Here is a 54,108-nt window from a genome sequence, read left to right on the forward strand (position 1 = left end):
CAGCGCTCATGTAGGCTACACGTGACCCCTCAGGATGAAAAATAGCTGAACCTATTCCAATAAACAATACAGAAAGAATGATCGTTAAAAAGTTTGGTGCAAATGCGAGGCCAATCACTCCAAAAAAAGTAGAGGTTAATCCAATTGGCAAAGCAAATGGCATTGGTTTTTTGTCTGTATACCAACCGACAACAGGTTGAGCAACTGAAGATACAATTTGTAACGCGAAGGATATTAGTCCGAGCTGCGTAAACGTTAATCCCATCGACCGTTCCAAAATTGGAAACATCGCTGGAATAATCGCTTGTATCGAGTCATTGAGCATGTGGACAAATCCAATGATAAATAAAATCCCATAAAGGGTTTTATTCGCGTCATTTTCAGTAGGTGTAGCTTGTGTTTTTGCTGCGAGCATTTTATTTATTTCCCCTTTGTTACTTACCGATGAAGTAATTTTAATCATTATAATCCTTTACTCTATGAAAAACCTTTTTTCCAATTTTGTAAAGTGAAAATTCGAAATAAATATAGGTAAATCAAGACAAAAGTCAACATTTTATTCATTGAACAATTGCTTTACCTTGTTTGAAATTTCTGATAAATTTAATAGTAAGATAATATTCGCTTGAAGGAGGAGGCATGACATGAAATACAGAAGATTAGGACGTTCTGGCCTTAAAGTTAGTGAAATTAGCTTGGGTAGTTGGCTAACTTTTGGGAAAACGGTAGATGTATCAATGGCAACGAAAACCGTTCATAAAGCATATGAACTTGGAATAAATTTCTTTGATTCGGCAAATGTGTATGAGCGAGGGGAAGCAGAGCGAATCGTAGCAAGTGCATTAAAAGAATACCCGCGAGAGTCTTATGTTATTGCAACAAAGGCATATGGACCGATGGGTGATGGTCCAAACGATAGGGGCTTATCACGGAAACACGTGATTGAACAGGTTAATGCGAGTTTAAAACGCATGGAACTAGATTATGTGGATGTGTTTTACTGTCACCGCTATGATGAAGATACTCCTCTGGATGAGACACTGCGAGCAATTGACGATTTAATTAGGCAAGGAAAAATTCTTTATGTGGGTGTAAGCGAATGGAGTGCAGCTCAAATCCAGGAGGCTGTATCCATTGCAGATAAGTATTTATTAGATCGGATTATTGTGAATCAGCCTCAATACAATATGCTCCATCGTGACATCGAGGATGAGATTATACCAGTTTGTGAGAAAAATGGAATTTCCCAGGTTGTATATTCACCGCTTGCCCAAGGGGTATTAACAGGTAAGTATAGAGGAGGTACGATTCCAACTGGTAGCAGGGGAGCAAACTCCCAGGTAAATACATGGGTCAAAAATATCATTAATGGAATTGTTTCAACTAAATTAGATCGACTTGAAGAATTTGCAACAGAACTAGGTGTGACCCTACCAGAATTAGCTCTGTCCTGGATTTTGAGACAGCACAATATTGCGAGTACTCTTGTCGGGGCGACAAATCCGGAACAAATTGAAGCAAATGCCAAGGCCACTGACCTTGTACTTGGATTTGAAGAGATTAAGAGAATCGAATCGATTTTGACTGTTTAGTCCCATAAGCACCAACAAACCCACTTTCGAAAAAGTGGGTTTGTTTTTAATCTTCGTGGAGTGGTATGTGTACTTGAACGGTTGTACCTTTACCTTCCACACTCTCAATGTTAATTGTTCCATGATACATATTGACAATTCTTTTACAAATCACGAGACCGAGCCCAGTTCCAGTATCCTTATTTGTAAAAAAGGGAGTATACACCTTTGAAAGGATATGTTTTGGAATACCGACACCTGTATCGGTGATTGACAATAAACAAGACTGCCCCTCTTTTTGAATCGAAATTGACAGTTTGCCACCATCTGCTTGCATCGATTCAATGGCATTTTTGGATAGATTTAAAACAACCTGTTTAATATTATCATTTGAGCACATGATGTGCAGTGGCGTTTCAGAAAGCTGTAAATCAAATTCCACATTATATAGGTTTGTTTCAGATTGAATAATGGGTTGGACTTCTTTCACAATATCATTCATATCATAGCTTTTTCGTTTATCAGCAGTAGGTTTTCCAAGAATCAAGAACTCATTGACAATATCATTGATTCTTGTAATCTCTTGCTGAATCACTGAAAAATAAAATTGATCGTTCGGATCCTTATGTTTTTCACTTAATAATTGGATGAGTCCTTTAACCCCAGTTAAAGGGTTTTTAATTTCGTGTGCGCTACTAGCTGCTAATGTTCCGACTAATTCTAATTTCTGTAACTCATTTTCCTCTCGTTCACGAATGGTTTGGCGTCTGAGAAGAAGATATTTTCCAAGAAGAAATAGAATATGAGTAAGGATCAATAAAATTCCACTAAAAATAACTGAGTTTAATATAAATACTTTTTTATTCGTTAATGTTGTTCGTGGCCATGCTTCAACTGTCCAATTCACATTAGTAAGCTCTGTAAGAATGATATCGCTATCAAGTGAATGTGAATCTAAATTAGTGGTAATTAATTCTTGGCCAGTTGAGTCGATGACTCTTAAAATTTCATCAGGTGCAAGAACCTTCATTACATTTTCTAAATAATCTAAGCGTAAGCTAAAGAGTACAACACCTTTAACTTCATTCGATTTTAAAACGGGAGTCGCGATTGTAACTATAAATCTCCCTGTTATAGAACCTTTATGGCCTGGTGAGATGACGGTCTTTTTTGTTTGAAGCGCCTGTTGGAAATATTCACGATAGGAAATGTTCACTTTTTTATCTAAGTCAAGAGTAGACACAACTATATCACCGTTCGGGTTTGCCCAATATAGTCCAGAAAAGCGATCATCCTTTTTATGAATGGAATGTAACATGTTCTTAATTTCTTCATTACTATTCTTGTTTTCAAAGACAATTCCAAGCGTTTCGGTGCTAGCGATTGTCTCTCCAATAAACCGATCAATATAGCTAGATTGAAAGTTTACCATCTCTTTTGTTTTGGCAGTTTGGTTAAGAATAGCCGTATTATAATGATGATTCGCAAATAAAATACTACCAACTGTGGTAGGTAAGATTACAATTATTAGATATACAAGAATATTTTTTAGAACATTCGATTTAATTCTCAAACACATTCTCCTTGCCATTTTCTTGTAAAAATATTATATCAAAATGGCAAAGAGAAACATATTAATTTCGACAAAAACAATCAATTTCGGTCTATGGGTACATTATTTAGGAATGAATGGAAAAACTCTAATGTTAAAAGATTATAATTCTCAACCCGAAATTGGTAAAATTATGTATACTAAAATTGACCCTATACAAAAGAGGTAACAAAAATGAGATCGATATCAATTACAATTCTTGAAACGAGTGATGTACACGGCAATATTTTTCCAATTAACTATGGGAACAATAAGCCTGTTGGACTTGGCCTTACAAAGATTGCGACTGTTATTAAAGAGGAGAGAAGTCGTAATAAGAATACGATCGTTATTGATAATGGAGATTTAATCCAAGGAACACCTTTAACCTATTATTATGTACGATCAAGTCGTCATAAACAAAATCCAATGATTAAACTATTGAATGATTTAAAATATGATGCAGCAGTAGTTGGAAATCATGAATTCAATTATGGAATCGATGTTTTACAGCAGACGATTACAGAATCAACTTTTCCATGGCTTTCTGCAAATATAGTAAATGAAAAAGGAAACCCATTTATTGGAAATCCATATATCATGGTTGAACTTGAGGAAGGAATAAAGGTTGCGATTCTTGGTGTCACCACTCACTACATCCCGAATTGGGAGAATCCGGAACATATTAAAGATTTAACATTTAAGGATGCATTCGAAACAACAAAAAATTGGGTGAAGAAAATCCGTAAAGATGAAAATCCAGATCTGATGATTGTTTCCTACCACGGCGGCTTTGAAGCAGATTTGGAAACCGGTGAACCAACCGAAAAGCTAACAGGAGAAAATCAGGGGTACCGAATGTGTAAAGAGATTGAGGGGATTGACGTTTTATTAACTGGCCATCAACATCGTTCTCTTGCCGGGAAGGTAAACGGCATACCGATTGTTCAACCAAGCTTTAATAGCCAGGCAATTGGTAAAGTCACCCTAACACTTACAAAAAAAGAGGGAAAGTGGACCATTTCAGAATCTAAGCCTGAACTTATTTTAGTTGAAGATAAAAAAGCAGACGAAAGCACAATTGAACTAGTAAACGAATATGAGGTTGCGACACAAGAATGGTTGGACAAACCTATTGGCAGGGTTATCGGAAATATGACAATTGATGATCCATTAAAAGCACGCTTAAAGGATAATGCGCTTGTTGAATTTATTAATAAGGTGCAAATGGATGTTGCCAAAGTATCGATTTCAAATACAGCTCTTTTTAATAATATAACGAAAGGTTTTCCTTCAAATATTACGATGAGAGATGTGGTCTCCAATTATATTTATCCGAACACATTAACGGTCATTCGGATAACAGGGGAGGACATAAAGGCGGCACTTGAAAGAAGTGCAAGTTATTTTATTCTTGATAATGGTAAGGCAGCAGTCAATCCATCCTTCGCAACACCAAAACCACAGCATTACAATTATGACATGTGGGAGGGTATTGATTATATAATCGATATTTCAAAGCCTATCGGGGAGAGAGTCATACAGTTAACCTATAAGGGTGAACCCATTCAGCCAGACATTGAGTACGATGTGGTCATGAACAACTACCGTGCAGGTGGTGGTGGAGAATATGTGATGTTCAAGGATAAGCCAGTTATTAAAGATATTCCACTCGATATGTCCGAGTTGATTGCAAATTATATTCTTAAAAGAGGGACAATTGAAGCCACTGTTGATGAAAATTGGAAGGTAATATGGTAATAAAAATCCCACGGATGTGCTCCGTGGGATTCCTTATGGAAGTCCAGCTCCAGCGCCTAGCCCCTCGAGGTCGCTTCACCCTTCCTGCGGCGGCAACACTAAGGAATGCTACGAGAGCATAATCTTCGCAGAAAATAAGCTTTGCTTATTTTTGAGCCTCCTCGTCAGTGTTCCAGCGCTTGTCGGGGCTGTTCAAGGCGCTTGCGCTTTTTATTCTTGCTCTACACCATTTGGCAGGATTAGTATTTCTACTCGACGGTTTAGACTACGACCTTCTGGTGTGTCATTTGTTGCTACTGGTTCATATTCACCAAGGCCGCGAGCGCTGAAACGGCTTGGATCCAGTTTTTCATTCTCTAATAAAATACTCATAAAATTAACGGAACGCATGACACTTAAATGCCAGTTGCTTTTAAACTCATGATTATTAATAGGGACAGTATCTGTATGTCCACTTACAATGATATTGCGAGGAGAATCCATAACTAACAGCTCAGAAATTTCTCTGGCAATTTTAATATCCTCTGGTCGAACCTTTGCACTTGCCGGATTAAAGAAGGCACCATCCTGAATGGTAACTAGTAAACCTTCTTCTGTTAAGCGCGTTTTAAGACTTAAATCTAAACCACTCTCGGCGATATAGCCATTAATCTTCTTTTGCAATTCCTTGAGTTCTTCTTGTTCTTGTTTTTCTCGTTCTTTTTCTTTGTCTTTCTCATTTTGAATTGCTACTGTATCAATTTCAACTGGTGTCGGACTCTCGTATTCTAAAACAGAGGTGCCACCTGTGAAAACATTATTAAAAGAGCTTCGGAGCGCATTAAATTTCTGAGCATCTACATTGCTAGCTGCAAACAGAACGATAAACAAGGCCAGTAATAATGTTAAAATATCCGCATAAGGCACCAGCCATGATTCATCCATGTGCTCATCGTGCTTTCGCTTTCGTCTTTTTCTAGCCATCTATCATTTCACCTTCAGTCAAAACCTTTTCACGGTCTTTGTTTGATAGGTACATTGAAAGTTTTTGTTCGATTGCTCGAGGTGATTGACCTTCAAGAACGGACAAAACGCCTTCAATCATGACTTCTTTAATTTTTATTTCCTGCTTTGATTTCTGTTTTAATTTATTTGCGAAAGGATGCCATAGTACATAACCTGTGAAAATACCTAAAAGTGTTGCAACGAACGCAGCTGCAATAGCTTCCCCAAGTGCATTTGTATCGTCCATATGGCCCAAGGCCGCAATCAGACCTACAACAGCCCCTAATACCCCAAGTGTTGGGGCATATGTTCCTGCTTGGGAGAAAATCGATGCGCCAGATAAATGGCGGTCTTCCATTGCTTCTAATTCTTCAGTCATCACATCGCGAATAAATTCCGCACTTTGTCCATCAACGGCCATGCTTAAACCATTTTTTAAGAATGGATCATCCACTTCAGCAACCTTGACTTCAAGTGCTAATAGCCCTTCCTTACGAGCAATCGTTGCCCAGTTTGAGAACATTGGAATTAACTCTTCAACACCTAACAGCTTTTTTTCTTTAAAAAGGACCCCAAATAATTGTGGTACTCTTTTTAATTCGCTAGTAGGAAAAGCAATCGTTACTGCTGCAATCGTTCCTAAAATAATAATTAAAAAGGCAGCGGGGTTTATCAAAGCTGTTACTGAAACCCCTTTTAAAATCATACCTATAAAGACGGCAATTAAACCAAGTATTACACCTATTAATGACGATTTATCCAATTAATATCACCTATACTTTCATTCGTAACAACTAAAGTTGTTTATAATTGTGTATCTAACATTCTACTATTTTTATCGACAAACTTACTAGATTATTTAGCGAAAACTATCATTTTATCGCGAATATTTCGGAGTGGAAAATATATGTAGGAGTGGTTTACAATGTAAGAGTATACATATACGAATCTCTTAAGCGAAAAGGGGAACCTTCTATGAATTTTAATGATTTTAAGTATGTCCGCCCGAACATGGACGAAGTAGAGCAAACATTTAATGTAGCACTTGAAAAATTTAAAAATGCGGAAAATCCTGCCCTACAAGATGAAGCGATGAAAGAAATCATTGCCATTCAACGAACAGTTGATACAGCTTTTAACATTTGCTATATCAGGCATACGGTTGATACAAATGATGAGTTTTACAAAAATGAGCAAGATTATCTTGATGAAATACAGCCATTAGTTCAAGGGTTAACAACGAAATACTATGAAGCTCTTGTTAATTCTAAATTCCGTACCGAATTAGAAAACAAATGGGGCAAACAGCTATTTGATTTTGCTGAAACACAAATCAAAACATTCTCTCCAGAAGTTGTGGAGGACCTTCAATTAGAAAACAAGCTTTCTTCTGAGTATACAAAGCTTGTGGCTTCAGCAAAAATTATGTTTGAGGGAGAAGAGCGAACATTAGCGCAGTTAGAGCCATTTACTGAATCAAAAGACAGAGGTATGCGGAAAAAAGCGAATGAAGTGCGATTTGCATTTTACCAAGAGCACCAAGAGAAATTCGATGAAATCTATGATCAGCTTGTAAAGGTACGTACACGCATTGCACATAAGCTAGGATTTAAAAACTTCGTAGAGTTAGCTTATGTAAGATTATCTAGAACAGATTATAATGCGGAAATGGTCGCTAACTTTAGGAAACAAGTGAAGGAACATATCGTTCCATTAGCAGTAAAGCAACGCGTGCGCCAAGCAGAGCGTATTGGAATTGACAGCTTAAAATATTATGATGAGTCATTCAGCTTTAAATCCGGTAATGCTGTACCAAAGGGTGATCCTGAGTGGATTATTGAAAATGGAAAGAAAATGTATGAGGAGCTTTCTGAGGAAACAAAAGAATTCTTCAATTATATGATTGAAACGAATTTAATGGATCTTGTTGCCAAGAAAGGGAAAGCTAGTGGCGGTTATTGTACGTACATTAGCGATTATCAAGCACCATATATTTTCTCAAACTTCAATGGAACTTCAGGAGATATTGATGTACTAACACATGAGGCTGGTCACGCATTCCAAGTTTACTCAAGTAGACATTATGAGGTTCCTGAATACAACTGGCCAACTTATGAGGCTGCTGAGATTCATTCAATGAGCATGGAATTCTTCACATGGCCATGGATGGAGCTATTCTTCAAAGAAGATACAGATAAATACAAGTTTTCTCATTTAAGTGAGGCGTTATTATTCTTACCATATGGTGTTGCAGTAGATGAATTCCAACATCATGTCTATGAGAATCCAGAATTAACACCATCTGAGCGCAATAAAGCTTGGAGAGATATTGAGAAAAAGTATATGCCATTACGCGATTATGATGGTAATGTATACCTAGAAAAAGGTGGCTTCTGGCAGCGTCAAAGCCATATTTACACAACTGCCTTTTATTATATTGACTATACATTAGCGCAAATTTGTGCATTCCAATTCTGGAAAAAATCAAGAGAAAACCATGAAGCAGCATGGGCTGATTATCTTCACCTATGTAAACAAGGTGGAAGCAAGCCGTTCACCGAATTAGTGGCGGTTGCAAATTTACTTTCTCCATTTGAAGATGGAACAGTAGAATCTGTTGTTGGTGAAATTGAAGCATGGCTAAATAGCGTTGACGACAAAACGTTATAAGAAACATAGGGACTGTGGAGAAATCCACGGTCTTTCTGTGCTATTTTTTCAAATTTTCCAAATTAAGTTGTATGTTATGCAAAAGGTATTAAATAAGGATATAATAAAAACATCAAACTGAAATTGAGGGTGTTTTCATGATTCATTTAAAAACAAAAAGAGAAATTGAATTAATGCGTGAAGCGGGCCAAATTTTAGCTGCTTGTCATAAGGAAATTGCTAAAATGATTCAGCCTGGAATCACAAGTCTTGAGATCGACAGCTTTGCTGAGGATTTTATAAAGAAAAATGGTGCCACGCCTGAACAAAAAGGCTACAAGGGCTATAAATATGCAACATGTGCATCAATTAACGATGAAATTTGTCATGGGTTTCCTAGAAAGAAACCATTGATGAATGGTGATATTGTCACAATTGATATGGTCGTAAACCTTGGGGGCGCACTCGCAGATTCTGCATGGTCTTATGGGGTCGGTGAAATTTCACCAAAGGCAGCTAAGCTTCTCGATGTTACAAAGACGGCAATGTACAAGGGAATTGAACAAGCGGTAATCGGCAACCGACTTGGTGATATCGGTCACGCTATCCAGTCTTACACAGAAGGTGAAGGATTCTCAGTTGTTCGTGATTTTATTGGACATGGAATCGGACCAACAATGCATGAGGAGCCACAAGTGTTACACTATGGTCTTCCAAACAAAGGTTTGCGCTTAAAAGAAGGTATGGTTTTCACAATCGAACCAATGGTCAACGTCGGAAAATATCAAACAACCATGGATAAAAATGGCTGGACTGCGCGCACAATCGATGGCAGCCTTTCCGCACAATATGAACATACACTTGCAATTACACAAGATGGTCCACTAATCTTAACTGACCAAGATGCATAAAAACAAAAAAAGTGTCACATCCATTGTGGCACTTTTTTTGTTAAAGAAATGTATCGATCAATACTGGGAAGATGGAGTCCGCAACCCAGTGAAAATAGAGCGGGAAAACAGTAACAAGTAAGTTTCCATATAAACAATATCTACAATAAAACCTCTTTGTCGAACCAGGTTCATCAGCAATCGACGCAAAAACAGCCCCGACTAGACACGTAAAGATAAAAAGGCCATACCCAAATAAAGAATTAAACCTCTCGGTAAACAAAATAAATCCTAATGCTGAACCATTTAAAAATAATAAGACAAAGGACATGATTAAGAATATTTTTGGAATAATGGACATGTTTTCCACCTCACTAATGTATATGAGGAGGAAAAGAGGGAGATGACATACTTCCAAAAATTACTTGTAGCCCATCCAAAAATATGGTTAAATAAATCAACTAAATGACTTTTTAAGGAAGAGGCGATAAAATCATGATTACGATAAAGCGGTTGTACCAATGTACGCTTGAGGATGCAGTAGTGGCATGGAATAAAGGATTTGAAGGTTATTATTTTGATATGACAACAACAGTCGATTTTTTTACAAGACGTTTAATTTTGGAAGGGCTTTCTCCGACACTCTCTGTAATTGCATATGATGACGAGCGACCAGTAGGAATTATATTAAACGGCATTCGCCTTATTAACGGTAAAAAGGTTTCTTGGAATGGTGGAACCGGTGTTGACCCTGAATACCGCAGGAAGGGCGTTGGCAAAAAGTTGATTGATGCTGTTCTAGCAATCTATGAAGAGGAAGGTGTAGAAGTTGCTACGCTTGAGGCTGTGAAAGAAAATGCGAAAGCTATCTCTTTATACGAAAAGGTCGGTTATAAAATTGTAGATGAGTTAGTTCACCTCCAACATACAGGTGAATTATCAAAGGATGCATTTTTATCAGAGAATAACGATTACACTTATAAAAAAGGGATTCCAATTGACGCATTGCAGGCACCATTTTATAAAGCGCTGATTCCATGGCAAACGCAGTGGAACAATGCACGTGACGGAGAATCGATTCTAGCCTTCGATGAGGACGAGAATGTCGTCGGTTATGCAATCTTTAAAAGGTTGTTTAATGAGGAAGGTACACTTCAATCTATTATTCTATTTCAATGTGAGGCAGAGCCTTCGCATCTTATGAAAGAGGACATTGTAAGAAGTCTGCTAGGTATGGTTTATAAATCAACTAGTCTGCAAGTGGCAAGGACAGCAGCCAATATGTCAATGTCGAATAATATTTTACGGGATTTATTAGAAAAAGAAGGATTTAATGTGAAAGCAGAGCAAGTCTTTATGATAAAATAAATTATTAGAATATTCCTACCAATCGGTTGCCAAACCGATTGTAAAGTGGGGGAGGGTAATTGAAAAAAATCATTTTACGTGATGTCACGATGGAAAATTTACTGGATGTCATTCGATTGAAATCGGAGGACAAAGAGTTTGCTTTATTTGAAAAATGGGTTGCTTCAAATGTTTTTTCACTTGCCCAGGCAAAAGTCCAACCAGATTGGGTAACAAAGGCAATTTACGATGGAACGCAATTAATTGGATTTACGATGTTCGGACTAGATAATGAACGAAATCGGTTTGAACTATGTAGGATTATGATTGATTATAAATTTCAAGGTAAAGGCTATGGTACAGCGGCAGTAAAGGAAATTATTGCAGAAATGATCAGGACATTGCCCTATTGTGATGAGATTTACTTGTCGGTTATTCCAACTAATAAAGCTGCAATCCATGTTTATACAGAAGCGGGATTTACGAAGACCGGTGAAATCATAAAAGGCTTTGTGGACGAAGATGTATATTGTTTTAAGGTGTAGGAAGGAGTAAATGAATGAAAGCCATACTCATTGGAATTGTTTCATCACTATTTTTTGCAGTTACATTTATTCTAAATCGTTCGATGGAGCTTTCAGGTGGTAGTTGGCTGTGGAGCTCTTCATTGCGTTATTTTTTTATGGTGCCATTTTTAATTGGGATTGTGCTCATTAGAGGGAATATGAAGGAATTGCTACATGAGTTAAAAACAAACCCCGTTACATGGATATTATGGAGTACGATTGGGTTTGGATTGTTTTATGCACCCCTTACATTTGCAGCTGCATCAGGTCCAGGTTGGCTGGTTGCGGGAACTTGGCAATTTGTGATTATTGCTGGATTGCTCGTTGTTCCGTTTTTCTATAAGACAGTAGAAACAAAGAATGGTATGCAAAGAGTTCGTGAAAAAATCCCTGTTAAAGGCCTTATTTTTTCTAGTCTTATTTTTATTGGGATTATCTTAATCCAACTTCAGGCTGCAGACGAAGGCATTGGAATGGAGATGTTTCTTGTAGGGATCCTTCCAGTTGTGGTGGCAGCTTTTGCGTATCCTTTAGGTAACAGGAAAATGATGCAGCATTGTAAAAATAACTTTGATACGTTTCAGCGTGTGCTTGGAATGACACTTGCATCGACCCCATTTTGGCTAATCATTGCAGGAATTGGCGGTGCTACTGTTGGACTTCCAAGTAAGGATCAAGTGTTTCAGTCCTTTATCGTAGGGATTTCCTCTGGGATTATCGCAACCGTGCTTTTCTTTTTTGCGACAGAGCTTGTTAAACATGATCAAAGTAAACTTGCTGCTGTAGAAGCAACCCAAGCTACACAGATTATTTTTGTCATATTTGGTGAGGTCCTACTATTAAGTGCACCAATGCCAACGATGTATTCCTTTGTTGGACTCATTATGATTGCTGGTGGTATGGTGCTACACAGCCTGTTCTCGAATCGAAAGACACCGATTAAAGTGACTGACCTTGAGACGAAGTCCATATAAAAAAATGCAGAGCTTTTGGGCTCTGCATTTTTAGTGGGAAATTATTTTACAACAATTTTATTTTCTTCAACTGTTACAATCAAGCTTGTTTGCTCTTCATTTTCTAGAAGAATATCTGTGATTTGGTCTTCAAGCTGTTCTTGGATAACACGGCGTAGTGGACGTGCACCAAAGGCTGGATGGTAACCAAGCTCAGCTAATTTTTGTTTCGCTTCATCGTCAACAGTGATGGTTACTTCTTGTTCTTTAAGAGTTGCTTCAAGATCATGTAACATTAAGTCGACAATTTGGAGCAGATGTTCTTTTTCAAGCTGTTTGAATTCGATGATTGCATCAAATCTGTTTAAGAACTCAGGCTTGAAGAAGGAACCAAGTGACTCAAGGATTGATGATTCCTTGTAGGCATCGGTTTCAGCCTTTTCAAAGCCAACCGTAATTTTCTTAGGAGCGCCAACTCCGGCATTACTCGTCATGATAATGACTGTTTCTTTGAAGCTTACTGTACGCCCTTGGCTATCTGTTAAACGACCATCCTCTAAAATTTGTAGGAACATATGTTGAACGTCTGGATGTGCCTTTTCAATTTCGTCTAAAAGGATGATGCTATAAGGATTACGACGAACTTTTTCAGTAAGTTGGCCAGCTTCCTCATGGCCGACATATCCAGGAGGTGAACCGATGATTTTAGAGACTGAGTGTTTCTCCATATACTCACTCATGTCGAGTCTAATCATGGCATCCTTCGAGCCGAATAATTCCTCTGCAAGAGTCTTCGTTAACTCTGTTTTACCTACACCAGTTGGTCCAACGAAGAGGAAGGAACCGATTGGGCGGTTTTTAGCCTTCAAACCTGCACGGCTACGACGAACTGCTTTCGCAACCTTTGTTACTGCTTCATCTTGACCAATTACTTTTTTGGCAAGATTTTCTGCAAGTTGTTTCATTTTTTGTTGTTCATTTTCTTGTAACTTACCAACAGGAATACCCGTTTTCTTTTCAATAATTTGTTGAATGTTTTCGACATCTATCATATGCTCTACGTTGTTTTCTGGATTATTTAATTGTTTTTCAAGCAGAATTTCTTGATGTCTTAATGTTGCTGCTAGTTCATAATTTTCCTCACCAGCAGCTTTTTCTTTTTCCGCTGCAATTTTTGAAAGCTCTTCTTCAATATTCTTTGGGTTTGTTCCACCAGATACTAGGTTCATTTTTGAACCAGCTTCATCAAGCAAGTCAATGGCTTTGTCTGGTAAAAAGCGATCCTGAATGTAGCGATGTGATAATGTTACACAGGCGCGAATTGCTTCATCTGAGTATTTTACACCATGGAAGTCTTCATATTTGCTTTTAATTCCTTCAAGAATCTGAATCGCTTCATCAATCGATGGTTCTTCCACAATAACAGGTTGGAAGCGGCGCTCAAGTGCAGCGTCTTTTTCAATTTCTCGATATTCTTTTAAGGTTGTTGCACCGACCACTTGAAGCTCACCACGAGCAAGAGCTGGTTTTAAAATATTTCCTGCATCCATTGATCCTTCTGCAGATCCTGCACCCACTAAAAGGTGAATTTCATCGATAAATAGAATAATATTTTTACGTTTTTGAAGCTCCGCAATTAATTGCTTCATTCGTTCTTCAAATTGACCACGGATTCCCGTGTTTGCAACTAATGATGCGACATCTAGTAAATAAACCTGTTTATTTGAAAGCTTGTTAGGTGCTTTTCCTTCAGCAATAAGTAGGGCTAATCCTTCTGCAATTGCAGTTTTACCTACACCCGGTTCCCCAATTAGAACGGGGTTATTTTTATTACGGCGGTTTAATATTTCAATGACACGCCCAATTTCCTCATCACGGCCAATCACTGGGTCGATTAGTCCAGCTTTCGCCATTTGAGTAAGGTTCCGTCCAAATTGATCAAGAAGACCTCCGCCATTTCCACCGTGTTTTGTTTGTGTTTGTTGTTGGTTGATTCCCATTTGTTGACCGAAGGCATTGCCTTTAAAAAGGTCATCAAATGTGAAATTAGGGAAACCGTTCAATCCTGAAGGTATTTTCATGTTGTTCTTCTCCTTCGCATAACACTCACTGCAAAGTTGAATTTGTCGCTTTTCATGGTTAAGTTGAAGATGTAATTGAACAGTAGCTTCATTTTGATTACATGCTTGACAAATCATAAACAAATACCTCCTTGAATTTTTGACTATCTTTGACTAATGAAATAAATGAAATAGGTCATGTGTGATGATCTGTAACGTTTGACCATCTTTGACCTTATGTCTACATTATACTTTGACCATTTTTGACTTTCAAGCGAAAAGTCCTAGCAATTTTTTCCGCATGTTTCCGAAATAATAGCTCGTCTTATTTATAGAACTTGTACATATATATCAAGTAATAGAGATAAACAATGAGGTGGCTATTTGTGCGAGGGAATTGGGGAGCAGCATTTCAGATTGGTGCTGTATATGTTGGAACCATCGTAGGAGCAGGCTTTGCAACAGGTAGAGAAATTGTTGAGTTTTTTACCCGGCATGGTGTATATGGCTTGGTAGGAATCTGCATCAGCGGTTTCCTATTTATATGGTTAGGAACAAGAATTATGATTATCGCAAACCGAATTCAAGCTGATTCATATAAAGAATTTAATGAATATTTATTTGGGAAAAAAATAGGGTTTGTTGTGAATGCACTTATGCTCCTTGTCCTAATTGGAGTAACTTCCGTTATGCTTTCTGGTGCAGGAGCGGTTTTTCATGAACAATTGGGAATATCCTATCAGCTCGGAATCCTGTTGACGGCGGGGCTTTCCATCTTTGTTTTGACATATGGAGTTAAAGGCTTATTTGGAGTGAACATGTTTGTTGTTCCAATTATGATATTCTTTAGTGTCGTTTTAGCAGTAGAGGTCATAGCAACGGATGCAACGGTCCTGTTGAGTCGGCCAGAAATTGAGTCGCAAAGCGCTAAATGGTTGATTTCACCGTTTTTATATTCGGCTTTTAATTTGACAATGGCGATGCCCGTATTAGTTCCGCTTGCAAAGGAAATTGATCATGAAAATACATTAAGATGGGGCGGTTTTATCGGTGGTGGCGCATTATGTCTCATTTTATTTACGAGCCACATATCATTATCCGCACTACCAGACGTAGAAAGTTTTGAAATTCCGATGGCTGAAGTGATGAAAAATTTCATGGCTGCGTTTTACTGGTTGTACATCCTTGTGATTTATGGAGAAATCTTTACGTCTGTGATCGGAAACCTATTTGGCCTTGAGCGCCAACTGAAAAATGTAATTAAACTACCATCCATTATAATTGTGTTTGGTATATTATCGATTGCCTATGTGATAAGTCAATTAGGTTATGGCTCATTGATTTCATTCTTATATCCGTTGTTTGGGTATATGAGTTTGATTTTATTAGTACTGTTGGCAAGACCGATGAAGCGCTAACCGAGGGAATAATCAAAACCTGGATAAATGAAACTATATAAGAGGAAAAATAAAGAGGTATAATCAACCTCTTTATTTCTTTTTTATGGTGATTAACGGTAACTACTTAAATAACTAATGTACATCCTTAGAATAAGCGAATGTTTCTTTAAGGTGACAGGCCAGCTGTATTTCAAGAAAGTCTTTTGGATCATTAAAACTCAAATTTAGCATGTCCTCAATTTTTTTAAGACGCTGATATAGTGTATTAATATGAACGTGAAGTTTTTTCGCAGTTTCATTAATAGACTTATTTAACTTTACATATGTTAACAATGTTTGTTCTAAATCGTTTTTCTTTGATTTTGCTGTAATTAAAGGCTGGAAAAAGGTATTTATGAATTCCTGAATCTCATTGGTATCCTGATTAATAAACAAGCGATTAACCCCAATGCTTTCATATGCAATTATACCAGATTCTTTTTTATTAACTAGATAGGCAACTGCCTTCTTTGCTTCCTCATAACTCTTTCCTATGTGATATACTCCCTGTTTTTCAGAACCAATACCCACACACAAATACGAATCATTATTAGTTTTCCAGTTAGTAATAATTGTTTTTAATCCTCTTATCGTGTCGTCAGATCCTGAATTGTGTGCAACTGAAACAAGTAATATGATTTTATTATGAAATCCGTAGATAAGTTGCACGTCTTGGATATTCTTTTTTATCAATGAAATAATACTATGAATATCAGCACCAAGCTTATATAAATCTTTATAATTAACAAGTTCAATTAAGACCACATAAAACATATGTGAAGGATTTATGTTAAACTCTTTTCTTTTCTCAAGTAAGACTTCTGGCTCTTTGCTTTGAATCAATTCATTAAAAAATTCATGGAATTTCTTATAATAGATTTCTTCTAGTGTGTGTTTCTTTACAAGTTCAAGTGCGAGTAAGGAGCCACCTTGTTCGATAATAATTCGATCAATGATTGATAATGTATTAGAGTAGGGGTAAATAAAACATCCAAGAAAAATAGTACCATTGAGAATTGGGTAAAGATAAAATTTTCCCTCCTCAGGCTTACTCAATTCCACGAAAACAGCATTTCTTCTATGTTTAAAAATAGTAGTAATTTCATCCACGCTAAAATAAATTTTTTCTTTCTCTTGATTATGGTACCAATTGTTTTCTAAATAGTCGTAGAAGGAAAACGGACCATTTATCATTTTCCCTATTTCCCTAATAATGGACTTTAAACCTTTGTTTTGTATAGAAATCTTAATAAGTCTGTCGTGGACTTCGTTTCTTTTTGCGAGTTCATTTAATTGTTGCTTTACCTCTGTATAAAGACGTGCATTTTGAATTGCGATTGCAGCCTGGGATGCAAATCCTTGTAAAAGTCGCACGTCATCGTCCGTAAATTTCCCTACCTTATTAAAATGGTGAATCGTCATGACTCCAATACGCTTGTCCCCAATAGATATAGGTACACTAACAATTGCTTGAATTTCTTTTCCTTTGTACGAAGACTTGATGATATGTAGATTTCTCTCTGAAATAGAATTCTCACTCATTACTTTATAAATCTGTTCTTTAGAATGATAAATTAACGGTTTTCCTTCCTTAAAAACCACACCCGTAATCGATTCTCCGACCTTCATTTTAAGCTTTCTGATGATCGGTTCAAATCCAACACTTGTTTTTGTTATAATTTTTTCTTGATCATAGTCATAAAGTTGTAGATAACCTGCATTTGCAACTGGTATTACTGATAATGCGTTTTTTGTAATTTTCTCTAATAGTTCATCAAGGACAAGAGATGAAGAAACAGAACGTATTCCCTCTATTAACATCTCCAGTTCTGCGCCTTTAGCTTGGACTTGGCTTTTAGCATCTAGAAGTTCGAAGCATACATATAAATAATCCAGGTCTCTTTCATCAAAAGGGCAAGATTCACAGTTAGAGCGAAGAAGCACTAAATGCTCGTTTACGTAAGAAAATGAAATATATAAGTACCCCTTATTTGTCATGATTTTGTATTTGTTCTCTCCATTACATGTTAGTAGACTAATATTCTCTTTTCTTAGAGTTCCTTTTTTATACATAAGGTTGAACGAAGTATCATGTGCTTTTTGTACCAAGATTTCATAGGAAGCGCCTTTAAACATTTTATCTAGAAAAGTTAAAATTTGCTGATTTATGTTCATTACTAACCTCCAAGACTAAGAAAATGTAGAAAGTTCTATTTCATCCGTATCATTTATGTAATTAATTACATTGTAATTGGTAATTCAATAAATTACTATAAGAATTAGAAAATATAGAATTTTCAACCATTAAAGTTGAATGCGCTTTCTTTAGAGGGCAGAGGTAGTAATTAAAAGTAATTTGAAAAAAGGAGGAAGATTATTTTGGAAAAAGTATTACAAACAGCAAATAGCTTACCACTCTGGATTTTGGCTTCACTGGTAGTTGGTATCGTAATCTTTCAAGCTATAATTTTTATTCGGCTTGCATCAAAAACGAGCCAATCCGTCGGTATGACTTCTACAGATGTAAAGTCTGCGATAAGGGCTGGTGCGATTAGTTCTCTTGGACCATCTTTAGCAATCATCGTTGTCGCTATTTCAATGATTTCTTTAATTGGTAGCCCAGTTACATTGATGCGAATCTCTATTATTGGATCAGCAGCAATAGAAACAGTTGGTGCAAGTATAGGGTCTAAAGCAGCTGGGGTAGATTTAGGTTCTCAAGGTTATACGTTACAAGCCTTTACAAATGCAGTATGGGTGATGTGTCTTGGTGGAATGGGCTGGTTATTATTCGTTGCCCTATTTACTAAATCTCTAGGGAAAATACAGAAAAAAGCAGAAGCTAATCCCAAAAATGTAACGATGTTAAGCACAGTATCAGTTGCTGCAATGATTGGGGCTTTTAGTTATCTTGGTGGGGGAGAAATGGTAAAAGGAATAAGTGAATTCATCGTATTTATTGTTGCCTTTATTGTTATGCCCATCATTATATGGATCGGAGATAAAACCCAGTTGAGGTGGATAAAAGAATGGTCATTAGGACTGGTTATTATTGTGGGTATGTTTGCTGGTTACTTTATATCTTAAAAAAGAAAGGTAGGAGAGCTGTATGCCAGTTACTAGAGAGGAAAATAATCTATCTATAAACGAAGCTGTGCCAGTGTCTGCATCATCAATGGATTTTGAAACGTTTCAATTAAAGTCTCATTTTTGGGGACGCTTAACAGTTTGGGGAATCATTGCATTAACATTAATTGTGCCCCTATATCTTTCATTTGTTCTTGGTTACCATCCAGGCTGGACAACTATCATTTCAGGTTTTACTGCTTATGCAGCTATTATCATGTTTGTTTGGGTGCTGGAGCCGATTAGCTATTATCCTGTTTTGGGGGTTTCTGGTACATATCTTGCATTTCTTACAGGTAATATCGGAAACATGTGTCTTCCATGTGCTTCGGTTGCTCAACGTGTTGTTGATGCAGAACCAGGAACGAAAAAGGGAGAAATCACTGCCTCATTGGCAATTGCGACTGCTTCGATCGTGAATGCTATCATTCTTATTTTAGCAATACTAAGTGGTTCATACATTTTAACAATCTTGCCTGAATCAGTCTTAAATAGCCTAAACTTTGTCCTTCCGGCTATTTTTGGAGGAGTCATTGCTCAGTTTGCTATAAAAAAACCATTATTTGGTGTAGTTGGGATAGCTTTTGGTTTATTTGTTAATTTAGGTCCTGTTCCCCGTGCATTCCAAACATTTGTCTGCATACTCGGAACAGTTGTAGTTTGTCTACTTTTAGAGAAAATCAAAAAACAAGAGAAAAATAAATAAATTCTTGGTGTCGACCTTGTATGTAATGAATTTTTGGAAGGGGTGAAAATCCATTAAGTAGATGGATTAAAAGATGAGTAAACAGAATATTTTACAGTGGATTAAAAACAACCAATCAGATTTTACTGAAATGGCAAAAAAAATATGGGAACATCCGCAAATTGCATATGAGGAAAACTATGCAAGTGATCTACAAGCGTCTAAATTAAAAGAAGAAGGATTTAGTATTCATTCCCCGATAGGAGGAATTTCTACTGCGTTTGTTGCGGAATATGGCTCAGGTAAACCAATAATAGGGATATTAGGGGAATACGACGCTTTGCCTGGCCTTTCTCAAACGGTTAATACCGTTCAGGAACCAGTTGAATTAGATGGCCCTGGTCACGGCTGCGGTCACAATTTACTCGGAACAGCAGGGGTTGAAGCAGTAATCGCATTAAAAGAAGTAATGGATGAGTGTGATATCAATGGGACTATTCGTTATTATGGCTGTCCAGCTGAAGAAGTATTGTCTGGAAAAACGTACATGGCGAGAGAAGGTGTCTTTGACGATTTAGATTGTGCGTTAACCTGGCATCCATGGACATCTAACATGACATTAAATATGAGTATGCAAGCAATTGTATCCATTAGGTTTCACTTTAAAGGCATCCCAGCCCATGCGGCCGCCTCACCACATGCTGGAAGAAGTGCACTAGATGCAGTTGAATTGATGAATGTCGGTACAAACTTTTTAAGAGAGCACGTGGTGGACGGTTCGCGAATACATTATGTCATTACAAACGGGGGACTTGCTCCTAATATTGTTCCTGAGCACGCTAGTGTTTGGTATTATTTACGGGCATCTACAAAAGAACAAGTTGAAGATATCCTTAGAAGGGTAGAGAAAATTGCTCAAGGAGCAGCACTTATGACAGAAACTGAGGTCTATTCAGAAATTGATGCTTTTGCTTATGACACACTTCCAAATGAAGCTTTAAATGACCTCATGTTTGAAAATATGAAACTAGCAGTACCCTTAGCATATACTGTTGAAGAAGCGAAATTTGCTCAGGAATTACTTAAGACAGTAGATTCTAACATCGTAAAAATGACCCATAATTCTACAAATGAGATCCTGGCGTCAGACTTACAAAATGATAAATTGACAAAGGGCAAAGTTTTAACTGGTTCAACAGATGTCGGTGATGTTAGTTGGATTACACCAGTGGGTTCAATTATGGTAACTTGTGCTCCTATCGGTATACAGTTACATACCTGGCAGGCCACAGCCTCATTTGGTTCATCCATTGGTATCAAGGGAATGCACTTTGCCGCGCAAACAATGGCATTATCAGCATATGATTTGTTACTAAATAATAATCATATACTTGAAAGAGCAAAAGAGGAGTTCAATCTAAGCACAAAAGATAAGCCATATGTTGCAGGTATTCCTGAAAATGTTAAACCGAAAACGACAAATTTAGCTTAATTAAAGAAATCAAATATATTCCTAAAGAGACCTCTAATTAGGTAAAAAATGATACGAAATGGGAAAATAATAATCTCAGGCAAAGCAAATAAAATATCACCTAGGAGGTCGGAGAAGGTATACTTACCATCCTTCGCTCTCCTTTTTCTGCGTTTCTTCATGTAGTCATGCCCCCTTATTTAAAATAGTGGGAAAAGTACTAGCAAAAATAAATTGAAGACAAGATGGGAAAGGATTGTTAGAAAAATATTTCGTTTCCACATATATAATGTTCCCCAAACAACCCCACCTGCAAATGTCGCAAGCAAAAAAAGTGGATTAAACGTATAAAGATTGGCAGACGTATAAAGAAGAGAGGATATGACGATTGCGACTAGCTTGTTGTCGAATTTTGCCTCGATATTCTTCTGTATATAGCCTCTCCAAAAGAGCTCTTCACCCGGAATGATGATGAGAAAGAGTACTACAAAATGCCAGGAAAGCTGTGGCTGAATCTTCATATATAAATCCGCCACTTCATCTAGCATGTTCGGAAAGAGGAAAGCGGAATCCATTTTTCCAATCGAGAAAAGGCCATACATCATTATGCCTGAAAAGATAGCGATAGCTAGGTTGGATGCTGATATAGATTTCTTATCAAAATTGGCGAAACGGATTGCTGCTGCTGATAAAAGGAAAAAGGATATGGTGAATATGACCCAAAAAGGGACGGTGGACAGGAAACTCGTCGCCAATAAAATATGTATCAATAGTAATAGTAGATAAAAGTTTTTATGCATATTGTCGTTCCTCTTTACTTAGATTATGTCGTAGTCATTTTAACATGAACGTCATTTTTTTAGAATAAATAACCGACGGTGACTCATCCTAATGGTGATGATCTGAAAGAAGGAGAGATTCTACATGACACAATCAAAACGTCAACAAGAACGCCAGTGGACAGTTAGAAAACAATCACAAAATCCACATGGAAAAGTAAAGTCCTTTGAACAGCTGGCTGAAGAAGCTGGCAAGGATACAAAAGAATAGGTAAATGTGGCGCACACACTCTGTTTTGGGTGTGTGTTTTTTGGTGGTTGGGTTTGTAGGGGTGACTTGATAACCTTAAATGTCCAAAAAATGAAGCTTAAAAGTGGTATTTAGGTTGTGTTTTTCCATAGTCTTACAAAAGTGGTGTCATAAATAGGGTTTAATGAAGAGGTTTTTCCTGGATTTTACAAAAGTGAAGGCATAAAGGAAGTTTATGGGTATAGTTTTTCCAGAGTTATCCAAAACCTATATAATAAAAGGGTTTTAACACTATGGTTTTTCTAGTTATTTCCAAATATGGTGTCATATACGTGAAATTACAGTAGAGTTTTTCATAAAATACCCAAAAGTGAAAGTTAAAAAGCTTTGGAGTATCATTTATTTCCTAAATAGTGGAAAGTGACATAAGTCCAGAGGCATTGGAGTACCATCAACCTCTTAAAAAGCGGTCCGTGACATACTTCCAGAGTGTACTTCAGAAGAGTAGTGGACCACTTACAGTCAGATATCCTCAAAATTCCAATTCATTTTCATTGTGAAATATCGGAAACCGAAATATAATTAACTTTATTCTGTCGAAGTTCGACTGAATAAAGTTAATTACCTCCGGCGGATGCCACGATTTTTCAAAGGAAATTTTTCGAGCAAGCCCGAAAAAAATCGGGCGGCAAATATGCCAAGGCATATTTGATTAACCAATGATAAAAAATGAATTGGAAAGAAGGATCATGATGGGTCAAGATGACATGAGGGAGTATAAAATTGGAATCTTGTATACGGCGATTGCGTATATTGCGTGGGGAGTTCTGCCTCTTTATTGGAAATTAATCGACTATGTTCCGGCAATCGAGATTTTAGCACATCGGATTGTTTGGTCGCTTGTCTTTGTGCTGGTGATCATCCTCATTTCCAAAAAAGGGAACCAGCTGGTCACAACCCTTAAAGAGATTGTCAAAAATAAAACCAAACTTATTGGGATTATCGCTTCATCAATCCTTATTACGGTCAACTGGGCGACTTATATTTGGGCTGTTAATACCGATCATATTATTGATGCAAGTCTAGGATATTACATCAACCCATTGGTCAGTGTCCTGTTGGGGATTATCGTTCTTAAGGAACGTCTATTGTTTTGGCAAGGCGTTTCATTTGTATTAGCAGGTCTTGGGGTTCTCATATTAACTTTACAGTACGGAAGTTTCCCATGGGTTGCGATTACGCTCGCATTAAGCTTTGGATTTTATGGATTAACAAAGAAACTAGCAAAGCTAGATTCCTTAATTGGACTCGCGATGGAAACAATGGTGGTTGCACCGATTGCCCTTATTTATTTAGGAGTTCTCTACAACAGTGGAGTTGATTCCTTCAGTAGCGCAACTTTTAACGTGCAACTATTATTAATGGGGGCTGGGGTCGTAACAGCCTTACCATTGCTATGGTTTGCGGCTGGAGCAAATCGCATCCCGTTGTCGGTGCTAGGAATCTTGCAATATATCTCACCAACTATAAGCCTTGTATTAGGAGTATTTTTATTTCAAGAGCATTTTACAAAGGCACATTTCATTACATTTTTATGTATTTGGTCAGCATTACTGATATACTCTTTCTCAAAAACAAAGTTTTTAACATCGATTCAACCGAAATTTACGAAAGATAAATCGTTAGGTGCATAACAAAAAGGGAGCCGAACCAAATGGTCAGCTCCCTTTCTTTTATATAGCTGTGACAATCTTATAGTTTTTGTGATTAACAACAGTACGACTCTCTAAATCTAGATCTCTATAATTGTCCATATATGTTAAGTCTACGATAACTGAGTTTTCATTTACTTTTTCAACGACGCCTTTTAGTCCTTCTTTGAACTCAATGACATCCCCAATTTCTGCTATTTTCATAATGTCACCTCCATAGAATTCTATAAATCTTCAAGTTAAAGCAAATCGTGCTTTTATTTACAAAAAATCCATTTTTTTATATTTTGCCTTACTTTTGTAAAATAGTAAAGCGTTTTCAATGATATTTTATTTAAAATTTTTGTAAAAAATGTGACAATCTATAAATTTTTTTTTATATTAATTTATATGCCTGTCTAAAGGGAGAGAGATAAAAATGAAAGATACAGGATTGGTATTAGAAGGTGGAGGCATGCGTGGTGTTTATACCGCAGGCATCCTTGAATATTTTATGGAACACAATATCTATTTCCCATATGTCGTTGGTGTATCTGCTGGGGCGTGTATGGCAGCATCTTATTTATCTAGACAAATGGGAAGAAATCGTACGGTTAATATAGACTACGTTAATCACCCAAACTACTTGTCATTCAGGAATTTTGTGAAGCACAAGCAACTGTTTGGAATGGATTTTATCTTTGATGAAATTCCAAATAAACATGTGCCATATGACTATGAATCTTTTTATCAAGCAAAAGAAGAATTTGTGGTGGGTACAACCGATTGTGAAACAGGGGAACCTATTTATTTTCACAGAGAGGATTACGGGAATGACATGTTAAAGGTTATTCGTGCCTCGAGTTCATTGCCGTTTGTTGCGCCAATCATTGAATTTAATGGAAGAAAATTATTGGATGGAGGCATCACGGATCCCATTCCATTGATAAAAGCACAGCAAGATGGAAATCAGAAAAATGTTGTCATATTGACTCGCAATCGTGGTTATTTGAAAAAAAAATCAAATATGACATGGGTTGTGAGGCGTTCTTATAAACAATATCCCAATTTGGTTAAAGCAATTGAAACCCGATATCAGCGTTATAATGAGACAATTGCTTACTTAGAGAAAGAAGAAAAAGCGGGTAGGGTTTTTGTATTTAGCCCGTCAGAGCCACTAGAGGTGGGAAGGGTTGAAAGAGATCCTGTTAAATTAACGAGCCTATACGAGCTTGGGCTTAAGGATGCACATGCTCAGTTTGAAAAGTTTCAGGACTGGGTTTTGGCATAGTAGGCTAATCAGAAAAGGTGCCTCGTAAGAGACACCTATAATGTAAATCTATCTACCAAAACCGCCCATCATTCCAGGGCCACCCATTGGGCCATGCTGCTGTCCACAGGTGCAGCCAGGGCCATGTGGTCCATGTGGCATCATCATATTTGGTGCCATTCCAGGGCCTTGAGGAGACATCATACCAGGATTTCCTGGTCCCCCAGGTCCGAATCCACCCGTCTCACCAGGAGCCATTCCAGGTCCCTGAGGGCCAAAACCGCTCATTGGTCCAGCACCAGGTCCTTGTGGCCCAAAACCGCTCATTGGTCCAGCACCAGGTCCTTGTGGCCCAAAACCGGTCATTGGTCCAACTCCAGGACCCTGAGGTCCAAAACCGCTCATCGGTCCAGCACCAGGTCCTTGAGGTCCAAAACCGCTCATTGGTCCAGCACCAGGTCCTTGTGGTCCAAAACCGGTCATTGGTCCAACACCAGGTCCCTGAGGGTCAAAACCGCCCATCATTCCAGGTCCGCCCAATTGGCCATGCTGCTGTCCACAGGTGCAGCCAGGGCCATGTGGTCCATGTGGAGCCATCATATTGGGTGCCATTCCAGGGCCAGATGGATTAAATGCTGCTGGCATCACAGCATCGTCGTCGTCGGGACCTGCACCACATCCACAATCATCATCCATCATGTGCTGTTGGGTAGGGTATGGATAGTTACCTTGAACCTCTTGTGGGTAGCCAGCTCCTGGGTATCCCATTTGCGGAATATTCATTCCCATTGGAATTCCTTCTGGTCCATAGCCAGCGCCTGGCCCATATCCCAAGCCTTGTTGGTTACTCATATTCGGATTAAAACCAAACGGGTTTTGATAATTTTTCATAAAATCCACCTCTTTATTGTATTCATACAGTTAAAAAGTCAGCAAACACAATCTCAAATTTGTTGAGGGCTTTTTAATTTTATACATCGTCATAATGCCTACTAGACATTTCCCCCATATCTTATGCCTAATGACGTATAGTGTGTAGGATAGAGGTATAAATGGGTATTAGCCTTGTTTCTTATTTTTTGAACCACTATAATCTAAAAAGAGGTGTATACATATGAATGAAGAATTTGTAAATGAAATTTTAAATAAGCTCCGGGATGGAGAGTTAAATGAATACCTTGTGAAAAAAGATCAATTCCTTGAGTTCCGAAATACATTGGTTAAACGGGAAGATTTTAAGCATTTTAGAGGAATTGCCCATCACGGTGGGGATATCCTGTACCGATATACGGAAGTCGCAAGGAGTTAATGGGAACTAAGTCACAGAAACAAACTTGACAGAGAACATGAAAATTTAGTAAAATTATCTTGAATTCGAGATAATGAAAAAGGGTGGATCGTATGGAAGCAAATGAAGCAGTAAATGTTCCTAACCTCTCCTTGAAATTTTTTGTCATACTATCTAGAGCATTTCGATCTGTAAATGAGCGGGTAGAAGAGGATGTAAAAGGATACGGATTAAATCTAACTGAATTTGCCGTGTTAGAACTTCTCTATCATAAAGGGGACCAACCAATTCAACATATTGGGAAGAAGGTCTTATTATCGAGTGGAAGTATAACATATGTTGTGGATAAATTAGAAAAAAAGAATTATATTTCAAGAAAACCATGTCCAAAGGATCGACGTGTTACATGGGCGTCCATCACGGAGGAAGGTAAACAATTTATGGATACGATATTTCCAAAGCATGAACAGGCTATTGAAGAAATTGTCGGGGTGCTGTCTGATTCTGAAAAAGAGGAAATGATGGTGCTACTGAAAAAGCTTGGATATCACGCTGATAAACTGTAAATTTTACAAAATGAGGGGCTATTATATAAAGGATATGAAGTGTATATTTCTTGACCTCCCTTTTTAAAAATTCTATACTTTCAAAACATAGAGTAGAAATAAATTTACAAGTGGTAACATTAGAAAGGGAGAATTCTTATGGTTTCAGAAAAGGTGAAAAACCTTCTATTAGATAAAATGAACATGATTCATAAACAAGGGGAACAGGATATTTGCTTAGTTGGACCTGTAACATTACCCGTTCAATTAGATGATCAAGTTGTGACTTTTAAATGGTATACATGGTTAAAGATGGAGAATGGAATGAGTAAAGAGGAAGTTCTAAACGCTCTTCCTACAGCTAACTTAGCAGAAATGCAGCAATCATCTGTTCTTGTATATGGTGATTTTGACTCAGAACATGATTCGCTAATCAGAATGCATAGTATATGCCATACTGGTGATATATTCGGAAGCAAGCGCTGTGATTGTGGTTTCCAATTGCGGGAATCCATGAGAATGATTGTCTCAAATGGCTCTGGGGCTCTCTTTTATCTAGCAGATCACGAGGGAAGAGGGATTGGCTTATTTTCAAAATCCTTAGCGTATATCCTTCAGCAAGAAGGGCTAGACACAGTCGAAGCAAACCTTGCATTAGGCTTTAATGATGATAGCCGTAACTATGAGGATGCCATTCGCGTGCTTTCTGAGCTACGTTCGAAGCCAGTAACCTTGATTACGAACAATCCGAAAAAATTAGCTGCATTACAAGAATACGGACTATTATCAGATACTCATGTCCCACTTTGGGGAGATGTCTCTGAATACAATCAAAAATATTTAGCCACAAAGGTTGAAAAATCAGGTCATATTCAAGTAAAAGAAAAAATCGCAACAATCTAATACGAAAATCAAAGGTAAGCCATTCAAAATACGGCTTACCTTTTTTCTATTCTTCATGTAGTAATATCTTGTTTTTTGTTAAAAAATAGGTTGTACTAATTATAAATAGTAGGAAAACCTGTTGAAATGGGGGAGATATCGTGGAAAGCTATGGTGCATTAATAAAAAAGCAACGTGAATTTTTTTCTACAGGGAAAACAAAGGAAGTTGCTTATCGGATGGAAGCTCTTAAAAAGATTCGAAATCTAATTAAAACACATCAAAAGGAAATTATGGACGCTTTACATAAAGATTTAAACAAATCTGAGTTTGAATCATATACGACTGAAATTGGCTTTGTTTTAGAAGAGCTTAGGTATACGATGAAACATCTTGAAAAATGGGCGAAACCAAGAAAGGTAAAAACGAGCTTAACTGGTTTTGGAAGTAAAAATTATATTTATCCAGAACCATATGGGGTGGTTTTAGTCATATCCCCTTGGAATTACCCATTTCAGCTCGCATTTGCACCATTAATTGGGGCAATTGCAGCAGGAAACTGTGCCATTTTAAAGCCTTCTGAGCTAACCCCAAAAACGTCTGAATTACTAACAAAACTGATTCGTGAACATTTTCAAGAGGACTACATTGCGATTGTTGAAGGTGGTGTTGAAACAAGTACGGCCCTTTTAGAGGAAAAGACAGATTATATCTTTTTTACAGGCAGTGTGGCCGTTGGAAAAGTGATTATGGAGGCTGCAGCTAAACATTTAACACCTGTTACCCTTGAACTTGGAGGGAAAAGTCCTTGTATTGTCCACAAGGATGCGAATCTTCGGTATGCAGCGAAGCGAATTGCGTGGGGGAAGTACACGAATGCTGGACAAACCTGTGTCGCACCAGATTATCTGTATGTTCATAATGAAGTGAAAGAAGAATTTTTGAATCTATTAACAGAAGTGATTCAGGAATTGTATGGGAATGCCTTAAGTGAAGAAAGCAAGTTTACGAAAATTGTAAGTGGCCGGCATTTCAATCGACTCACTTCCTTTATCGATAATAGTGGTGTTCTATACTATGGAGGTGAATCGGATGCCGATAAGCATTTGATTTCGCCTACGGTTCTGACTGATGTTACATGGGAGCACCCAATCATGGAGGATGAAATTTTTGGGCCAATTTTGCCTGTAATGGGATACGACGATATTTTACAAACCATTGATGAGATTAATAAGCGTCCAAAACCACTTGCATTGTATATTTTTTCAGAAGTGGAACGAGTGCAAAATAAGGTGCTAGATTCCATCTCTTTTGGTGGAGGTTGTGTGAATGATACGGTTTACCATTTTACTTCACCACATCTACCATTTGGCGGTGTAGGGGATAGTGGAATTGGTGCTTACCATGGGAAAGGAAGCTTTGATGTATTTTCTCATGAAAAAGGGATCATGAAGCAAACAACAAAGTTTGACCTTCCGTTGCGTTACCCAACTACCAAACATGGTTTGAAGCTGATTAAGATGATTATGAAATAAGAGAAATATGATATCAATGTTAATAATATGGCTGAGATGTTTGTAAAATTCAATCTGTATTTTTCCATCTTGTCCAAGATTTAGGTGGGATTTTTAGTGAGGATATTTTTTCCAGTCGTATTATGATCTAAAGTGTCTCTAAGGCTCTAGTATTCTACCACTTTTTGGGCAATGAATCGAAATATTACAGCTGTTAACCTTCTAGTAGAGCCAAAAACGACGATTACTAGGAGGAAAAAACATGAAAAACCTTAAAAAGATTGGATTTGCAACAGCTTTAGCATTTTCACTATTAGCTTCAGGTGTGAGTGCATCGGCAGCAACTCATACTGTAAAATCAGGTGATACATTTTGGAATCTTGGCATGAAGTATGGAGTATCAGTATTAGAACTTAAGAAAGAAAATAACAGAACAAGTGATATGATCTATCCAGGTGAAGAGCTTGAAATTCCAGAAGTAGTGACGAGTCAAGATAAGGAATTACTAGCAAAACTTGTACATGCAGAAGCGAAAGGCGAGCCATATGCAGGTAAGGTTGCCGTAGCTACTGTTGTGTTAAACCGTGTCGATTCAGCTGAATTCCCTAATACGATTAAAGAAGTGATTTACGAGAAAGCGGCAGGTGGCTCATATGCATTTAGCCCTGTGGCTGATGGTTCAATCAATCAGCCAGCTGATGAAGAATCAAAACGTGCAGTAGATGAAGCCATTACGTTCCGTGGACAAGGAAAAGGGTCATTATTTTTCTTTAATCCAGATAAAAGTTCAAATCCATTTATGATGGCTAGAGAAGTAACAACTGTCATTGGAAATCATCGATTTGCAAAATAATACTTTTTCCAAAACACTCATTTCGTCTAATATCGAAGTGGGTGTTTTTTTTTACTTCCCAACATATAGTGAATATTATGTGAGTTTTAAAAAAGGGAGCGGTGTTAATGGCAGCAAAGGTATTGTTTTTTGGAGATCCGGGAATTGATGATTCGATTGCGATTATGTATGGGTTACTCAATCCTAATATTGAAATAGTCGGGATTGTTCCAAGTTACGGTAATGTGACACAAGAACAAGCGATTCAGAATGTTGCCTACTTATTATCATTAGCAGGCAAAACGGATATTCCAATCATAGCAGGTGCAAAGGGACCGTTATCTGGAGAAGCCACAGCTTATTACCCCGAAATTCATGGGAAAGAGGGTCTTGGGCCCATTCAACCACCCGATACACTTCCTTCAGCTGAGTTGTTAAATTTCGATGAGATTTTTAAAATCATTGAGAAATATGAAAATGAACTTTATATCGTCGATGTTGGGCGGTCAACATCACTTGCGATTGCCTTTATCCTTGGTGGTGACGTAATGAATAAAGTAAAAGCATTTTATATAATGGGTGGGGCCTTTTTTGTACCTGGAAATGTCACTGCTGAAGCAGAGGCTAATTTTTATGGTGACCCAATTGCCTCAAACCTTGTATGTGAACGCGCACATAACCTTGCCATTCATCCTCTAAATGTCACAATCCAAGCGATCTTAACTTCTGAAATGGTTGACCAAATTGTAAGGCAGGGAGCAAATAATCCATACCGAAATTTAATTCGTCCCATTTTTGATTATTATTATGAATTTTATAAGAAAAGCATGCCTGGTATTCAAGGGACACCACTACATGATGTTGTTGCTCTAAGCGCAATTGTAAATCCATCCATTATGCAATATGCAAGGCGCAGAGTAAAGATCGAAATGTCCGGAATTTTAAAAGGGGTGAGCGTCGCGGATTTTCGTGCTAATCCAGACAAGGAGCCTGTTGAAACATTAGATCGAATTGCACTGCGCATTGATTATGAAAAGTTCATCACTGATTTTATTCAAGTAATGACAAACGGTAGAGTGGATAGGTAGTTATATGTAGTCCTTTAGGGGCTCGAAATAGTTTTTAGAATGAAAATGGGACATTGGTAGCATAAAAGTATTTTTAATTTTCCGAAAATATACCCAAGCTTTCTTATTCACATTTGGCATATAATGTTAATAAGGAAGCTTCCATTTGTTGCCTAAGGTCAAGCATTACTAAATCTGGACTTTAGGGGGTGATGACATGTTGTTGCATCTTGTGCTAGCAATCTTTATTGGTGGCTCTATGGGGTTATTAGGACATGCTAAAAAACAAGGGAAAATTGAGAAACCTCGTGTAACAAAACGCTTCATCTACCTTGGATTCTTAGAAGAAATGCTTATTGGAACCATTGCGGCAGTATTAATCGTAGCTTCGAGTGACACCGAATCGATTTTTCGTGTCATATTCCTTTCGATTTTAGCAGGTTACGGTGGAGAAAAAATTATTCAGGGATTTGGGGCCGTAAGACAACCTGAGCGGCCAAACGAATTGCCGCCAAAAAATCTAGAACAGGAGAGCAATAAGAAGAATGATGCTATTTGAATGTGGAAAATTTAAAAAAGAAAAACGTGGTGTTTTTTAATGACTCTTTTGGCAGGGAAACTGTGGAAGGGGTCATTTTTATTTTTTCGGACAAATAAATATGTCACAATGTGGCAAAGGCTTTTGGCCATAAACTGTGGACCCAAAACTAGTGTTGTTTCTATGAAAATGGTATAATCAGTAGCAATGATATGAAATGGAGGATTTATATTACATGATTACAGTTACAAATGTAGGTTTGCGTTACGGTGACCGCAAGCTTTTTGAAGATGTTAACATAAAATTTACACCGGGAAATTGTTATGGACTAATTGGAGCGAATGGTGCTGGAAAATCTACCTTTCTAAAAATCCTTTCAGGTGAGATTGAGCCACAAACGGGTGACGTGCATATGACACCAGGTGAGCGCCTTGCATTCCTAAAACAAAACCACTTTGAATATGAAGAACATGAAGTACTAAAAGTTGTGATTATGGGACATGCCCGTCTATATGAAGTGATGCAAGAAAAAGACGCAATCTATATGAAACCTGATTTCTCAGATGAGGACGGAATGAGAGCTGCTGAGCTTGAAGGTGAATTTGCTGAGTTAAATGGTTGGGAAGCTGAATCTGAAGCAGCCATTCTTTTAAAAGGTTTAGGGATCCCAGAAGAGCTTCATACGAAGAAAATGGCAGAATTAACAGGTTCTGAGAAAGTAAAAGTGTTATTAGCGCAAGCCTTATTTGGTAAGCCAGATGTGCTTCTACTTGACGAGCCTACCAACAACCTGGATTTAAAAGCAATCCAGTGGCTAGAGGAATTTTTAATTAACTTTGAAAATACTGTAATTGTTGTATCCCATGACCGTCATTTCTTAAATAAGGTATGTACGCACATGGCTGACCTCGATTATGGAAAAATCCAAATCTATGTTGGAAACTATGACTTCTGGTATGAATCAAGCCAGCTTGCTTCAAGAATGGCACAAGATGCAAACCGTAAAAAAGAAGAGAAAATAAAGGAACTTCAAGCATTTATTGCGCGATTTAGTGCTAATGCATCAAAATCAAAACAAGCAACTTCTCGTAAAAAGCTTTTAGATAAAATTTCACTTGATGATATCAGGCCATCTTCTCGTCGTTATCCATTTGTTGGGTTTACGCCAGAGCGTGAAATTGGTAATGACTTACTACGTGTTGAAGGTCTTACAAAGACAATTGATGGTGTTAAGGTGCTTGATAATGTGAGTTTTATTATAAACAAAGGCGACAAGCTTGCGTTTGTTGGTAAAAGTGAAATTGCGATTACAACATTATTCAAGATTTTAAATGGTGAAATGGAAGCAGATAGCGGTACGTATAAATGGGGTGTAACAACATCACAAGCCTATTTCCCTAAGGACAACACGAGGTATTTTGATGGTAATGAGCCAACGTTAGTAGACTGGCTTCGTCAGTTCTCTCCAAATGATCAAAGTGAGAGTTTCCTACGAGGATTCTTAGGAAGAATGCTATTCTCCGGTGAAGAAGTATTGAAAAAGCCAAGCGTTCTATCTGGAGGGGAAAAAGTACGTTGCATGCTTTCAAAAATGATGCTAAGTGGAGCGAACGTGCTTGTGCTCGATGACCCAACAAACCATTTAGACCTTGAGTCTATTACTGCTTTAAATAATGGATTAATTGCGTTCAAAGGATCCGTTTTATTTACATCACATGACCATCAGTTCGTTCAAACAATTGCGAACCGTATTATCGAAATTACACCAAATGGTCTTGTTGATAAGCAAGTGTCATATGATGAATACCTTGAAAACACTGAGCTTCAAAAACAAGTAGAAGCGATGTATGCATAATCTGATAAACCGTCTACCCTTATAGGGAGACGGTTTTTATGTGTTGGAAATATTTGAGTCGACGCCATCTGGGTCAAAGGTATTGGATGTACTTACACCATTATGGTTTGTTACATGGAAACCCGTATTGATTGACCCTGAGCCAGTAATTGTTTTACTGGTTGAAGTAGGAGAGACATAAAAGGAATTACCGGTGATGATAACACCCTCATTGCTGTTAATTTCAATCGGTCCTAAAAAGATAGAAGCCATATGCTTTGCACCACCTTTATTCATCCTGGTAGTACTAGCATATGGCTCCTATGGAAATGTGAAAGGTACAAACCCCTATAAATTCAAAAAGGATAAGCCGTTGTGGCTAATCACTTCCCTAATAATGCCAAGATTCCTTTGAAAATTAGAACAAATGAGAAGACGATCATCGTAAGAGCCCCAACAAGAGAAAAGACAGAATGAAGGCTGGTTAAGACGGTATCATATTCTGTTACCTTAATAAGGGCAAAACCTGCTAATATACACGCCAAAAATAAAATAGCCAATTTATCCACGGTGATTTTTCCCTCCTTTACTTCATCATATGTCCCAATTGTGTAGAAAGTGAGGGAAACTTACGATGTACTACACATTTTTTCAAAATCAGGAATAAAAACGATTTTCTTGAATACAATGGTCATGTCGGAAAAAAAGTGAATAAAATTGAAGGTTAGAAAACGATAGGGTGGGAAAGATGGCATTAGTTAAAAATTGTATTATTGTCGTACTGTTTGCGCTGTTAGTGGTGGGAATGATTTTACTTGGAGTAAGGACGATTGAGGCAAAGGGAAATCCAACAGTGATGAAGACAACAAATGAAATATATGTTGAAAAAACCGTTCATTTCTAGGGGAATGACGGTTTTTTTATTTGCTATAAAAAAAGGAGGTCCAGTATATGGCCCCCCTTTTAGGTAAATTGTTACTGTTGTGAACCATTTGTAAGTTGCTGTTGCGCCATTGCCACGAGGCGTTTCGTCATCTCGCCTCCAACGGAGCCGTTCGCACGTGCGGTCGTATCTGCACCAAGCTGAACTCCAAACTCATTGGCGATTTCTTCTTTCATTTGATCTAGAGCATTTTCGCTACCAGGAACCAATAGTTTGTTTCTTGCCATGATACATCACTCCCGACAGAAAGTTTTTTGAGTAACCAAACGATTACTCATTCTTAACTTCCCACGTAATGTGATAATCATGCTTGGAAATGTGGACCAATTATTCAACCTTTAAGCTTTCTTCCTCTAGTTTCTCCATTTCTGCCTTCATCCATGTTGGGTCCAACTTTTCACCGATAAATACCAAAGTAGGCTTATAATTCATAAGCTCTTTTAAGTAAATGGGCGTTCCATAGGAGTATTGGAATAAATAAGTGTTATTCGAATGGGTAAACTTTAAATAGCCCTTAATTCGGTAAATTGTTTCAGGCATCTTTCTGAGCCATTCTTCAAATAAATCGAGATCAAGTGCATTTGAAAATGTATGCACATATGTTTTAAGCTTCAAATCGAGATGTACATGTGCTCGCTCATGTGGTTTTCGTTCAGCTTTTTTAATTGTACGGAGATCATCAAGCTTCACAGCTGCATGCTTTGTTAACAGGCTTCGTGCCTCGCTGTTAATGGATTGAATTTCAAAAATTATTTGTCCTTGTTCCATCTCAGACAACTGGTCGATTTTATTAAGTAACAGCACATCCGCATGATGAATCTGTTCACGTAAAAGCATTTGTAATTGAGGACTTAAGGAATCTCTTTCTTTCCAACGGTTCACATCAATTAGTGTAACGATCGATTGTACAAATAATTGATCAGCAAAAAGCGGTGACATACATGCGTCAAGCACTTCAATTGGATGAGCAACACCCGTTGTTTCAATATAGATGGCATCTAAGTCATAATCCTGTAGTAGTCCTTGCAAATGGACCTCAAGCTGGCCTTGAATTGTACAGCAAACACAGCCATTTAACAGCTCCTTAAGTGGGGTGTTTTCTGTAACACCATTCGAATCAATCGAAACCTGACCTAATTCGTTCATAACAACCGCAACTTTTCGACCTAATTGCTTTTCTTGAGTAAGAATATTTTGTAATAAAGTGGTTTTACCACTTCCTAAAAATCCAGATAAAATAAAAACCTCAACTTTTTCCATAAAAACTCCTCATTCTTAATAGTCCCTTTTGTTATCAAAGGTGAATAACCTCTATTATAGCGAAAAATTGCTTATAGGGAAAAGTAGGAACCTTGTTACTAGGATTTGACAGAAAATAAGGATCAATAATATACTTAACCTAACAAAATTCGAAAGGAATGGGTAAGGGGCAATGGATAACTAATCTTATTTTCGTACCGATTTTTCAATAACGAAAAACGTGTATCTAGAGAATAGGATTCGTATGCCCATTTCCATGTCCTTTTGTACAATAAAATTGTACGTTTATTTGTAATGGGAAAAATACGTCCTTTCTAGATACATTCTAGGGAGGTTTTTTTATGACGATTTTAAAAATGAGCGGGGTTCAAAAAAGTTACGGAGATAAGATGATCCTAAATCATATTGAATGTACGATTCAAAGAGGAGACCGAATTGGGATTGTCGGAGATAATGGCGCTGGCAAGACAACGTTAGCAAACATCATAACCGGGAAAATTAAAATTGATAAAGGGTCAATTGACATGCCTTCTGGCCCGATTTCAATCGGATATGTAAAACAGGCTGCTGAAGCAGCCTATGACGAACTCGAGGAAGCGGCTATTTCCGGGGTGATATTGGAACAAACGAGTCAACTTGGGTTAATGAAGGTACACACTTGGGACCAAGATAGAGCAGTACATTTAAGTGGTGGAGAGAAAACAAAGCTATCCCTTGCTAAAGTATGGTCATCTTCGTCTGAGCTTCTAATACTTGATGAACCGACAAACCATCTTGATTTAAAAGGAGTGGAATGGCTGATTGAGGAAATGAAGGCTTATCAGGGGGCCATTCTTGTTATTTCACATGACCGATATTTTCTTGATCAAACGGTTAGTCAAATTTTGGAGATTGAGGACGGCAACTCTTTAGTTTATCAAGGGAATTATACGAATTACTATGAGGAGAAGGAACGGTTGTATCAAAGCCAGCTCCATCAATACGACATGCAGCAAAAGCATAAAGAAAAAATTGAAAACCAAATGAGTAATTTGCAAAATTGGTCAGATAAAGCACATCGTCAATCGACGAAACAAGAAGGTTTTAAGGAATTCTATCGGGTTAAAGCAAAGAAAATGGATAAACAAATGAAGTCCAAAATGAAACGGCTTGAAAAAGAGCTTGAGAAGAATAAAGTTGAAAAGCCGAAGGAAAAGGATGAGCTGCAATTTCACTTCAAACAAAGTAAAAAGAGAGGAAAACGAATCGTTGAAGTGAAAAATGGAGAAATCAAATTTGGAGAAAGGGTCTTGTTTCAGAATAGCCATTTTTATGTGAAGTATGGGGAAAGAATTGGTATTCTTGGTGAAAATGGATGTGGGAAGACGACCTTGCTTCGCATAATAATGGGGGAGGAACGGCTTTCAAGAGGGGAGTTATGGAAAAGTAATTCCTTGAAAATCGGTTATCTGTCACAAGATGTGATAGACATAGATGAAGCGAAGACAACTCTTGAATATCTTGGTGTTACCGGTAGAGATGAGATAAGTGAAGCAAGAACGTTATTTGCAAACATCGGGTTTCATGCAGATAAAATCAAACAGCCCATCTCTACATTAAGCTTTGGGGAACGAACGAGAATTAAGCTTGTTAAACTTTTGTTAGATGAAGTTGATATACTGATATTAGATGAACCAACCAACCATCTAGACCTTGCAAGTCGGGAATCACTAGAAAAAATGTTGCAGTCTTTTGAAGGTACAATTCTAACGGTTTCCCATGATCACTATTTCCTAAAAAAAATGTGTGATAAACTATTTGTTTTTGACAATCATGTCATTAAAAGAGTGGAAATGGGACTAGAAGAATATCAACAAAAAATTCATCAAGAACCTAAGGCAATTCAAAACAAGGAAGAAGAAAAGCTACTAATTGAAAATGAAATAAGTGCAACAATCGGCCAATTGTCTACATTGTCAAAGGATGACCCTCAATACGAGGAACTAGACAAAAAACTATTCGCATTAATGAAAAAGAAAAGAGAGCTATGAGGAGAAAAAAAGTTCAGTGTCCTCAACACTGAACTTTTTCTTGTTTTAAGCACCTTTTTCGAGTGGCGTGAATTGGATCTGGCGCTTTTTTTGAAGTGTAAACACCACTATGAATAAAAGAATGCCGATACCACTGAATATAACATGAGGATATATGAGCAATAGTCCACTTGTGATTAATAGCATGCGTTCTACTGTAGTCGTGCCCTGTTTAAGCCAGCCAATGACACCTGCGCTTAGTGCAAGAACACCTATAACTGCGGTAAAGAATGAAACAAAAATTTCAATAGGTGAACCATCTAGCAACAATGCAGGTTCTAATACAAACATAAATGGAACGATGAAGCCCACTAAACCAAGACGAACCGCTTCTAACCCGACTTGGTTTGGGTTGCTATCGGCAATTCCAGCAGCGGCATAAGCTGCGACTGCAACAGGTGGTGTAATTGCTGAAAAAATAGAGAAATAAACAATAAATAAATGGGCAGCCATTAATGAAACACCTAATTCCATTAAAGCTGGAGCAGCTAACATTGCCGTCAAAATATAGGCAGCAGCTACCGGCATTCCCATTCCTAAAATAATGCAAATGAGCATCACTAGAATCAAGGTTGGAAGGAGCATACCTTCAGTTAGGCCAAGGACAACACTCGTTAATTTACCACCAAGTCCCGTTGACATGAAACCTGAAATGACTAGCCCAGCAGCTGCACATGCTGTTGTTACTGGGATAGAGGATCTTGCACCATCAACCATCGCTTCAAAAATTTGCTTAACACCCATTCGGTTTTTTTTACGAAACCAGCTCACTACGATGATGGCTATTACACCGTAAAAACCAGTGCTAGATGCGCTATAGCCATTTAAAAGAAAGAAGAGTAAGATAACCAACGGGATAAAATAATACCATCCTTCTTTTAACACATTTGAAACTTTAGGAATGTCTTCTTTATTCGCCTTTGGTAAATCTAATCTTATTGCCTCAAAATGAACCATCGCAAGCAATGAAGTATAGTAGAGTATACCAGGAATAATGGCAGCAATAACGATCGATATATACGGAATCTGAGTAATGGCTGCCATTAAAAAGGCAGAGGACCCCATAATCGGAGGTAAGATACTACCACCAGTCGATGCAGCTGCCTCAACTGCTGCCGCAAATGTTGGTTTGTATCCGGACCGCCTACTCACAGGAATCGTAAATGAGCCTGTTGTTACAACATTTGCTGTTGGGCTTCCAGAAATCATGCCAAAAAACGCACTTGCAATGACTGCCACCTTGGCTGCTCCACCACGTGTTCTTCCAGCTAAAGCGGACGACAATTGAAAGAAGAACTCACCCGCACCAGCCTTTTGTAAAAACGCTCCAAACAGTAAAAACATATACACGAATGATGCGGCAACCGCAATGGGTGAACCCCAAAGGCCGTTAAAACTATAAGCTAAATCTTCAACTACTTCAGAAAATGAAAATTCCCGATGCCAAATGAGTCCTCCTAAATGATGGCCCCACAGTGCATAACTGATTCCAATTAACACGATGATGACGATTGGCATTCCAATTGTGCGGCGGGCTGCTTCGATACTTAATATGATAAATACGAAGCCAACAAAAATATCCAAAGAGGACAATGGGTCGACAATGGGAATCCGTTCCGAAATTCGTTCTGCATGGATGTAAAAATAGATTCCGGCACCTAAGGCTAAAAATGAACAAATATAGTCAGGGACTGTCGGTGTTGCACTTGTTCCGCTTTGTTTTGAAAAACTATAATACAAAAAGGTCAAGATTAAAATGAGAGATAGATGAGTTGCCAACAGTTGAATCAGATCTAATTTTCCCAAAACAACAGACACAATTTGGAATAGTGATAAGATGAACGCAATACTTATAAAAAATTTAAAAGCGGGACCTGACAAGTCACGCTTTTCACCTTCAGAAAAGGCCCTAGTTATATAATTTATAATGCCCATTACCTTGGGAACTCCCTTCTAAATTTAATGAATTAGTCCTTTTTCTTTGAAAAATTTCTTAGCACCAGGATGAAGAGGGACCTTCCCAACTTTGCTAAAGTTTTCGTCTGATAGCTTCTTAAATTCCTTATGGACCGTGCCTAGATATTCAACATTTTCATAGATAGCCTTTGTAACGCGATACACTTCTTCCTCAGAAACATCCTTGTGAACAATTAAAATAGCAGGGGTATATAGGGTGTGTATATCTTGGTTTAAAAAATCATAACTCCCTGCTGGAATTGTACCTAGCTCCATTCCTAGCTTATCTGCTACATCTTGAAGTATTTCTTGGTCCATCGAAATAAATTTCATGTCATTTGTGACGGCCGCTTCTAAAATATCACTGGATGGAACGGATACTGCATCTCCGGTAGTATCGATTCGGTTATCTCCCATCAATTCAAACGTTTTTGAACCACTTAAATGATCAACAGAACCACCCCAAGATGCAATGTCTTTATAGGTTACATCGTATTCTTGTAAAATCGACCGTGTAATAATTTCACCCGCAGAGCCTCTTTGGTCAACTGCTAGCCGCATCGGTGCTTTCTTTTCAATCACCTCGGCTAGTGAATCAAATTCCACGTCAGCTCGCGCGATTAATTGATAATAGTTAGCAGGAATCACCACACTGATCGCACGTATATCCGGATAGGCCTCTTTATAAGGTTCTGTTCCACTGAATGCTGCATAAGCTGTCATAGCGTAGGAGATTCCATAAGGAACCGTGTTTGTGCCAACACTAGCCGGATTCTCAACAATTCCGCCAGGCTCAACCGTAATAAGTGAACCTTTATTTTCACGACGAATCGACTCGGCGATACCTTCTGTAAAAACAGACCATGCGCCTCCTGTCCGTCCGCCAATAATAGTCGTTCGAATATCGCCTGTATCAGCGACAGACACCGCACCAACTTTATTCAAGCAACCTGCTAGAAGAATACTACTAATTAAAAGTAAGAAAGAATAAATCCAATTTTTTTTTGACATTCACATTTACCCCCAAAGGTTATGCTACCCGAGTTCCACCCGAACTTTTAACAAGTCAGATGTACTCGGGTAGCATACCATCATTCATTGAAAGAAGATTTCTTGTTTCCTTCTTTTACTTGCAAGCTAATATCAAGGGCTTTTACAGAATGGGTTAAAAATCCTAATGATATATACTGGACACCGGTACCAGAATAGGTGGCTAAATTATCTAAAGTTATTCCGCCAGAGGCTTCGGTGATGATTCCCTTTGGTACTAACTTTGTGAATTCTTTCACTTCTTCAGGGCTACGATTATCAAACATGATCACATCTGCTCCAGCTTCCACAGCTTCCAAAACTTCTTCTTTGCTTTCCGTTTCAACTTCAATCTTTACCATATGGCCAATTTTTTCGCGTACCGCTTTAACCGCTTTTGTAATCGAACCGCAATAGGCGATATGGTTATCCTTAATCATGACTCCATCATAGAGCCCAAAACGGTGATTTTTGCCACCACCCGTTACAACTGCATACTTATCAAGCATGCGAAGTCCTGGAATGGTTTTTCTAGTATCACAAATTCGAATGGAAGCATCGTTTAAAGCTTCTACACATCTGTTTGTAACTGTTGCAATTCCACTCATTCGCTGGATAAGATTCAAAATCACTCTTTCACCAGTGAGTAGGTTGGAAGTCGGTCCACTTACAGTTGCGATAGTATCGCCAGCGGATACACGATCTCCGTCTGAAAAACGAAGCTCGATTTCAATGGTTGAATCTAACAGGTGATAGGCTTCTTTAATAATGGCTAATCCAGAAATAATACCGTCTTCTTTAGCAATAAACACGCCTTGGCTTGTTTGTTCAATAGGGAATATCGTTTGACTTGTTACATCCAGTTCACCAATATCTTCAAGTAAAAACTCCTGTAACATTTTACGCAATTTTAATAGATTCATAGTTTGCCTCCTAGGATAAATAAGTTTGATAATAATTTCACAAACTTAGGTAGATTTCTTTTGGGCTTAACGAAGTTTAAGTGACACGACTGAAAATACAAGTGTCTTGTCATCTATATTTACACATTAACAGCTGAATTTCAATAGTCTCAATAAATAATTTTTTGAGCTAAGGATATGCACAATGGGGGAGGTTAAGAAAGAAAAAGGCACCACTGGGAGAGAAACATACTCTCCAGTGGTGCCTTTTGTCGACTAGTACGAGATTAGAATGCCCAGTTCCCATTACGGAAGACGGGTTCGATGGTGCCATCAGCTGTGATTCCGTCGATGTCCATTTCACCTGAGCCGACCATAAAGTCAACATGTGTGATACTTGAGTTTGCCCCTTTTTTTACAAGCTCTTCACGCGACATTGTTTTACCACCTTCAATACAGAAAGCATAAGCGTTTCCGATCGCAAAGTGATTGGATGCATTTTCATCAAAAAGGGTATTGTAGAATAGAATTTTTGATTGTGAAATAGGTGAACTATGTGGAACTAATGCAACCTCACCTAAATAGTGACTGCCTTCGTCTGTTTCCACAAGGCGTTTAAGTGTATCTTCACCTGTTTCAGCCTTTACATCCACGATTCGTCCATTTTCAAACGTTAACGTAAAGTGATCAATTAAGCTTCCCCCGTAATTGAGTGGCTTCGTGCTGCTTATATACCCATTTACACCTTCTTTTGCGGGAACGGTGAAGACCTCTTCAGTTGGCATATTGGCTACGAATTGAATATTCTTTTCGTTTTCACCACCACCGCCAATCCAAACGTGACCCTCAGGAAGTTCTACCGTCAATTCAGTTCCAGGTGCTGTATAATGCAATCTTTTATATTTTTTCTTGTTTAAGTATTCAACCTTTGCATGCAAAGTTGCATTGTGATCCTTCCATGCTTGTACAGGATTTTCTGTGTCGACACGAGTTGCTTGGAAAATCGCTTCCCATAACTTTTCAACTTGTTCTTCAGATGAGAGATTTGGGAATACTTTTTCTGCCCAGCTTTCTGATGGCACAGCAATAACGGACCAGCTTACTTTATCTGCTTGTGAATAATTCCGATATTTTTCCAGTGCTTGCCCAGCCGTTTTATTTGCATTGGCAATGCGCTCTGGATTGACGCCTTTCAGTAAATCTGGATTTGATGAAATAATGGACAAAAAGGCAGCTCCGTTTTCTGCGAGTTCTTCCATTCCTTTTGCCTTCCACATTGGGTAATCCAGGAATGCTTCATCTGGTGCAAGATCGAAGCGGGTGCGTGTAATTTCATCATCATTCCACTCCACATATACATTTCTTGCTCCAACCTCATAAGCTTTTTTTACAACTTTTCTAACATATTCGACAGCTGAAATAGGTGCATTAATAAGTAGGTTTTGTCCTTGTTGAACATTAACACCAACACGAACAGCTAAGTCAGCATATTTTTCTAGCATTTGTTCGAACGTACTCATATGTATTCTCCTTTGTGACGTGCTATTAACCTAACACGAGTGTGGGTATTTCTTTTTTAGTGTAACAGATACAATATCAACCACGAAATACATTTTTTTCAAAATTAGGTGAATGTGTGGACCAGAGGGACGGTTCTCTTGGTTCCTTTGGAAGTCTTGCTAGATTAAGGGACCACAAGAACCGTCCCCATGGTTATACATGGAATTATTGTCATAAAGTGAAACCCTTGCCACTCCTTCTTCGTATAAAAAAGTATGAGGAAGGAGTGGTTTTTTTATGTCCGACAAACCAGTGCTAAAACTCCCCAAAACGTTTTCTGAAAGAATAATAGAAACGCTATCTATTTTATTTTTAGTGGGTATTTATGTTTATATCATTGTAAGTTGGGGTGAAATCCCGGATCGAGTACCTACCCATTTTAATATCTCCGGCGAGCCCGATAGCTGGGGCGGAAAAGGGAGTGTTCTCATCCTCCCAATTGTCGCAACCTTTCTATTCAAGACCTTGTTTATCTTGAGTAAGTTTCCGCATATTCATAATTACCCTGTTGAGGTGACACCCGAAAACGCAGAAGCCATTTATAGAGCCTCTCGAAAAATGTTGATTGTGATGAATTTCCTTCTTACGATTTTCCTAGCGATTGGTGCATTGGAAATGATTAACGTCGCCCAAGGAAAAGAAGGTCTAGGTATGTGGTACATGATTGGGTTTTTTGTGTCTCTTTTTGGGACAATGGGGTATTATATGTACAAGATGTTTAAAATAAGGTAAGTGACCAGAGGGACGGTTCTCTCGGTTCCATATAGGGACCAAGAGAACCGTCCCCGCGGTACCAAATTACATAAAAGGTAGGAAATAAAGATGTTACTTGAAATTATTGTACAAGATGCAGTAGATGCAAGAATGGCCGAAGAATATGGTGCAAATCGTTTAGAATTAGTAACGGCAATGACAGAAGGAGGGTTAACACCTTCATATGGAATAATAAAGGATGTTGTCCAAGCGGTCTCCATTCCGGTTCATGTTATGATTCGTCCACATGGGTACTCGTTTACATATTCCGAGGACGACAAGCGAGTGATTTTGGAAGATATAAAGGTTTGTAAGGACCTTGGTGCCACAGGAATTGTATTTGGTTCTTTAACGGAAAGCAGAGAAATAGATGAAGCCTTTCTTGAAAAAGTGATTGCGGCAGCGGATGGAATGAAGATTACCTTCCACCGTGCAATTGATGAAGCAAAGGATATTATCGAAGCTTATAAAACCCTTCAAAAATACAGTGATTCTATCCAAACGGTGTTAACCTCGGGAGGAGCACCAAAGGCGTTAGAAGGTGTAGAAAATCTTAAGAAAATGCTTGCGTTAGCAAGCGAAAAGCCATCACCGGTCGTTATGCCAGGCTCAGGCTTATCACATAACAATATTGTAGAACTTCATGAAAAAGTTCATGCAACCGAATACCATTTCGGATCTGCGGTTCGAATAAATGGGAAGTTTAGCGAACCAATAAATGGGAATACTATTAAAACGATAAAAGAATTACTGAGTTAATACAACAAGGATGTCCTAATGAAGATTTGGACGTCCTTTTATTTTGGCTAAAAGAAAGGAGGACCAGAGGGACGGTTCTCTTGGTTCCTTCGGAAGTCGTGATTGACTAAGGGACCACAAGAACCGTCCCCATGGTTCCGTAGTGTTAATCATTAAAATGGAGAGTGAAAACCTTGGAAGTTCTCATTAAACACCTCGAAGCGATATGCAAAGAGCATTTTTTAACAGAAAAAATCTTACTTGTGGATTCTTATATGATTGGCGAACAAATACTAAGGCAATTTACTCAAAATAATCATTATGCCGTGAATATAAAAATCAAAACTGTTAAGGATCTTGCACTTGATGCTCAGTCTACCGAAGAAAAACAACTCATCAGTGATGCACTTGGAACTCATTTTATGTATTCCCTACTGTCAGAGCAAAAGATGGATTTTCGGTATTTTCATGAGGTTGAAATCACGCCGACCTTAAGCCAAAGGTTGTACCAAACAGTAAAACTATTGCGTCAGGCTGGCTTCACAAGTAGCTCAGTTTCTAGGGAAGATTTTGTCTCAAAGGCAAAAGGCGAAGATATGATAGGTATTTTAGCGTCTTATGAAGAGCTACTTCATAAAAATAAAATGATTGATGAAGCTGAGCTTTTTAGGAGTGCTCTAGGAAAATATCACTCTAGAAACCAAGTCTTCATTTTTCAAAGCAACCTTAGGTTAACTTACCTACAAGTAGAATTTTTAAAAAGTATCCTTCCAACAAATTACTTTCATTTACCGATGGAAGCAGTACGAGGTATGGAGATACCTGAAGGCTCTTCTTTTTCAAAGGTTGTTTTCGGTGGCGAAACACCATTGAGCTACCTTTTTGATGTAGAACATAGCCAAACAACGGTACCGACACTTTCCCTATTTTCAGCGAAAACGGAGGATATGGAGCTAAAGGAAGTACTATTTCGTATGAAGGAAAGAGGAAACAGGTTTGATGAGGCGGTAATCTTTTACACAGCAAGTTCGAAATACATTACCGCGATGTATCATTTAGCGGAACGAATGCAACTGCCTGTGACATACGGTGAGGGGATTCCGATTGGTTTTACGCGTCCTGGTAAGTTCGTGGCAGGCATTCTCGCTTGGATGAAAGAATTTTATAGTGTGCGAGTTTTCTTGGACCTTCTTCAGGAAAATTTAATGGATTTAGGAGAAGACGCACCGTCAAAAGCTAGAACCGCAAACTTGCTGCGGGATGCTCATATTGGTTGGGGGAAAGAGCGCTATCTTTCACAAATCCATGCCAAAATTAATCAACAAAACGCTTCAGAGGATCGAATGCAGCATTATCAATGGCTTTTAAAATGGTTTTCGTCTGTGTTCAAACAAACACCTACAAACCAACCCGACGGAACCATTGTCTATCGTGATCTACTAAAAACGATTAAGTACTTTCTGCAAAACTATTGTAAAGTTTCTTCCGCATTTGACCAACTAGCGAAAGAGACATTACTAGAACGAATCGAAGACTTGTTGCCATATGCAAATGAAGCCTTATTTGAAGTATATCAAAAATTTGAGGAAGATTTTCTATCCATTCAAATTGGCCAGTCCCGACCAAAGCCTGGCTATTTACATATTTCGTCCTATAAAAATGGTATCTATGTAAATCGTAAGCATGTATTTCTTGTTGGAATGGACAATCAGCGGTTTCCAGGGAAGTCAGGGGAGGACCCAATATTGCTTGACATAGAACGTGAGAAATTGGGCAGATTCCTTCCGTTAGAAAAGGACAAGTCGAAACGCAATCATTATTTCATTTTACAGCTTTTAGCCTCAGCTGCGAACCATGAGATTACCGTAAGCTACTGCAGGTTTAACATAAATGAAAACCGAGTTATATCACCTGCCTATTTGCTTTTACAATGCTACCGCATTCAATCAGGCGATTTTTCGGCAGATTTTACAACTCTACAAAAGAATGTTCCAAGTGTGGATAAAAAGCACATAGTAGATAGAGAAGATTGGTGGACTTACCACATCTCAAACGAGCAAAACAATCCGTTCACGGAATCGGTTTTATCAGGATTTTCAAATATTGAAAGAGGGCTTCATGCTGAAACAATGAGGCAGGATCCTGCCTTTACCGTGTATGAAGGAAAAATCGAAAGTGATACGACAGGGTTTGATCCTCGTAAAAACCAAGAGATTACGATTTCTGCTGGGAAACTTGAAAAAATTGCGAAATGCCCATATGCCTATTTTTTAGAAAATGTATTGCGACTAAAGGTAAATGAGGATATTTCCTATGACCCGAACCGATGGCTGGACGCAAAAACGAGGGGAAGCTTGCTACACGAAATTTTTGAAAAATTTTATAAAGAAATCAAGGCTCGTAAGGAAAGACCTTCCTTCGAAAAACATATCCACCTGCTATCTAAAATAGCAAAAGATGGGTTGGAAGTCATAAAAACACTCGTTCCACCACCAAATGCACGAACGGAAAGACTAGAAACGGAGGAAATCATCGAGTCATGTGAAACCTTTTTGAGGATCGAAGAAGAAAATAATGAGTTAGGGGAACCTTTGTATTTTGAATATTCCTTTGGAGAAGATGCACCAGCAGTGATTGAGCTTCCGTCAGGAAAAGTTCATGTTAGGGGAATCATTGATAGAGTCGATCAGTTACCTGATGGTTCTTACCATATTATTGATTATAAAACGGGAAGTAGTTGGGGCTATAAGACACAAGAGTTTTTTAAAGGGGGAAGACAGCTCCAACATCTCCTCTACACACTTGCCATTGAAGCCCATTTAGGAATGGATGATGGAGCGGTGAAAAAGAGCTCTTATTTATTTCCAACGAGAAAGGGAGCAGGGGAACGCTTTGAACGAGAGCAGGAAGAAACGACCCGTACAAATGGAAAGGACATTTTAGACAAGCTTCTTTCGATTGTGGAGCATGGACATTTCACGATGACAGATGATGAGAATGAATGCAAATTCTGTGAGTTTAAACAAATATGCAGACGTTCCACATATGACAAAGAAACATTGAAACAAAAACAACAAGACGAAACGGCTAAGGGATTAACAAGTTTTAAGGGGGTGCGTGCCTATGACTAAGGTAATTGTCGATCAAGAGGCTCGAGATAAGATTACAACTGTATTGAATCAAAACTTTCTCGTAGAAGCTGGAGCGGGTTCGGGGAAAACGACGAGCCTAGTTGATCGAATGGTCAATCTAATATATACAGGCACAGCGAAAATAGATGAGGTTGTCGCGATCACATTTACAAAAAAGGCAGCAGACGAGCTTAAAACACGATTCTTAACCGTTCTCGAAAAAAAGTGTAAAGAAGAATCAGACCCAGACGTAAAATTTTTGCTGGAGGAAGCATTGCAAAATATTGAACAATCCTTTATCGGCACAGTTCATTCCTTTTGTGCTCGATTACTACGAGAAAGGCCAGTTGAAGCGGGTCTTGATGTTCATTTTAAGGAACTTGAAGATTCAGAAGATGAAAAAATGGCTGAGGCTGCATGGCTTGTTTACAGAAATAAGCTGGAACAAGATAACCCACAGAAAGCGAAAATGATGAAGGTACTTGCGATTGAGGAACAAGATTTATCAGACCGCTTCCGTACTATGAAAAATTATCCAGATGTTCAGTGGGCAAGTGATGCAGTGGAGAAACCAAATCTTGATGATGTGTTTCGTCGTTTCATGTCACTTTTAAAAGAAGCAAGTCGTTGCATACCAAAAGATAATCCAAAGGGACCTGACAAACTCCAGGAAGCCATTGAAAAATCACTCCGTCAAGTAAGATTCAATAGCATTACGGACTCACTAATGATTACCATTTTTCGATTGTTTGATAAAAACGTTAAGGCTACGCAGAACCGATGGACTTCAAAAGAAGTTGCTAAGGAATATGAAACTCGAATTACCGATTTTTTCGAGACGCAAATTAAGCCATTGCTGATTAGTTGGAGTGAATATTGTCATCCATTTGTCATTGACTTATTTAAAGAAGCTCTAAAAGAATTTGAAAAAATAAAACAAGAACGCTCATTGATGAATTTTCAAGATTTATTGATGAAAACAGCAGCCCTTTTGAAGGACAATTCAGAAGTGCGCACGTATTTTCAGCAGAAATACAAAAGGTTGCTTGTTGACGAGTTTCAGGATACGGATCCGATTCAAGCGGAAATAATGTTTTATTTAACAGGAGACGATGTTTCGGAAAGAAATTGGACAAAGTGTAAACCACGTCCTGGCTCCCTTTTTGTTGTGGGAGACCCAAAGCAAGCAATCTACCGTTTCCGACGTGCCGATATTGATATTTACAATCTAGTGAAGGAACTGATTGAAGCTCATGATGGTGAAGTTCTCCAGTTAATAATGAATTTCAGAACGGTTGATACTGTAACAAGCTTACTAAATGGCGTTTTTCAAGAGCATCTACCCGAAAAAGAAACAGTCCATCAGGCCGCCTACCGTCCACTACATTCCTATAAAGAAGCAGGTAGTTCTGATTTAGAGGGGATTAAGAGACTTGTATTATCGGATGATTTTGCAAAAAACAAAACGACGACGCTTGATGAAGATGCACGGTGTATAACCGGATATATTCAAAAATTAATCAATGATGGTCATGAGCCAGGTGAATTCATGATTTTAACCCGTCAAAAAGAGGGCATTGATGTTTACGCGCGCGTTTTGGAGGGAGCAGGAATTCCTGTGAGTGTCAGCGGGGAAATGGAAATCGGAACAATTCCCGAATTCATGGATCTACTATGTCTTCTCGATGCTCTTGTGGATACGACGGATCAAATCGCCTTTGTTGCCGCACTTCGAAGTGTCTGGTTTGGTATCAGTGATGAGGAATTATTCCAATGGAGGCAGGCGGGAGGAGGGTTTTCGTTATATGCGGAAACTCCGGACAATTTGAATGGAGTAACGAAACAGCATTTTCATGATGCACTCTCAAAGCTACGGCAATATACCAAATGGAAAACGACCTTTTCACCGCTAGTTGCAATTGTGAAAATAGTGGAGGATATCGGTTTATACCCATTATTCGCCGTTAAAACCTATGGTAAGAGGGAAATGACAAATCTCATCCAAATCCTTGAAGCACTGAGGGTAAAAGAGGAAGACGAGGCATTAACCTTTAGACAAGCTGTTCAGTTTGTAAAAACGCAAATTGAGGAAAAAACAAATGTTATCAGTCTTGAGGAAGACGATAATGCGGTACGAATCATGAATGTTCATAAAGCAAAAGGCTTGGAGGCTTCAATTGTTTTCTTAGCTCATCCGGGTAAAAAGCCTGAAATTCGCAATAAAATATGGTCCCATATCAAACGTGAAGACCAAGGCGCAACAGGGTACTTTATGTTTGGAAGAAAGCATGGTCAAACGACGAAACCTGTTGCACAACCCCTGTTTTGGGAGGAACACCTTGACGAGGAGGAAGCATACTTGCTAGCTGAAGAAATTCGCGTTCTGTATGTTGCTGCTACTAGGGCTGAGAAAGCCATGATCATTAGTACATTTGAGTCTAAAAACACGAAAAATCCGTGGAGTCTTCTTTTAGATGGCCTACCTAGGCTCGAGGATATCGATATCCCAGAAGTGATAATGGATGAAAAAGAAACAAAGGGAAATTACTCAACTCAAGATGATTACAGAACTGAAACACAAGGATTACTTGATTGGATCGAGGACCGAAAACAACCTTCCTATGCGACATTTAGTCCTTCCGAAGAAAAGCAAGATATCTTCACACTTGGAATTGAACGTGAGGAGGGTGGGGGATTGGCATGGGGAACTGCGATTCACGAGGTTTTTGAGAGGGTCGTCAAAGGTGATCAAGAAGCGGAAACCGTTGTTGTATCGGCGTTAAAAAAACATGAAATCTCTTTAGGACGTATGGAAGAAGTCGCACAAGCTGTGGAACGTTTTAAACAATCGACAATTTGGGCAGAGCTTCAAATTGCCGATCAAGTTTTAACAGAAGTTCCTTTCACTATTCAAGTCGATGCGAAAGATCCTTTGTATGAGTATGTTGAAAAAGGAGACAAGGCTGAGATTGTTTTTGTAAATGGAATTATTGATCTTGTGTACAAGCTAAACGGTTCTTGGAAGATTGTTGATTATAAAACAGACCGGCCAAAGGATGTTGAGATGCTCCCGGAATTAACAAGATACTATCGAAACCAAATCGACCTGTACCAGCAAATTTGGGAAATAATCACCGGAGAACAAGTGGCAGACAAACAGCTTTATTTTGTCACACCCAATAAAATTATGACCATTTAAGTATCTTTTTTGGATGTATGTTTTTTCCTAAAAAAACAAACTTTAACAAGTAAGACAAGTCTAAAGGGGAGCAATACAATGAAAAAGAAAATTGCCATCATCGGTGGGACTGGCTTAATCGGTTCGATTCTTGAAGCAGGGCTTAGTGACAAGTACGACATCACCATTCTCGATAAAAAGGTAGATAATCATCCAAATCACATCGAGGTAGATGCAACAAACTTTGAAGAACTGATTGGTAAAATTCCTGTTGACTGTGATGCACTTGTTAACCTGTTGAATGTCAAAACAAAAAACGATTTTAAAGATGTTACTCAATTTCGCAAAAAGACCGAAATTCATTTCCTTGCATCCTTTTATATTTTAAGGGCGGCAATCGAGCTTGGGATAGCTAAGGTGGTCTATGCAAGCAGCAACCATGTAACTGATTTTTATGAGAAAGATGGGGATTCGGCATTTGGCCGTAAGATTACTGTTGATGATTATCCCTACTCAAGATCATTATATGGCACTCTCAAATTGGCTTCAGAAAATATCGGACATATTTTAGCCTATGAGGAGGAAAACAATCTATCTGTCATTAATTTGCGAATTGGTAGTGTTAGACGTGATGAAGTGAAGGATTTACAAACAAATCCACGAATAAACAAAACCTTACTTAGTCACGAGGATGTGATTCAGTTATTTGATTTAGCCATCCAAACCACGGTGAAGTTTGGGACCTATTATGGGGTATCCAATAACAAGGACAAACCATGGTCAACGATTAATGCAACCCGTGAGCTTGGATTTGTCTCAAAGATGAATTCACAGGACGTTCTAGCACAGGCTGATATCGAAATGGATAGTATTCTGCCTTATTACGAAGATCTGGAAAATCAAAATTGGCTTAACTAGAATGAAGCGGAGGACACGTGTAGGATTTTACGAATGGTTTTATACAAGGATTCAATATAAAAGCATACGCAATTCTTTTTTACGTATGCTTTTATCGTTTTATTCCTTAAAAACGATACACAAATGGATTATTTTTACAAATCCCATCATTTTTCAGATGTTTTCTTCCTTTTTTTGGATTTTACAAATGGTTTTATCTTCCAATCTATAGAAAAGCATACGCATTTCTTATTTACGAATGCTTTTATTCCTTTTTTTCTTAAAAACGATACACAAATGGATTATTTTTACAAATCCCATCATTTTTCAGATGTTTTCTTCCTTTTTTTGGATTTTACGCATGGTTTTATACTTCCAATCCCTAGAAAAGCATACGCAATTCTTTTTTACGAATGCTTTTATCACTTTTTTACTCAAATATGATACACAAGTGGAAAATTGTTACTTTTTGAAATTCCTTCTGCCTTTACTAGAGTCCTTCCTCTTCCTTTTGATATAATAATAGAATAACCTTGAAGGGGTTGTTACTAATTTGAAAAAGAGGAAAATGATGCTACTTATAATAGGAATTTTACTCACTATTGGGGTTGTATATTTCGGGAGCATTCATTATAAGATATCTAAGTATGTGGATGCAGTGCCTCCCAATAATGCCGATTATTTGATTATTCTTGGTGCCAAGGTGAATGGTGAAATTCCATCACTTGCGTTACAATATCGAATTGATGCGGCGGCTGAATATGCGAAGGAGAATAAGGACACGATCTTAATTGCCTCAGGTGGCATGGGACCGGGTGAGGATATTACAGAAGCGGAAGCGATGAGAAGAAAGCTTGTGGAGAAAGGGATATCTGAATCAAGTATCTATCTTGAAGACTGTTCAACGAGTACATATGAAAATATTAAATTCTCAAAAGAATTAATACCTGAGGACGCGAAGTTAGGGATTGTAGTGACAAATGATTATCATCTTTACCGGTCAGTCCAAATTGCCAAAGATGCTAATTTGAAGGTCGAGGGACTACCTGCAAAAACCCCAAAAATTACTTTGGTAAAAGCATACGGTCGTGAATATTTGTCCGTAACAAAATATTATGTAGAAAAGTTTTTCCTTAAATAAAATAATCATGCATTACAAGAGGCGAGGAGACAATCTCGTCTTTTCTTTAGTCGCAAACAAATTCCATTGACAAGCCTTATAAAAATTTAAAAAAATCCATAAACTACCCAATAAAGCTTCATGATAGAAGGGGGAACTTTTTTGGGAAGATGTATAGTAATGATTGTTCTTTTCTTATCTTTAAATCATATTCCTGCACAGGCAACAGATCGCTTTGACTTTGAAAAAACAGGTAAGGTTACGTGGGAAGTAAAGACAGAAGAGAAGATGGTATCCATCACCTTTGATGATGGACCCAATCCAGTTTATACACCTCAGATTTTAGATGTCTTGGCGAAACATAAAGCAAAAGCGACTTTTTTCGTTGTTGGAAAGCACGCAATTAAACACCCCGAAATTATTCGTCGAGAAGTTTTGGAAGGACATGAAATTGCAAATCACACTTTTAATCATGCAAATATCATACGTGATTCCCAAAAACTTGAAAATGAAATTGATATAACCACCGATACTCTTAAGGAAATAACTGGATTTAGCCCAACTCTTTTTCGTCCAGTTGGTGGGAGTTACAATGACGTTATTATTAACACTGCAGCAGAAAATGGATACCATGTTGTGCTATGGTCGTGGCATCAAGACACGAAGGATTGGAAAAATCCGGGAGTTAGCAGGATCACAAAAAGGGTCATTTCGGGTGTGAAACCAGGGAACATCATTCTATTTCATGATTCAGGTGGAAATCGAACGCAAACCGTTCAAGCATTAGAACAAATACTCACTGAACTAGAGGAAGAAGGATATGAATTTGTTACTGTGTCAGAAATGCTGTTCCGGACCCAAATAAAACAAAGTAATTAGATATACATGTAGCCAAAGAATCGTCTCGGATATCAAGACGATTCTTTTGTGCGCTTGGCAGCGCATCGGACTAACGGGTGAAAGTCCCGAACACGCCGTAGTGGCGGAAG

At 38.1% G+C, this 54,108-nt stretch carries 49 protein-coding genes and 1 pseudogene (1 of these 50 running past the window's edge); 31 read left to right on the top strand and 19 right to left on the bottom strand.

Annotated elements, in window-relative coordinates; genetic code table 11:
• Window positions 1-415 carry the 5' portion of an MFS transporter gene (locus tag ACFSFW_RS06465; RefSeq protein WP_388036297.1) on the bottom strand. Its footprint begins 821 nt before the window's first position, so 415 of the gene's 1,236 nt are visible here — the first part of the coding sequence; its start codon is at window positions 413-415; the stop codon falls past the left edge of the window.
• A 229-nt stretch (window positions 416-644) separates the two neighbouring features.
• Between ACFSFW_RS06465 and ACFSFW_RS06470 the strand changes: the two genes are divergently transcribed.
• Complete coding sequence (locus tag ACFSFW_RS06470; RefSeq protein WP_388036300.1) at window positions 645-1,592, top strand: aldo/keto reductase family protein; 948 nt, start codon at window positions 645-647, stop codon at window positions 1,590-1,592.
• Between the two features lie 46 nt (window positions 1,593-1,638).
• On the opposite strand, the gene kinD is transcribed toward ACFSFW_RS06470, so the two are convergent.
• Window positions 1,639-3,144 carry a sporulation kinase KinD gene (gene kinD / locus ACFSFW_RS06475; RefSeq protein ID WP_388036303.1) on the bottom strand — a complete coding sequence of 502 codons (1,506 nt, stop codon included), beginning with the start codon at window positions 3,142-3,144 and terminating at the stop codon, window positions 1,639-1,641.
• A gap of 213 nt (window positions 3,145-3,357) precedes the next feature.
• On the opposite strand from kinD, the gene ACFSFW_RS06480 reads away from it, so the two are divergent.
• On the top strand, window positions 3,358-4,923 hold the full coding sequence (locus ACFSFW_RS06480; protein ID WP_388036306.1) for a bifunctional metallophosphatase/5'-nucleotidase: 1,566 nt from the start codon (window positions 3,358-3,360) through the stop codon (window positions 4,921-4,923).
• Window positions 4,924-5,133: 210 nt separating this feature from the next.
• Here ACFSFW_RS06480 and motB read toward each other — a convergent pair whose 3' ends face one another.
• Together motB and motA are read right to left on the bottom strand one after the other, a co-directional pair.
• Complete coding sequence (motB, locus tag ACFSFW_RS06485; protein ID WP_388036309.1) at window positions 5,134-5,847, bottom strand: flagellar motor protein MotB; 714 nt, start codon at window positions 5,845-5,847, stop codon at window positions 5,134-5,136.
• Window positions 5,808-6,670, bottom strand: a pseudogene (gene motA / locus ACFSFW_RS06490) (flagellar motor stator protein MotA). The gene motB and the pseudogene motA overlap by 40 nt, the downstream one beginning before the upstream one ends.
• Before the next feature lie 212 nt (window positions 6,671-6,882).
• Here motA and ACFSFW_RS06495 point away from each other — a divergent pair.
• Window positions 6,883-8,577 carry a M3 family oligoendopeptidase gene (locus tag ACFSFW_RS06495; protein WP_388036312.1) on the top strand — a complete coding sequence of 565 codons (1,695 nt, stop codon included), beginning with the start codon at window positions 6,883-6,885 and terminating at the stop codon, window positions 8,575-8,577.
• Between the two features lie 137 nt (window positions 8,578-8,714).
• The gene (map, locus tag ACFSFW_RS06500) at window positions 8,715-9,467 is read left to right on the top strand and encodes a type I methionyl aminopeptidase (RefSeq protein WP_304212774.1); all 753 of its coding nucleotides are present in this window, start codon (window positions 8,715-8,717) and stop codon (window positions 9,465-9,467) included.
• A 40-nt stretch (window positions 9,468-9,507) separates the two neighbouring features.
• Here map and ACFSFW_RS06505 read toward each other — a convergent pair whose 3' ends face one another.
• Window positions 9,508-9,807 carry a hypothetical protein gene (locus ACFSFW_RS06505; protein WP_304212771.1) on the bottom strand — a complete coding sequence of 100 codons (300 nt, stop codon included), beginning with the start codon at window positions 9,805-9,807 and terminating at the stop codon, window positions 9,508-9,510.
• Between the two features lie 134 nt (window positions 9,808-9,941).
• Between ACFSFW_RS06505 and ACFSFW_RS06510 the strand changes: the two genes are divergently transcribed.
• The 3 genes from ACFSFW_RS06510 to ACFSFW_RS06520 are packed head-to-tail and all read left to right on the top strand — an operon-like array spanning window position 9,942 to window position 12,333.
• Window positions 9,942-10,814, top strand: a complete 873-nt coding sequence (locus ACFSFW_RS06510) for a GNAT family N-acetyltransferase (protein ID WP_304212766.1) — start codon at window positions 9,942-9,944, stop codon at window positions 10,812-10,814.
• 59 nt (window positions 10,815-10,873) lie between these two features.
• Window positions 10,874-11,338: a GNAT family N-acetyltransferase gene (locus tag ACFSFW_RS06515; protein WP_099364550.1), complete on the top strand. Its 465-nt coding sequence runs from the start codon at window positions 10,874-10,876 to the stop codon at window positions 11,336-11,338.
• Window positions 11,339-11,352: 14 nt separating this feature from the next.
• Complete coding sequence (locus ACFSFW_RS06520) at window positions 11,353-12,333, top strand: DMT family transporter (protein ID WP_304212762.1); 981 nt, start codon at window positions 11,353-11,355, stop codon at window positions 12,331-12,333.
• Between the two features lie 41 nt (window positions 12,334-12,374).
• On the opposite strand, the gene ACFSFW_RS06525 is transcribed toward ACFSFW_RS06520, so the two are convergent.
• Window positions 12,375-14,510, bottom strand: coding sequence for an ATP-dependent Clp protease ATP-binding subunit (locus ACFSFW_RS06525; RefSeq protein ID WP_304212760.1), 2,136 nt, complete (start codon window positions 14,508-14,510; stop codon window positions 12,375-12,377).
• 248 nt (window positions 14,511-14,758) lie between these two features.
• Here ACFSFW_RS06525 and ACFSFW_RS06530 point away from each other — a divergent pair, with 248 nt between their 5' ends.
• A complete protein-coding gene (locus ACFSFW_RS06530) occupies window positions 14,759-15,790 on the top strand; it encodes a YkvI family membrane protein (protein ID WP_304212756.1) in 1,032 nt (343 codons plus the stop codon).
• 114 nt (window positions 15,791-15,904) lie between these two features.
• On the opposite strand, the gene ACFSFW_RS06535 is transcribed toward ACFSFW_RS06530, so the two are convergent.
• Window positions 15,905-17,986, bottom strand: a complete 2,082-nt coding sequence (locus ACFSFW_RS06535; protein WP_388036318.1) for a helix-turn-helix domain-containing protein — start codon at window positions 17,984-17,986, stop codon at window positions 15,905-15,907.
• Window positions 17,987-18,190: 204 nt separating this feature from the next.
• On the opposite strand from ACFSFW_RS06535, the gene ACFSFW_RS06540 reads away from it, so the two are divergent.
• The 3 genes from ACFSFW_RS06540 to ACFSFW_RS06550 all read left to right on the top strand — a co-directional run bounded on the left by ACFSFW_RS06540 (window position 18,191) and on the right by ACFSFW_RS06550 (window position 21,114).
• Window positions 18,191-18,898 (top strand): DUF5058 family protein, encoded by a 708-nt coding sequence (locus ACFSFW_RS06540; RefSeq protein ID WP_304212748.1) that lies wholly within the window; start codon window positions 18,191-18,193, stop codon window positions 18,896-18,898.
• 22 nt (window positions 18,899-18,920) lie between these two features.
• On the top strand, window positions 18,921-19,643 hold the full coding sequence (locus ACFSFW_RS06545; protein ID WP_304212745.1) for a small-conductance mechanosensitive channel: 723 nt from the start codon (window positions 18,921-18,923) through the stop codon (window positions 19,641-19,643).
• Window positions 19,644-19,716: 73 nt separating this feature from the next.
• Complete coding sequence (locus ACFSFW_RS06550) at window positions 19,717-21,114, top strand: amidohydrolase (protein WP_388036322.1); 1,398 nt, start codon at window positions 19,717-19,719, stop codon at window positions 21,112-21,114.
• Here ACFSFW_RS06550 and ACFSFW_RS06555 read toward each other — a convergent pair.
• Together ACFSFW_RS06555 and ACFSFW_RS06560 are read right to left on the bottom strand one after the other, a co-directional pair.
• Window positions 21,111-21,275, bottom strand: a complete 165-nt coding sequence (locus ACFSFW_RS06555; protein ID WP_165918087.1) for a hypothetical protein — start codon at window positions 21,273-21,275, stop codon at window positions 21,111-21,113. The genes ACFSFW_RS06550 and ACFSFW_RS06555 overlap by 4 nt on opposite strands.
• Before the next feature lie 18 nt (window positions 21,276-21,293).
• Window positions 21,294-21,893 carry a CPBP family intramembrane glutamic endopeptidase gene (locus ACFSFW_RS06560; RefSeq protein WP_388036325.1) on the bottom strand — a complete coding sequence of 200 codons (600 nt, stop codon included), beginning with the start codon at window positions 21,891-21,893 and terminating at the stop codon, window positions 21,294-21,296.
• A gap of 124 nt (window positions 21,894-22,017) precedes the next feature.
• Here ACFSFW_RS06560 and ACFSFW_RS06565 point away from each other — a divergent pair, with 124 nt between their 5' ends.
• Both ACFSFW_RS06565 and rarD read left to right on the top strand, forming a co-directional pair.
• Window positions 22,018-22,143 carry a DUF6254 family protein gene (locus ACFSFW_RS06565; RefSeq protein ID WP_010283238.1) on the top strand — a complete coding sequence of 42 codons (126 nt, stop codon included), beginning with the start codon at window positions 22,018-22,020 and terminating at the stop codon, window positions 22,141-22,143.
• 731 nt (window positions 22,144-22,874) lie between these two features.
• Window positions 22,875-23,816, top strand: coding sequence for an EamA family transporter RarD (gene rarD, locus ACFSFW_RS06570; RefSeq protein ID WP_304212731.1), 942 nt, complete (start codon window positions 22,875-22,877; stop codon window positions 23,814-23,816).
• 39 nt (window positions 23,817-23,855) lie between these two features.
• Here rarD and ACFSFW_RS06575 read toward each other — a convergent pair whose 3' ends face one another.
• On the bottom strand, window positions 23,856-24,038 hold the full coding sequence (locus ACFSFW_RS06575) for a YkvS family protein (protein ID WP_099353856.1): 183 nt from the start codon (window positions 24,036-24,038) through the stop codon (window positions 23,856-23,858).
• A gap of 214 nt (window positions 24,039-24,252) precedes the next feature.
• Here ACFSFW_RS06575 and ACFSFW_RS06580 point away from each other — a divergent pair, with 214 nt between their 5' ends.
• Window positions 24,253-25,104, top strand: a complete 852-nt coding sequence (locus ACFSFW_RS06580; protein WP_388036330.1) for a patatin-like phospholipase family protein — start codon at window positions 24,253-24,255, stop codon at window positions 25,102-25,104.
• A gap of 48 nt (window positions 25,105-25,152) precedes the next feature.
• Here ACFSFW_RS06580 and ACFSFW_RS06585 read toward each other — a convergent pair whose 3' ends face one another.
• Window positions 25,153-25,974, bottom strand: coding sequence for a hypothetical protein (locus ACFSFW_RS06585; RefSeq protein ID WP_388036333.1), 822 nt, complete (start codon window positions 25,972-25,974; stop codon window positions 25,153-25,155).
• A 223-nt stretch (window positions 25,975-26,197) separates the two neighbouring features.
• On the opposite strand from ACFSFW_RS06585, the gene ykzS reads away from it, so the two are divergent.
• From ykzS to ACFSFW_RS06625, 8 genes are all read left to right on the top strand, one after another.
• On the top strand, window positions 26,198-26,392 hold the full coding sequence (gene ykzS, locus ACFSFW_RS06590; RefSeq protein ID WP_388036335.1) for a protein YkzS: 195 nt from the start codon (window positions 26,198-26,200) through the stop codon (window positions 26,390-26,392).
• A 92-nt stretch (window positions 26,393-26,484) separates the two neighbouring features.
• A complete protein-coding gene (locus ACFSFW_RS06595; RefSeq protein WP_099364562.1) occupies window positions 26,485-26,937 on the top strand; it encodes a MarR family winged helix-turn-helix transcriptional regulator in 453 nt (150 codons plus the stop codon).
• A gap of 138 nt (window positions 26,938-27,075) precedes the next feature.
• A complete protein-coding gene (locus ACFSFW_RS06600; protein ID WP_388036339.1) occupies window positions 27,076-27,819 on the top strand; it encodes a GTP cyclohydrolase II in 744 nt (247 codons plus the stop codon).
• A 140-nt stretch (window positions 27,820-27,959) separates the two neighbouring features.
• Window positions 27,960-29,333, top strand: coding sequence for an aldehyde dehydrogenase (locus ACFSFW_RS06605; protein ID WP_388036342.1), 1,374 nt, complete (start codon window positions 27,960-27,962; stop codon window positions 29,331-29,333).
• A 241-nt stretch (window positions 29,334-29,574) separates the two neighbouring features.
• A complete protein-coding gene (locus ACFSFW_RS06610) occupies window positions 29,575-30,165 on the top strand; it encodes a cell wall hydrolase (RefSeq protein WP_388036345.1) in 591 nt (196 codons plus the stop codon).
• Between the two features lie 107 nt (window positions 30,166-30,272).
• A complete protein-coding gene (locus ACFSFW_RS06615; protein ID WP_388036347.1) occupies window positions 30,273-31,232 on the top strand; it encodes a nucleoside hydrolase in 960 nt (319 codons plus the stop codon).
• A gap of 196 nt (window positions 31,233-31,428) precedes the next feature.
• Window positions 31,429-31,770, top strand: a complete 342-nt coding sequence (locus ACFSFW_RS06620) for a DUF4257 domain-containing protein (RefSeq protein ID WP_388036350.1) — start codon at window positions 31,429-31,431, stop codon at window positions 31,768-31,770.
• A 214-nt stretch (window positions 31,771-31,984) separates the two neighbouring features.
• Window positions 31,985-33,604, top strand: coding sequence for an ABC-F family ATP-binding cassette domain-containing protein (locus ACFSFW_RS06625; protein WP_388036353.1), 1,620 nt, complete (start codon window positions 31,985-31,987; stop codon window positions 33,602-33,604).
• Between the two features lie 36 nt (window positions 33,605-33,640).
• Here the strand turns inward: ACFSFW_RS06625 and ACFSFW_RS06630 are convergent, their stop codons facing one another.
• Window positions 33,641-33,856, bottom strand: coding sequence for a spore germination protein (locus ACFSFW_RS06630; RefSeq protein ID WP_304213308.1), 216 nt, complete (start codon window positions 33,854-33,856; stop codon window positions 33,641-33,643).
• Window positions 33,857-33,966: 110 nt separating this feature from the next.
• On the bottom strand, window positions 33,967-34,152 hold the full coding sequence (locus ACFSFW_RS06635; protein ID WP_099364570.1) for a hypothetical protein: 186 nt from the start codon (window positions 34,150-34,152) through the stop codon (window positions 33,967-33,969).
• A 179-nt stretch (window positions 34,153-34,331) separates the two neighbouring features.
• Here ACFSFW_RS06635 and ACFSFW_RS06640 point away from each other — a divergent pair, with 179 nt between their 5' ends.
• Window positions 34,332-34,487, top strand: coding sequence for a hypothetical protein (locus tag ACFSFW_RS06640; protein WP_304212695.1), 156 nt, complete (start codon window positions 34,332-34,334; stop codon window positions 34,485-34,487).
• Window positions 34,488-34,558: 71 nt separating this feature from the next.
• Here ACFSFW_RS06640 and ACFSFW_RS06645 read toward each other — a convergent pair whose 3' ends face one another.
• Window positions 34,559-34,753, bottom strand: coding sequence for an alpha/beta-type small acid-soluble spore protein (locus ACFSFW_RS06645; RefSeq protein ID WP_099353842.1), 195 nt, complete (start codon window positions 34,751-34,753; stop codon window positions 34,559-34,561).
• 100 nt (window positions 34,754-34,853) lie between these two features.
• On the bottom strand, window positions 34,854-35,786 hold the full coding sequence (locus ACFSFW_RS06650; RefSeq protein WP_388036359.1) for a CobW family GTP-binding protein: 933 nt from the start codon (window positions 35,784-35,786) through the stop codon (window positions 34,854-34,856).
• Window positions 35,787-36,127: 341 nt separating this feature from the next.
• Between ACFSFW_RS06650 and abc-f the strand changes: the two genes are divergently transcribed.
• Complete coding sequence (gene abc-f, locus ACFSFW_RS06655) at window positions 36,128-37,816, top strand: ribosomal protection-like ABC-F family protein (RefSeq protein ID WP_388036361.1); 1,689 nt, start codon at window positions 36,128-36,130, stop codon at window positions 37,814-37,816.
• Window positions 37,817-37,861: 45 nt separating this feature from the next.
• On the opposite strand, the gene ACFSFW_RS06660 is transcribed toward abc-f, so the two are convergent.
• The 4 genes from ACFSFW_RS06660 to ACFSFW_RS06675 all read right to left on the bottom strand — a co-directional run bounded on the left by ACFSFW_RS06660 (window position 37,862) and on the right by ACFSFW_RS06675 (window position 43,262).
• Window positions 37,862-39,790, bottom strand: coding sequence for a TRAP transporter permease (locus ACFSFW_RS06660; protein ID WP_388036364.1), 1,929 nt, complete (start codon window positions 39,788-39,790; stop codon window positions 37,862-37,864).
• A 24-nt stretch (window positions 39,791-39,814) separates the two neighbouring features.
• Window positions 39,815-40,822 (bottom strand): TAXI family TRAP transporter solute-binding subunit, encoded by a 1,008-nt coding sequence (locus ACFSFW_RS06665; RefSeq protein ID WP_388036366.1) that lies wholly within the window; start codon window positions 40,820-40,822, stop codon window positions 39,815-39,817.
• An 80-nt stretch (window positions 40,823-40,902) separates the two neighbouring features.
• Window positions 40,903-41,763: a carboxylating nicotinate-nucleotide diphosphorylase gene (nadC, locus tag ACFSFW_RS06670; RefSeq protein WP_388036368.1), complete on the bottom strand. Its 861-nt coding sequence runs from the start codon at window positions 41,761-41,763 to the stop codon at window positions 40,903-40,905.
• Window positions 41,764-42,029: 266 nt separating this feature from the next.
• Complete coding sequence (locus tag ACFSFW_RS06675; RefSeq protein ID WP_388036371.1) at window positions 42,030-43,262, bottom strand: aminopeptidase; 1,233 nt, start codon at window positions 43,260-43,262, stop codon at window positions 42,030-42,032.
• Window positions 43,263-43,539: 277 nt separating this feature from the next.
• Between ACFSFW_RS06675 and ACFSFW_RS06680 the strand changes: the two genes are divergently transcribed.
• The 7 genes from ACFSFW_RS06680 (at window position 43,540) to ACFSFW_RS06710 (ending at window position 53,998) form a co-directional block, all read left to right on the top strand.
• Complete coding sequence (locus ACFSFW_RS06680) at window positions 43,540-44,034, top strand: DUF1648 domain-containing protein (RefSeq protein ID WP_388036374.1); 495 nt, start codon at window positions 43,540-43,542, stop codon at window positions 44,032-44,034.
• Between the two features lie 90 nt (window positions 44,035-44,124).
• Window positions 44,125-44,814: a copper homeostasis protein CutC gene (locus ACFSFW_RS06685; protein ID WP_388036377.1), complete on the top strand. Its 690-nt coding sequence runs from the start codon at window positions 44,125-44,127 to the stop codon at window positions 44,812-44,814.
• Between the two features lie 173 nt (window positions 44,815-44,987).
• The gene (locus ACFSFW_RS06690) at window positions 44,988-47,924 is read left to right on the top strand and encodes a PD-(D/E)XK nuclease family protein (protein ID WP_388036380.1); all 2,937 of its coding nucleotides are present in this window, start codon (window positions 44,988-44,990) and stop codon (window positions 47,922-47,924) included.
• Entirely contained in the window at window positions 47,917-51,123 is a 3,207-nt protein-coding gene (locus tag ACFSFW_RS06695; protein ID WP_388036383.1) for a UvrD-helicase domain-containing protein, read from the top strand. Before ACFSFW_RS06690 ends, ACFSFW_RS06695 begins: the two co-directional genes overlap by 8 nt.
• A gap of 78 nt (window positions 51,124-51,201) precedes the next feature.
• A complete protein-coding gene (locus ACFSFW_RS06700; RefSeq protein WP_388036386.1) occupies window positions 51,202-52,020 on the top strand; it encodes an NAD-dependent epimerase/dehydratase family protein in 819 nt (272 codons plus the stop codon).
• A gap of 532 nt (window positions 52,021-52,552) precedes the next feature.
• Entirely contained in the window at window positions 52,553-53,140 is a 588-nt protein-coding gene (locus ACFSFW_RS06705; protein ID WP_388036389.1) for a YdcF family protein, read from the top strand.
• 120 nt (window positions 53,141-53,260) lie between these two features.
• Complete coding sequence (locus ACFSFW_RS06710) at window positions 53,261-53,998, top strand: polysaccharide deacetylase family protein (protein ID WP_388036392.1); 738 nt, start codon at window positions 53,261-53,263, stop codon at window positions 53,996-53,998.
• Window positions 53,999-54,108 lie beyond the last annotated feature (110 nt).

It is taken from the genome of Ferdinandcohnia salidurans (genome assembly GCF_042680725.1).
GTDB classification, from domain to species: domain Bacteria; phylum Bacillota; class Bacilli; order Bacillales; family Bacillaceae_L; genus Ferdinandcohnia; species Ferdinandcohnia salidurans.

Bases quoted from the DNA above. Each gene is read 5' to 3' on its own strand.
- ACFSFW_RS06510 (WP_304212766.1), top strand. From the start codon at position 9,942: ATGATTACGATAAAGCGGTTGTACCAATGTACGCTTGAGGATGCAGTA.
- ACFSFW_RS06620 (WP_388036350.1), top strand. From the start codon at position 31,429: ATGTTGTTGCATCTTGTGCTAGCAATCTTTATTGGTGGCTCTATGGGG.
- abc-f (WP_388036361.1), top strand. From the start codon at position 36,128: ATGACGATTTTAAAAATGAGCGGGGTTCAAAAAAGTTACGGAGATAAG.
- ykzS (WP_388036335.1), top strand. From the start codon at position 26,198: ATGAATGAAGAATTTGTAAATGAAATTTTAAATAAGCTCCGGGATGGA.
- ACFSFW_RS06675 (WP_388036371.1), bottom strand. From the start codon at position 43,262: ATGAGTACGTTCGAACAAATGCTAGAAAAATATGCTGACTTAGCTGTT.
- ACFSFW_RS06470 (WP_388036300.1), top strand. From the start codon at position 645: ATGAAATACAGAAGATTAGGACGTTCTGGCCTTAAAGTTAGTGAAATT.
- nadC (WP_388036368.1), bottom strand. From the start codon at position 41,763: ATGAATCTATTAAAATTGCGTAAAATGTTACAGGAGTTTTTACTTGAA.
- ACFSFW_RS06660 (WP_388036364.1), bottom strand. From the start codon at position 39,790: ATGGGCATTATAAATTATATAACTAGGGCCTTTTCTGAAGGTGAAAAG.
- ACFSFW_RS06505 (WP_304212771.1), bottom strand. From the start codon at position 9,807: ATGTCCATTATTCCAAAAATATTCTTAATCATGTCCTTTGTCTTATTA.
- ACFSFW_RS06480 (WP_388036306.1), top strand. From the start codon at position 3,358: ATGAGATCGATATCAATTACAATTCTTGAAACGAGTGATGTACACGGC.
- ACFSFW_RS06710 (WP_388036392.1), top strand. From the start codon at position 53,261: ATGATAGAAGGGGGAACTTTTTTGGGAAGATGTATAGTAATGATTGTT.
- ACFSFW_RS06520 (WP_304212762.1), top strand. From the start codon at position 11,353: ATGAAAGCCATACTCATTGGAATTGTTTCATCACTATTTTTTGCAGTT.
- ACFSFW_RS06640 (WP_304212695.1), top strand. From the start codon at position 34,332: ATGGCATTAGTTAAAAATTGTATTATTGTCGTACTGTTTGCGCTGTTA.
- ACFSFW_RS06665 (WP_388036366.1), bottom strand. From the start codon at position 40,822: ATGTCAAAAAAAAATTGGATTTATTCTTTCTTACTTTTAATTAGTAGT.
- ACFSFW_RS06615 (WP_388036347.1), top strand. From the start codon at position 30,273: ATGGCAGCAAAGGTATTGTTTTTTGGAGATCCGGGAATTGATGATTCG.
- ACFSFW_RS06610 (WP_388036345.1), top strand. From the start codon at position 29,575: ATGAAAAACCTTAAAAAGATTGGATTTGCAACAGCTTTAGCATTTTCA.
- motB (WP_388036309.1), bottom strand. From the start codon at position 5,847: ATGGATGAATCATGGCTGGTGCCTTATGCGGATATTTTAACATTATTA.
- ACFSFW_RS06550 (WP_388036322.1), top strand. From the start codon at position 19,717: ATGAGTAAACAGAATATTTTACAGTGGATTAAAAACAACCAATCAGAT.
- ACFSFW_RS06650 (WP_388036359.1), bottom strand. From the start codon at position 35,786: ATGGAAAAAGTTGAGGTTTTTATTTTATCTGGATTTTTAGGAAGTGGT.
- ACFSFW_RS06565 (WP_010283238.1), top strand. From the start codon at position 22,018: ATGACACAATCAAAACGTCAACAAGAACGCCAGTGGACAGTTAGAAAA.
- ACFSFW_RS06700 (WP_388036386.1), top strand. From the start codon at position 51,202: ATGAAAAAGAAAATTGCCATCATCGGTGGGACTGGCTTAATCGGTTCG.
- map (WP_304212774.1), top strand. From the start codon at position 8,715: ATGATTCATTTAAAAACAAAAAGAGAAATTGAATTAATGCGTGAAGCG.
- ACFSFW_RS06525 (WP_304212760.1), bottom strand. From the start codon at position 14,510: ATGATTTGTCAAGCATGTAATCAAAATGAAGCTACTGTTCAATTACAT.
- ACFSFW_RS06560 (WP_388036325.1), bottom strand. From the start codon at position 21,893: ATGCATAAAAACTTTTATCTACTATTACTATTGATACATATTTTATTG.
- ACFSFW_RS06630 (WP_304213308.1), bottom strand. From the start codon at position 33,856: ATGGCTTCTATCTTTTTAGGACCGATTGAAATTAACAGCAATGAGGGT.
- ACFSFW_RS06580 (WP_388036330.1), top strand. From the start codon at position 24,253: ATGAAAGATACAGGATTGGTATTAGAAGGTGGAGGCATGCGTGGTGTT.
- ACFSFW_RS06680 (WP_388036374.1), top strand. From the start codon at position 43,540: ATGTCCGACAAACCAGTGCTAAAACTCCCCAAAACGTTTTCTGAAAGA.
- ACFSFW_RS06645 (WP_099353842.1), bottom strand. From the start codon at position 34,753: ATGGCAAGAAACAAACTATTGGTTCCTGGTAGCGAAAATGCTCTAGAT.
- ACFSFW_RS06575 (WP_099353856.1), bottom strand. From the start codon at position 24,038: ATGAAAATAGCAGAAATTGGGGATGTCATTGAGTTCAAAGAAGGACTA.
- ACFSFW_RS06555 (WP_165918087.1), bottom strand. From the start codon at position 21,275: ATGAAGAAACGCAGAAAAAGGAGAGCGAAGGATGGTAAGTATACCTTC.
- ACFSFW_RS06585 (WP_388036333.1), bottom strand. From the start codon at position 25,974: ATGAAAAATTATCAAAACCCGTTTGGTTTTAATCCGAATATGAGTAAC.
- ACFSFW_RS06685 (WP_388036377.1), top strand. From the start codon at position 44,125: ATGTTACTTGAAATTATTGTACAAGATGCAGTAGATGCAAGAATGGCC.
- ACFSFW_RS06600 (WP_388036339.1), top strand. From the start codon at position 27,076: ATGGTTTCAGAAAAGGTGAAAAACCTTCTATTAGATAAAATGAACATG.
- ACFSFW_RS06545 (WP_304212745.1), top strand. From the start codon at position 18,921: ATGCCAGTTACTAGAGAGGAAAATAATCTATCTATAAACGAAGCTGTG.
- ACFSFW_RS06625 (WP_388036353.1), top strand. From the start codon at position 31,985: ATGATTACAGTTACAAATGTAGGTTTGCGTTACGGTGACCGCAAGCTT.
- ACFSFW_RS06535 (WP_388036318.1), bottom strand. From the start codon at position 17,986: ATGAACATAAATCAGCAAATTTTAACTTTTCTAGATAAAATGTTTAAA.
- rarD (WP_304212731.1), top strand. From the start codon at position 22,875: ATGGGTCAAGATGACATGAGGGAGTATAAAATTGGAATCTTGTATACG.
- ACFSFW_RS06495 (WP_388036312.1), top strand. From the start codon at position 6,883: ATGAATTTTAATGATTTTAAGTATGTCCGCCCGAACATGGACGAAGTA.
- ACFSFW_RS06695 (WP_388036383.1), top strand. From the start codon at position 47,917: ATGACTAAGGTAATTGTCGATCAAGAGGCTCGAGATAAGATTACAACT.
- ACFSFW_RS06595 (WP_099364562.1), top strand. From the start codon at position 26,485: ATGGAAGCAAATGAAGCAGTAAATGTTCCTAACCTCTCCTTGAAATTT.